Origin of the sequence: Burkholderia semiarida (assembly GCF_029268935.1) — a bacterium.
GTDB lineage: Bacteria > Pseudomonadota > Gammaproteobacteria > Burkholderiales > Burkholderiaceae > Burkholderia > Burkholderia semiarida.
In genome coordinates, this window is sequence record NZ_JAHLCL010000001.1 from 567393 (window position 1) to 608845 (window position 41453).

The following is a 41453-nucleotide window of genomic DNA, read 5'->3' on the forward strand; positions in this document are numbered from 1 at the left end:
TCAGTTCGCCCATGTGCGATTCCACGAGTTCGCCTTTCGCGTCGAAGAACAACGTGGTCGGCAGCCCGCGCGAGCCATACGCATGCATTGCGTGCAGCGAAGGATCGAGCAGCACGTGATCGAAGCGCAGGTGCTGCTGTTCGAGGAAAGCGCGCACCGCTTGCGCGCTTTCTCCCTGGTTGAGCATCAGCACCGTGATGCCCGGATGGTCGCGCTGCGCCTGTGCGAGGATCGGCATCTCGCGGCGGCACGGCGCGCACCACGTCGCCCACAGGTTCACGACGACCGGCTTGCCGACGAAGCCCGCCGGCAACACGGGCGTCGAATCGAGCGCCTGGAGCGGCATCGCGGCAAGCGGCGGCGCGCCGCGCTGCAACGTCGCGAGCGTGCCTTGCGCGATACCCCACGCACCGAGGCCCGCGACGATGCCGGCCAGCACCGGCCGACGCAGCGCGGGCAGGCGGCGCAGGCGCCAGCCGGCGAACACCAGCGCGGCCGCGATACCGATGCGCGCGTCGAAGCCGCCGTCGCCGAGCGCGACGATCGCGCGCGGCGTCGCCGCATAGTCCGGCCACCATTGCGCGACGTAACCGACCCGAGCGGCGATCAGCCCGAGCAGCAGCACGTCGAGGATCAGGCTCGACGCGCTCTTGTGATGCCCGTCCGGCGGACGGCGCTGGATGAAGCGCGCGACGAGCCACGCCAGCAGCGCGGCGACGGCTACCGCGACGACGCGGATCGAGAAGGGACCGATGCTCAGCATGAGGCAGGAAGAATGATGGACGTGATCGAGCGGGGCGGAAAGGCGGATGGCCGCCGCGGCGATCGAGCCGTCGGCGGTCGTGCGGCGTTTCGACCGGTTGCCGCGGATGGGGTTCCTTTCCGGAACGTAACGGCGTGTTGCGGAAAGCGACAGGCGCCAGGCGGGGTAGCCCGGGATTGCATGCCGTTCACGCCGGCGTGCAGCGAATCAGACGGGGCCGATGGTCAGCAGCGTGCCGTTCATCAACAATATGCTTGCCGGTCTGGTGTGGTGTCCGCCGGTATCCCGCACAGGGATCTCTCCTTGACGGCCGCTCCGCTCGCGAGCGGCCGCTTTTTTTAGCGTCGTGCGTGCACGCGTGAATGCCTTGTGGCGGTCGGTGGGCGCGGCCGCACTCCGGTGTATATCGGCTGGTTTAACGGAATAGGAACGCTGCCAGATGCGAGCACAGGGCATTCACGCGTTCGCGACATGACGCCCGTCTCGGCTGCCCCGGCGCATCCGCGGGCGGCTGTCGATCGCTTGCTCACTGGCCGTCGCCGCCGACATGCGTGCCGTAAAGCGCGGCGACGAAGTCGACAAACGCACGCACCTTCGGCGGCACGTGCCGGGATTTCGGATACAGCGCGTAGTAGCGGCGCTTCGCCAGCGTATGGCCGGGCAGGATCGGGACGAGCCGCCCGTGCGCGATGTCGTTGCTTACCGTGTGGTGCGTGAAGGCGCCGATGCCGAGGCCGCCGAGCGCGGCCGCATGCAACGCGGTGATCGCATCGATGCGCAGCGGGCCGTCGAGCCGCACCGTGACCGGTGCGCCGCTCGGCGGTGTGACGCGCCAACTGATCCGGTCGTCGCCGCCGCTGTAGGCGAGCAGATCGTGTTTCGCCAGTTCAGCGGGTGTGCGCGGCAGGCCGCGGCGCGCGACATAGTCCGGCGCCGCGACGAGAATTTCGTCGGAGATCGCCAGGGTTTTCGCGACGAGATCGGAGTCCGGCAGTTCGCCGCTGATGCGCAGCGCGACGTCGAACCCTTCGCCGATCAGATTGACGAAGCGGTCGCTGCACGACACGTCGAGGCGAATGTCGGGGTAGGCGGTGCGGAACGCGGGCAGCCATGCCGGCATTTCCAGCGTGCCGACCGACAGCGGCATGCTGACGCGCAATACGCCCGACGGCTGGCCGGGCGTATCGGTCACGCTCTCCGCCGCTGCCGCGACGCGCTCGAGAATCTCGACGCATGCGTCGTAATAGCGCTCGCCGGCGGGTGTCAGCGAGAAATGGCGCGTGTTGCGGTTGACGAGCTGCACGCCCAGGCCGGCTTCGAGCAGTTTCAACTGGCGCGATACGGTCGAATGGGTCGTGTCGAGGCGATCGGCCGCGGCCGAGAATCCTTTTGCTTCGACGAGGCTCCGATAGACGCGCATCGCGAGCAGTTGATCCATGTCGGGCTCCGGTTCGCGGAAGAAGCGGTGATCGGGCCGCCGCACCCGCTTCGACGGGTGCGGTGCGGCGAACGATCAGCGCAGCGGCAGGGCGAGGATGTCGGCCGTCGTCTTCACGTCGCCGAACGTATCCTCGATCTCGGCGAGCGCGGCGCGGTGCAGCGTGTCCTTGTCGATCGACTGGCCGTTCGCGCGTGCGATGGCGCGCGTCGCAGAGGCGTCCGATGCTACCACGACGCCGTAGCCGAGCGGCGCGGCATCCCGGGCGGCGCCGGCGACGCATGCGTGCGTCATCAGGCCCGCGATCACCAGCGTCTTGATACCGTCCGCCTTCAGGCGCTTGTCGATATCGGTGCTCGCGAACACGCTGACCGTTTCCTTCCGCACGACCACGTCCTGCGCGCGCGGCTTCATTTCCGGAATGAACTCGACGGTCTTGCCGCCGAGTGCGAACAACGCCGAGCCTGCCGGCGCGACGTGCTGGACCTGGTAGACGCGCATGCCGTTGCGGTCCGCGAAGTCGATCAGGCGCTTCGCGTTGGCCATCGCCTGTTGGACGTCGGCGATCGGCATCCTGCCGTTCAGGTATTCGTTCTGGAAATCGATGACGACGAGCGCGGTCGTCTTCGGGTCGAGATGGTCGATCGGTTGCGCGCCGGCCATCGCGCGAATCGTCGGCGTGGCGGGCAGGCTGGATGCGGCTTCGGCGGTCGGCAGCATGGTGGCGGCCGACGCGAGGACGGCGTAGCGGGCGAGGTTGCGGATCGAGAATGCAAACATGACGGGGCTCCTGTGGAAATGTCGAGTGCCTCGAACTATAGGGACGTCGCCGCGAATACGCGCCACCGCCGGGAAAACATCACCTGTGCGGACGGCGAACGAATCGCGCGGGACCGCGGCCTGGCGATGCGTTGTGCGAACGGCTGGCCGTTGTCTGTCCGTCGGTGCGTCATGCAAGGATAAAAAACGGGCGCGCATCGATCACTCGGTCCCGGCTGATTCAGGCGGGAATTCCCGTGAGGCGGGTCTTATCGAACGCAGGAGACACGCGCAAGCGAAAGGCGGCGTAAGCGCCGGCCGTCGTTGCGGCCGCAAGCAGCGGCGGCTTTTTGATAGACAGGCAGGCTCGCGGGAACCGGGAAGTGCGAAGCGTGATGCCGTCAGCGTCGGGAGCCGTTACCCGATTCCGCCTCACCGAGCCGATACGCGGTAAAGAACGCGTACCACGGCGACCCTTGCGCGACCGGTATGCCGAGCGCCGCCGTCCGCTGTTTCAGCGCACCGAACACATCGTTGACGAACGTATTCAGCGCTTTGTCGCCGAATGGAACCGGTTGCGTTCGTCCTGCGGCGAACGCGCCGTACGCGATCGCCAGCAGGCGCGCGCCGTCGTCGGTTCCCGCGATCGTCGCGTTGATCGTGTCGACGAAGCGTGGCCGGTCTTCATCGCGCGCGGCGGACAGGCACAGGAACACGATCGCCGATAGTTCACGCCGGTCTTCCACCCTCAGCAGCGCAGGCAGCCGGGCAACGATCCGCTCCGCGGGTTCCTCGCGCAGCGCATCGCCGAAGTCGAGTACGGCGGTCATCGGATTCGTGTCCGCTTTCAGGCGCTCGAGTGCCGGTTGCGACGCCGACGACACGCCGCCCTGCGTCGCGGCCGGTGTAGACCGCAACGCATCGGCCACCTGCCGCGCCCACTCCGGAAAGATCATCCGCACGTTGCCGAACTGCTCGCCGCCTTCGGCGGCCGGATTCCACCGATAGACGATCGTGCCGCCGCGAATGAACGGCGAATACAGGTGCTCGGGTGTTTGCGGCGGCGGCCGCCGGTTGATCGGCAGCCACGCGAGCGTGAGCCAGTCGTAGCGGCCCGTCGCGGGCACGGCGGGGCTCGCGCTCGCGACGACCTGCCACGTGCCGCGATTCGCATAGCGGCGGCGCGCGTCGGGTACCGGGACGGTGCGGCCTTTCGCGGTGTCGAAATACGTGTTGCCCGTGACGTTCGCGCCGCTGTCAGCGGCCGGCGTGATGGTCGAGACGACCCACGACGCGCCGTCCGCCGAGCGGTAGTCGGACGGCTTCAGCGTCGCCACGTCGTGCACCATGCGCGTTTCCGCCGCGACGGGGCCTGGCGGGGCATTGGCGGGTGCGGCGAAGATACTCGGCATGGGCAGTCCTCGGATTCGGGTGCGCATCGCCGAGCGGGGGATGCGGTGCGGTTGTTTCTCGTAACTGTAGGACGTTGCTACAGATATCGCGAGGAATCCCGGCGCACAGGGCGAGGAGTGACACGGATTCACATTTTGTAGCAACATACCTACATATATGGCTTCCAGGAGTCCATCGTGACCATCACCACCCTCTCGAGTCGTGAGCTCAACCAGGACGTGACCAAGGCAAAGAAGGCGACGAAGGATGGCCCCGTGTTCATCACCGACCGCGGCAGGCCGGCCCATGTGCTGCTGAGTTTCGAGGAATACCAGCGTCTCACCCGGCAGCGGCGCAACATTGCCGACTCGCTCGCTATGCCGGGTGTCGAGGACATTGAGTTCGACCCGCCGCCCGCAAACGTCAAAATCAAGGAGGTCGGCTTCTGATGATGTTCGTTCTTGATACCAATGTGGTTTCGGAACTCCGGAAAGTGCGGGCGGGCAAGGCGGACAGGAACGTGGCGGCCTGGTGTTCGACCGTCGATGCGTCGGTGCTGTTTGTCTCGGCCATCACGATCATGGAGCTGGAGACCGGTGTCTTGCAGGTCGAGCGCAGAGGCACGGAACAGGGGGCGCTTCTCAGGGCATGGCTTGACGGGCACGTGCTGCCCGAGTTCGCTGGGCGCGTGTTACCGGTCGATACCGCCGTCGCCCAACGATGCGCACGGCTCCATGTGCCGGACCGGCGATCCGAGCGGGACGCGCTCATTGCTGCGACGGCGATCGTGCATGGCATGACGGTCGTGACGCGCAACGTTGCCGGTTTTGTTGAAACCGGTGTCGCGATTCTGAATCCGTGGGATTGAGCGAATAGATCAACTTGCTCCCGAGGCGAAATCGGATTCTGCCGCTGGTCGCAGTCGTCTTCGCGGGCATCGAACATCGGCGCGACCGACGAGTCGCGCCGCCGCGTCAGCGTTGCCCTTTACCCGCGCATCGGCGGATCGAGCCGCGCGAACGCTGCCTGCCGGCGATACGGGAAATGCGGATACGGCGCTTCCACCGCGCTCGCCGCATCGAGCGTCGCCATCTGCGCATCGGTCAGCGCCCAGCCGACCGCGCCGAGGTTCTGCCGCAACTGTTCCTCGTCGCGCGCGCCGACGATCACCGACGACACGGTCGGCCGCTGCAGCAGCCAGTTCAGCGCGATCTGCGGCACCGTCTTGCCGGTTTCCTCCGCGATCGCGTCGAGCGCGTCGACCACGTCGTACAGGCGCGCGTCGTCGACCGGCGGCCCGTAGCTGGCCGTTTCATGCAGGCGGCTGCGTTCGGGCAGCGGCGCGTTGCGCCGGATCTTGCCGGTGAGCCGGCCCCAGCCGAGCGGGCTCCACACCAGCGCGCCGAGGCCCTGATCGGCGCCGAGCGGCATCAGGTCCCATTCGTAGTCGCGGCCGACGAGCGAGTAGTACACCTGGTTCGCGACGTAGCGCGACCAGCCGTGCCGGTCGGCCGCCGCGAGCGACTTCATGATCTGCCAGCCGGCGAAGTTCGACACGCCGATATAACGGAGCTTGCCCGCGCGCACGAGATCGTCGAGCGTCGACATCACTTCCTCGACCGGCGTGCTCGCATCGAACGCGTGCAGTTGCAGCAGGTCGATGTAGTCGGTGTCGAGGCGGCGCAGCGCGTCGTCGACGGCGCGCACCAGCCGTGCCCGCGACGTGCCCGCGTCGTTCGGGCCGTCGCCGGTCGGCAGGCCCGTCTTGGTCGAGATCAGCGCCTGGTCGCGGCGCCCCTTGAGCGCGGCGCCGAGCACGCGTTCGGACGCGCCGTCGGAATACACGTCGGCCGTGTCGAACAGGTTGACGCCGGCTTCGAGGCAGATGTCGACCAGGCGGCGCGCTTCGTCGACGCCGGTATTGCCCCATGCGCTGAACAGCGGGCCGGTGCCGCCGAAGGTGCCGGCGCCGAAGCTCAGGGCGGGGACCTTGAGGCCGGAGCGGCCGAGCGTACGGTATTCCATGTGCATTTCCTTTCGTCGTGTGAGCGCGGCGCGGCCGCGCGTCGATCGTCACGCGATCACTGTACCGTTTGCGGCTTTTCCAGATAATCCGGAAGATGACGAAAATATCCTTCGGATGGAGCGAACAATGCTGCTCGACAACCTCGCGCTGTTCCTGCGCATCGTGGAGAAGGGCGGGCTGGCCGCGGCCGGCCGCGAGGTCGGCCTGTCGCCGGCCACGGTGTCCGAACGGCTGACGGCGCTCGAGCGCCACTACGGCGCCGCGCTGCTCACGCGCACGACGCGCGCGATCAGCCTGACCGACGAGGGGCGCACGCTGGTGGACGGCGCGCGACGCCTGCTCGCCGAGGCCGACGAACTGGAAAGCCGTGTGCGGCTGGGCATGCAGACGCTGTCGGGGCCCGTGCGGCTCAGCGCGCCGGCCGATCTCGGCCGCGAGCGGGTCGTGCCGGTCGTCGACGCGTTCCTGGCCGAGCATCCGGGCGTGACGGTCGACCTGCATCTCGGCGACGGATATGTCGATCTCGTCGGGCTGGGGCTCGATTTCGCGATCCGCCGCGGCACGCTGGCCGACAGCTCGTTGCGCAGCCGCTCGCTCGGCCGGGCGCGGCGCGCGGTGTGCGCGTCGCCCGCGTATCTCGCCGCACATGGCACGCCACGGCATCCGGACGAACTCGCCGAGCACGACTGCATCGTGATGCGCTTCGGCCAGGATCTGTATGCCGAATGGCCGTTCAGCATCGACGGCACATTGAAGCGCGTGGTGGTGCGCGGCCGGCGCGTCGCCAACGACGGCGCGCTCGTACGTGCGTGGTGCGTCGCGGGGCACGGTATCGCGCTGAAGTCGCTGGTCGATATCGAGCGGGATCTGGCGTCGGGCGCGCTCGTCGAGGTGCTCGGCGCGTTCTCGCCGGGCGACGTGGATCTGCAGATCGTCTATCCGGGCGGCGTCGCGCAGCCGCGGCGCGTGCGGGCGTTGATCGACAGGCTCGCGCAGGCGCTGGCGTAGCGGCACGTTGCTTGCGCCGCGTACGAGCGGCGAGCGGTTGCGGCGGCGATATCGCTGCGATTGCATCGGCGCTGGCGCCCGATGCCGGCGCGTGGCGAGCCACACCACGCGCCAAAAGCGCGCCTCGGATTCATTGCCCACATTTCGTCATTTAGCTAATATTCAAAACGACAAACGAAGCCGAACCCTATGGACGACGTCACCCGCCTCAGCGCCCTGGCCAACGAAAGCCGTCTGGCCGTGATGCGCTGGCTCAAGCAGCCGCGCAAGCATTTCCCGCCGCAGCCGCACGGCGATGTCGACGCGCTCGGCGTGTGCTGCACGTACATCACCGAGAAACTGGGCATCGCGCCGGCCACGACCACGCGCCACATGCGCATCCTCGCGGATGCCGGGCTCGTGCAGGCGACCCGCGTCGGCAAGTTCACGTACTACAAGCGGATCGACGGCGCGCTGCGGCAGCTCGGCCGCGATCTCTCGCAACTCTGACTCCGACCGAGGCAACCGACATGGATGAACTTGCACTGCTGGCCGATGCCGACCGGCGCGCGCACGCGTATCTGGCCGCGACGAACGAACGGCGCGCGTTTCCCGATGCGGGGGCGCTCGCCGGCCTTGCGGCGTTCGACGAGCCGCTGCCCGATACGGGCCGCCCGGCCGACGACGTGCTGCGCCTGCTCGACGAGCGCGGCACGCCCGCGACGGTCGCATCGAATGGCCCGAACTACTTCGGCTTCGTGATCGGCGCGACGCTGCCGGCCGCGGCGGCGGCCGAGCGGCTGATGCTCGCGTGGGACCAGTGCGCGTCGTCGTATGCGAATTCGCCGGTGGCCGCGACGCTCGAGCGCCAGGCCGCGCGCTGGGTCGTCGAGGCGCTCGGGTTGCCCGGAGGCAGCGCGGTCGGTTTCGGCACGAGCGCGACGGCCTGCACGCTCGTCGCGCTGGTGGCCGCGCGGCGCGCGCTGCTCGCGCGCCAGGGCTGGGATATCGACGAAGACGGGCTGATCGGCGCCCCCGAGGTGAAAGTCGTGATCTCCGCGCTCGCGCACATCACGGTGAAGAAGGCGCTGCGCGTACTCGGCTTCGGGATGAAGCGCATCGTCGTCGCGCCGGTCGATACGCACGGCCGGATCGACCCGGCGCAGTTGCCGCCGCTCGACGACATGACGATCTTCTGCGTGCAGGCCGGCGAAGTGAACACCGGCGAATTCGATCCGTTCGCGGCGCTGATTCCGCCCGCGAAGGCGGCCGGCGCGTGGGTCCACGTGGACGGCGCGTTCGGCCTGTGGGCGCGGGCCTCGTCGAAGCGCGCATTGACGGACGGCGTCGACGGCGCGGACAGCTGGACGACCGATGGTCACAAGTGGCTCAACACGCCGTACGACGGCGCGATGGTGATCTGCCGCGACGCGGCCGCGCTCGCCACCGCGATGAACAGCGACGCCGTGTACCTGAGCGGCGCGCAGGATGCGCAGAAGAATCTGAACCTCGAATTCTCGCGGCGTGCGCGCGGCATTCCCGTGTGGGCCGCGCTGCGCTCGCTCGGCCGCGCGGGCGTCGCGACGATGGTCGAGCGGCATTGCGCGCAGGCGGCGCGCGTCGCGGATGGCCTGCGTGCGGCCGGCTACGACGTGATCAATCGCGTCGTGCTGAACCAGGTGCTCGTGCGCGCCGGCACCGACGAGGAAACGGCGGCGATTCTCGAAGCCGCGCAGGCGTCGGGCGACGTGTGGTTCGGCGCGACCGTATGGCAGGGGCGGCCGGCGTTCCGGATCAGCGTGTCGTCGTGGCGCACGGAGGATGCGCACATCGATCGGCTCGTCGCATTGCTGACGAGGTTGCGCGGCGTGCACGCGGGTTGAGCGTCACGCGTCGTCCGACGTCGTAACGGTTGCGTACGCAACTTTCTGGCGTTCGATGAAGTGCCGCGCGGCATGCGGGGCGCGCGACACATCCGCAGGCGTGAAAATGTCGGACAATAGTCATCGCGCGGGCCGCGCCGGCACCGCGCGTTCAACCGAAGCATTCACGCTTGCGAGATCCCCATGTCGACTTCCTTTCCCCGGGAACTGCTGAAGGCCGCCGATATCGCGAAGATGGAACCGACGCGCGAGGTGCATTCGCTCAATCCCAATGCCGTTCGTCTGAAGCGGCAACTCGGCGACCTGACCGGCCTGACGCAATTCGGCGTTCATCTGCTCACGCTGATGCCCGGTCACGAATCGGCCGAATATCACCGCCATCTGTACGAAGAGGAATTCGTGTACGTGCTGTCCGGCACCGGCACGGTGACGATCGGCGGGCACGCCAGCGAAATCGGGCCCGGCGATTTTTTGGGTTTTCCGCGCGGCGGCGACGCGCATACGGTGCAGAACACCGGCGAGGCGCCGCTGGAGCTGCTCGTTGGCGGGCAGCGGCTCGAACACGACGTGTGCGAATACCCGCGTATCGGCAAGCGGCTGTATATCGCCGGCCAGCTCGAGGAGTATGTCGAGCTGCCGAAGGCGCCGTGACGGCGGATCGAACGTCATCGACGGAGCGGGCCGTTCGGTCAATCACGATGAATTCGCTTCTCGCGACCCTGTCGCGCTTATGATGCGGGAACGCCACTGAAAGGTTCCACGCCATGGACGCGCCGCTCCCGCCGATGTCTGCCCCGATTTCCGAAACGGCTCCTGAAACCGAAGCCGAAGCTGCCGGCGAACCGCGCGCGTCGCGCGTGCATCGGCCGGTCGCGCTCGTGACCGGCTCGACGTCGGGAATCGGGGCGGCCGTCGCGCGGCGCCTCGCGGCCGACGGCTACGCGGTGATCCTGCATTCGCGCACCTCGGCCGACGCCGGGCGTGCGATGGCGCGCGAACTTGGCGGCGCCTATGTGCAGGCCGATCTCGCCGACGACGCCGAGCGCGTGAGATTGATCCGCGACGCACTCGCCGTGCACGGGCGGCTCGACGTGCTCGTCAACAACGCGGGCGTCAGCCGCGTGATTGCGCACGACGACCTCGCGGCGGCCACGCCCGACGTGTGGCGCGAAATGCACGAGATCAACGTGATCGCGCCGTTCCGGCTCGTCGCCGAAGCGCAGGCCGCCCTGCGCGAGGCGGCGTCGCACGGGCGTGCCGGGTGCGTCGTGAACGTCAGTTCGCATGCGGGCGTGCGGCCGAAGGGCGCGTCGATTCCGTATGCGGCCGCGAAGGCCGCGCTCAATCACACGACGCGGCTGCTCGCGCGCACGCTTGCGCCGGCGATTCGCGTCAATGCGGTCGCGCCGGGGCTTGTCGATACGCCGTTGACCGCCGACTGGACGCAAGCGCAGCAGCTGTGGCGCGAGCGCGCGCCGATGCGTCGCGCGGCGACGCCGGACGATATCGCGCAGACGGTCGCGATGCTCGTCGCGTCCGATTACGTGACGGGCGAGATCGTGATGCTCGATGGCGGGTTGAACCTGACGTGACGGGGTGACGCGGAGAACCGGCGGCGGTGCGCGCATCGTGTACGCAACCGCCGGGTTCGTTCGCAGGGGGATCGATCAGCCGAGGTTCGACCGCAGCCGCGCGAGCGCCTGGTCGTGCGTGCGTTCGAACTTCAGCGGCGTGACCGCGATATACCCTTCGCCGAGCGCGACCGTTTCCGAATCCGCATCGTCATCGCGCGGCGCACGCGCGAGCTTCAGCCAGTGATAGTCGATCTCGCGCGGATCGCGTCCCGACACGATTTCGACGCCCTGCAGCGTGCCGGCGCCCTGGTTCGTCACCTTCAGGCCGCGCACGTCGTCGGCCGGCCGCGGCGGGAAATTGACGTTGAGGCACGCATCGCTGTCCCAGCCGGCGGCGGCGAGCCGGCGAATGACGTCCGGCGCGTGCGCGAGCGCGGTGCCCCACGGCACCGCGTTGCGATCCGTGAACGCCTGGCTCAGCGCGATGGCCGGCACGCCGACCAGCATGCTCGTCATCGCGGCGCCGACCGTGCCGGAAAACACCGTTTCGGTGCCGAGGTTCGCGCCGCGATTCACGCCCGACAGCACGACGTCCGGCCGCGCGCCCTTCATCAGGTGGCTGACCGCGATCGCGACGCAGTCGCCGGGCGTGCCGCGCACCGCGAAGCGGCGCTCGCCCTTGCGATGCACGCGCAGCGGTTCGTGCAGGCTCAGCGAATGCGACGTGCCGCTCTGGTCTTCGGCGGGCGCGACGATCCACACTTCGCGGGCGAGTTGCGTGGCGACCTGTTCGAGTATTTCAAGGCCGGGAGCGTCGAATCCGTCGTCGTTGGTGAGCAGGACGCGATCGAACAGCGGGCGGGTTTCTTGCATCGGGACGATCCTCGCGGAAGGCAATGAGGGGAAGTGCGGCGTGGCGCAAGCCACGAGGCTGATATGACTCCCGGCGTCGACCGGGGATCGGTTTCTCGAGTCATGTTGCCAGAATTTCAGCGATTCGCCTTCAGGTAATGCCGTTATGCGGTGCCTCACCGACATCCTGGCAATTCGCAACTGCCCGGCGAGCCGAGCTGTCCAAAGCGCGCCACGTAGCGTGGCGACCATGCCTCGCGGGCGCGTGGCCGGCTCCGGTATCGTGTAAAAAGCGGCGAGTCGTCGATAACTTCGAAAAATCCGCACGACGGGGACGTGCGGCCATATCCTGTGCACTGCCGGCGCAGTGCGCGTACCGTCCGCTGCTCGGCCGCACGCCGATTTCCGGACGAACCGGAAATTATTCTAAAATTGAGCCGCTATTGCCCGGTATGCCGAGTACGGCCTGCAACACGATGGTGGGAGCATGCTTCCCATCGCGGCGGGGAAGCGGCGCATCACCGAAAGCCTCGGCGGAAACAGGAACATGGAAGAATTTTTTGTGCGCGTGATGGTAGCCGACGATCATCCCGCGTCCGCGCTGGGCATGTCGCAGGCGCTGCAAGGCAACAGCACGATCGGGCTCGTGGGCACCGTTTCGAATTCGACGGACCTGGTTGCAGCGCTCGACGTGCAGCAGAGCGACGTGCTCGTGCTCGACTATGTGATGCCGGGCGGCAAGTACGGCGACGGGCTCGTGCTGCTGTCGTTCCTGCAGCGGCGCTATCCGGCGCTGCGCATCGTGACGATCACGATGATCGACAATCCGAGCGTGCTGCACGCGATCCACAAGCGGGGCGTGAGCTGCATTCTCAGCAAGTCCGATGCGATCTCGCACCTGATCGGCGCCGTGCATGCCGCGTACGTCGGTGCGAGCTACACGTCGCCATACATCAAGCAACTCCTGCACGACGCCAAACCCGAGCCCACCGCGCGCGCATTGACCACGCGCGAAATCGAGGTGGTGCGATTGTTCGGTGCGGGCTACACGGTGGGCGAGATCGCCACGCAGCTTCATCGGAGCAAGCAGACCGTCAGTTCCCAAAAGTCGAGCGCAATGAAGAAACTCGGTATCGTGCGCGACGCGGATCTGATCCGCTACAACGGCGAACAGGATCTCGACGGCGCACCCGACGACGAGGCGTCGCGGACGTGACGCGCCCGCGGGCCGGCTGTGCTCCGACTCCGCTGCGGGCCAGTGCCGCTGAAACGATGCATGTGCGTGTCGGCGGTGCGCGCCGCGCGACAACGCTGTTTTCGGGGCGCCGACGCGTGGAGGTCGGTAAACGATGCGGCATCCGCGGCCGCGTGTGACGAGATCGACACGACATGCCTGCAAAACTGAAAAGACTTCTTTCGTCCGCCACGCCGACGGGTCGCAAGTCATTCGAACCGGCTCGCGTGAGGCGACAGCAGCAGTTCCTGCTGTATGCAAGCGGCGCCGCGATCTCGGTGTTCATTCTGGTGTGTGCGGCGCTCGTCGTGCTGCTCGATGTGAAGGAATCCCTCGAGCGCGCCCGCGTTGACTTCACCGAGCGCAAGGCGGAGTTCTTTGCCGAGCTGGAGGTGATGAAGGCGCTGCAGAATCGCTATGTCGACAACATGGAGCAGCGTTGGGCGCACGGCCCCGTCATTGCGCCGGGCTCGCCCGGGCTGTTCGACGGCAAGCGCGGTAAACAAACCCTGGTCGGCCGGATCGGGCCGGTTGCGGTCGCGGCCTTCGTCGATGTCCCGTCAGCCGATCCGGCGAATACGCGCCTGCCCTATCTCGAAAACTTTCTCGGACAGGTGGAGACGACCGGCGTGCTGCCGCCGAAACCGGCGATTTCGGTATTCGCGTCCTATCTGATCGATTCGAACGGCGATTATCTTGTCGCGATGGGGTATCCGGTGGTCAAGCGAGCGCTCTCGTGGCCGGCCGGTTTCGACGTGCGGGCACTCGTTCGGCAACTGCGGCCGCTGAACGACGGCGCGTCCGCCCCGGCGGCTTCCGCGGCGAACGCGATCACGCTCGACCGTCGATTCGACCCGGTGCTCGGGCGCGCCGTGTTGCGGCTGGTGCAACCGGTGCGCGGCGCGAACGGCAAGCCGGTCGCCTGGTTCATCACCAACAGCCGGCCGCAGATGGACGAGATCGTGCGTCCGTCGAGCATCGGCGCGGACTACGCGCTCGTCGACGTCGGCGGCAATCTGCTGGTCGGCCGTCAACCCGATGATGTGACAGCCGCCCTGGCGCTCGCCGACGCGCGCCGCACGCAAACGGTCGTTCGTCGTGTCGGCACGCACTTCGTCATCGGCAGCCAGATACGGGAATCGGATGCGGTGCTGATGGCGACGCTCTCGTGGCGCGGCGTTCTGTACGATATTGCCGCCGCCCTCGGCGTGACGCTCGGGGCCGCCGTGTTCGCCATTGGGCTGCTGTGGGGCGCCATCGTGTCTTTCGACCGGCGCGCGCTGCGTCCGGCGAATCGCCGTGCAATTCGCCTGATCGAAAGCGAGGCGCTCAACCGTACACTGATCCGGACCGCGCCGGCCGGGCTCGTGCTGTTGTCCTTTGCCGATGGCGAGGCGATCATGCGCAACGAAGCGATGATCGCGTACGAGCGGGAGGTGGCGGGCGAGCCGCTCGGCACACTGCTGTGGCGCGCGTACCGGGACGGCGCCCCGGCCGGCAACGCGCGCAAGCGCGTGACGCGAGAGCTGGCCGTCGAGCGCGCGGGGGCCGGCATCGTCTATTTCGACGCGCACATCGCGCGCACCAAGTACCGCGGCATCGACGTGCTGCTGTGCACGCTGCTCGACATCACGGTGCGCAAGCAGGCGGAGGAAAAGCTGCGCGAGGCGCGCGAAGCGGCCGAACTCGCGAACAAGGCGAAGTCGACGTTCCTCGCGACGATGAGCCACGAGATCCGCACGCCGCTCAACGCGATCATCGGCAACCTGGAGTTGATGGCGCACGCGCAGATGGCGCCGCCGCTGCGGCGCCGGCTCGGCACGATCGTGTCGTCGTCCGATGCGCTGCTGCGCGTGATCAACGACGTGCTGGACCTGTCGAAGGCGGAATCGAATCAGATGACGCTGGAAGTCATGCCGTTCGACCCCCGCCGTCTGCTGCTCGACATCGCGGCGTTTTTCCGTCCGCTCGCCGATGCAAAGGGACTGGCGCTCGAGTGCGCCGTGTCGGCGGAGTTGGCCGATGGTTATGTCGGCGACCCGACCCGCCTGCGGCAACTCGTGTCGAACCTCGTCAGCAACGCGATCAAGTTCACCGAACGCGGCAGCGTGACGCTCTCGGCAGGGCCGGCGCGCATCGGCGCCCACAGGCGCGGCCTCGAAATACGCGTCGCGGACACCGGCATCGGCATACCCGCCGACCGCATGCCGGCTTTGTTCGACGTCTACATCCAGGCCGATGCATCGACCTATCGCCGCTTTGGCGGCACCGGCCTCGGGCTGCCGCTATGCCGCCATATCGCCACGCTGATGCACGGCGAACTGACCGTCGACAGCCGCGTCGACGAAGGCACGACGTTCACCGCGACACTGCCGCTGCCGGCCGCCCCGGCCGGATGGCGTGCGGATACGTTCGAGCACGACGCGGCGGCCGACGCCAGGCCGGAACCGGATGACCCAACGCGCGCGCCGTTGCGGGTGCTCGTTGCCGAGGACCATCCCGCGAGCCGCGCGTTGCTGCGCGACCAGCTCGATGCGCTGGGGTACGACGCGATAATCGTCAGCAACGGCGTGGAGGCGATGCGGGCGTTCTTCGAGCATCCGTTCGATGTCGTGTTGACCGATCTGGGCATGCCGGAGCTCGACGGCTACGCGCTGACGAATTTCCTGCGGGAACAGGGGGCAACGGTGCCCGTGATCGCGATGACCGCGCATGCGACGGAGGAAGACTACCGACGCTGCGCACGGGTGGGTGCCGCGGAAGTCGTACTCAAGCCGCTGTCGATGTCGGCGCTCGATGCCGCGCTGAGGCGGCATGCGGCTTCCGGCTCGCCCGCCGTGGAGCATGGTGATCACGGCAAGCAGCCGGCGATGACCGACGAGATCCGGCTGAAACTGTGCGAGGCGACGCTTCGCTCGCTCGCGGCAATCGACGCGGCGCTGGCGAGCGGCGATATCGGCACGCTGAAGACCGAATTGCACTCGCTGCGAGGCGGTTTCGCGCTGGCCGGCGACACGCGGACACGGGACGCATGCGCGCGCGCGGAACGTATCGCGATGGATGAAGGCGTGGAAGGGCTCGCGCCGGCATGGCCGGCCTGCCGCGCGACGATCGCGGCCGCGCTGGAGCGGTTGTCCGGCGCCGAAACGCGAGCGCCGCGTACCTCGAACTGACCGATGGCGGCGCACGGCTGGTTGTCCCGATCCGCTTCGGCTCTATTGATACGAAAGCGTAAAGGACGCCCGCGCGTTGACTTGCCCCGGTGTGATTTTAGGTGCGGTCTTCACGTATTTCGCGACGATCGGAATGGTCAGGGTGCCGCTTCCCGTCACTCTGCCTGCGAGCCACTGATTGGTGTTGCCTTTCAATGAGGAATCGGGGCCGAAACCGAGCGGCGTCGAACTTCCCTCCTTGAAGAGCTGGATGCCGATACCCGTTGCCGTCGCCTCGGGAGCGAGACTGAGAACGTTTCCAGTGTTCGTTGGCGTGACGACATCGGTCAACGTGACGTAGACGCCGGTCGATTGCTTGCAATTGACCATGAGCGATGTGGTGCCGGATTCGGTGGACACGTCGCCCACCGAAGCCAGCCTGGGGGCAAACAGCTCCGGTAGCGCGACGCTGCTCTGCGTGGCCGACGTCAGTGAGCAGCTGGTGGCGGTGATGTTGATCCTGAGCGGGTTCATATAAATCGCGGAAGCACGACCTCCAGAGCCCTGGTCCAAGTAAACGTCTCCGATTTTGGTATAGGGGATGGAATAGGAGCCCGAAACGAGTGCTCCGCTGAATACAAGCGCAACGCGAGCGTAGAGGTCCGAGCTGGAGGGGTACACCGGAATCTGTGTCCAGTCCGAAGTAACGGGGGACCACGGTGATAGCGGGCTGGCGCCGTTCTGTACCGCTGCCATGAGTGCGTAGCCGATTCCGGGAATGCCGGTTTCATATACCGGGTGCGATTTTCCTCCATAGGAAAAGGTGATGCCGGGAACCAGTTTTCCCGGTGACCGGACTCTATACTGTTTGCCGTCGCAGTCCGGGCCTATGAAGTAGGTGGTTCTTTGCTGTTCACTGAGTGCGCCCGAATTCACGAGCGTGCCGGGATTTTTCGCGTCCCGGTTGCTCGTAATGCTCGTCTGGAGCGTCGGAGACAATGGTGGAGGCGCATCGCCGGGAAACGAACATGCGCGAGCGGCGTCCGACAGGATGAACGGTGCACATCCCAATGCAAGAAGCGACAGTAGGACATTCCAACCGCGCGAAGCGGATAAGCGAGGTTTCGTGGATGGTTTCACCCGTTGCTCCTTTGAAAAGAAGCAAGGCGTACGCTTGCTTCGTAAATGAATGGGTCGTGGTTCATGTCGTGCACGGCATGCTCGCGGGCGATCAGCCGCGCCGGACCACGCGCGGCCACACCACGCCGGTCAGGGTTTAGCGCAGACGCCGGCGATCTGGCTATATCCGTTCGAACCGTGCTTGCCCTGTCGAACCGGAAGGTCGTACGAGATGCGGCAGGACGAATTCGCGTCGTCGGCCCACTTGACGGTGAGTTCGCCGTGGGCGTCGAGCCCGCGCGCAAAGATCTTGCTTGCCTGCCCGACGACGCCGAGTTCCTTGCCCGATTGGTCGTACACGGTCGCGCCGAACGGCAACGGCGCGCCGTTCGCCTGCCGCGCCTTGATGACGATCGCGCGCCCCGTATCGGTCGCGAACTTCAGCAGCGGCACGGCGCCGGCGCGCGGCGCGACCTGCTGGCTCGTCTCCTTCAGCTCGACATCCATCGAGATGCCCTTCGGGTCGAGCTCGACCGTGTTCAGGTTGTAAGGCGTCAGATACGGCACGATCGCATAACCGCGACCGTCGACGCGCACGCCCGACGCATTCGTGATGCGCGCGCCGGCAGCGCCCGGCGCCTCGACGATCCCGAACGTTTCGGACAGCGGCTGCGACAGCGTGATGCCGCCGCCATGCGCGACCGCCGCGCCGCGGATGCCGATCGACCCCTGCTGATAATCGCCGCTCGCGCTGAGTTCGGCGAAGCGTGCACGGTACGTGGCGCTGCCGCCGCCGTCGGTGCTCGAACTGCCGGTATCGGACGCGTGGTTCACGTTGACGCTGTACGACAGCGCATTGTCGACGCCGAGCGAATCCGACAGCGTCGTCTGAACCTGCGTACGGCCGCGGGTATCGTGCGTGACGCTGCCCGACACCGTCGTGGGCCGCGATCGGCCGAGCGGAATCGTGACGCTGACGTAGTACAGCGTGCTCATTTCGCCGCCCTGGCTGCGCTGCCGCGCGGCCGACAGGTTGTACGAAATATTGCGGTACGCGTTGTTGTAGCTGACCGAATAGCTGGTGTCGGAGCCCTGGCGATTCCAGTAGTCGGAGGCCGACGCGGTGACGCCGAGCTGGCCGCCCTTGTCGCCGAGGCGCTGACTGAGGGTCAGCGACGCGCGATTGCGCTGACGCCAGATCGAGTCGACAAGCCCGCCCTCGCGCACGGTGTCGCGTGTGCGCATCGCGTCGTTCAGGCCGAAGTAGCCGCTCGTCGAGTAGCGGTACGCCGCGATCGCGATATCGGTATTCGTCCGCGCGATCGTTTTCGAATAGCTGACCCGCATGCTCGAGCCGTTGAAGCGCTTCACGCCCGGGATCGATGTGGTCGCATGCGTGATGTCCGCACCGAACGCGCCGATCGACGTATTGAGCGCGGCGCCGACCATCGCGGACACATAGCCGGTCGCGGCCGTCACGCCGCCATAGCCCGTGATGAGGTTTGTCAGGCCGCGCTGGTACGTGGCCTGCGCGAACAACGGATGGCTGCTGCCCTGCGGATTGCGCAGCGAGCCGACGGAAAAGCTGTAACGGCTGATGCCGGGTCGCAGCGACATCGGAACGGCCGCGTACGGCACCGAGAACGCATGCACGGAGCCGTCGGCTTCGGTGACGGACACCTGCAGGTCGCCGCCATAGCCGGTCGGATAGAGGTCGTTGATCTCGAACGCACCGGGCGCGACGGTCGTCTCGTAAAGCATCACGCCGTTCTGGCGAATCGTGACCTTCGCGTTGGTGTTGGCGATGCCGCGCACCACCGGCGCGTACCCGCGCAGCGAATCGGGCAGCATGCGATCGTCCGATGACAGTCGCCCGCCGCGGAACTGCGTGGAGTCGAACAGGTCGCCGGACGTGTAGGTTTCGCCGATCACGAGCTGCGACGACAGCGACGGGAGGTCGCGCTGAGCGTAGGTGGAAATGTCGTCGTACTGGCTGCTCCCTTGCGACGACCAGCTATACGAGCCGTCGTGGCGGAAGTGCCAGTTACCGACGTTCACGCCGCCGCTCAGGCCGAGATACCCTTGCGTCTGCGTCGAGCTGCCGCAGTTCTTCGAGCCGTAGAGGTTGAAGTTGTAGCCGAGCATCGCGACCGGCACGCCCGAACTCCACTGGTCGGGGCTCACGTAGCCACGCGCCTGGTGCGCGAGCGACGCTTGCGGGATGCTCAACGTCAGCGTCTGCTCGCTGAAATCGAACGCGGCGCTCGCTTCCGGAATGACTTGACCGATGCGGCGGCATTCGCCTGCGACGGCGAGTTGCGCGACGAGCTCGGGCGACAGTTTGCGGAAATCGACGCCGATGCGCTTCAGCATCTTTTCGTCGAAGCAAGGCTGCGCGTCCGGCGTGCCGGGCGCGGCCTTGAACGGGACGTCGTACCGGCCGATCCAGTCGGCGCCGACGTAGAGGTCGACGCTATATTCGCCCGGCAGCGCGACGTTGCCGCGCGCATAGCGCGACAGGTCGACCTGCCTTCCGTTGCCGTTGCTCAGGAAGCCGGGATCGAATTCGACCTGCGCGAACTCCGTCTGCGCGACCTGGATCGGCGCGGGCAGAGACGGCGGGGGCGTTTCCGCACGCGCGTTTTGCGACCACGCGCCGATGCAGGACAGAACCAGCACGTAGATGGGCTTGAGGTGCGGCATGCCGGGCACGTACGTGCGCACATGTCGATTCGAAGTCATTCCCAGCTGCTCCTGTCGTGATCGGGTGCACGGCGCCACGCGCAAAGCCCGTTACGGGCTGCGTGTTTCGCGGCATCGCTCGGCGTTCGTTGCAAATAGAAAAATCGGTGTTGTTCGCGAGGCCTGGCCTCCGACGAAGATGTGAAGCGGCGGTGCGCGTTGCGATTGCGGATGTCGAACCCGCAGCGCGCGGCGCGGCTGGGTATCGCGTCAGTGCGCTATCGAAACGGGGCGCTCGTTGTCCGACGACGAACCCCAGTCGTCGATACTGCCGAACGAGGCCGTCGCACCGCTCGACGGCAGCGCGCCGAGTTGGTTGACCGGGAACTGTTGCGTGCCGCCGGGCAGCACGTATCCCATCCCCGCGTCGTATTGATGGCCGGCGGCCTTCAGCGACACGCTGCCCAGATTGACGACGTAGGGCGTCGGATTGCTGGCCTGCAGCGCATACCCTTCGCCAGCCTTGACGAGGCTCCAGTTCAGTTGCTTCGGCGCGGCGCTGGCGTTGCCGGTCAGGCCTTCCGGGCGGAACATCACCTTGATGCGCGAGCGGAACGCGATCTGAAGCTGGTTGCGGTCGTTTCCGGGCGCCGCTTTGGGCGGGATCTCGAGCACGTTGAGCCAGAACAGCGATTCCTTGTCGGCCGGAAGCGGTTCGCGCGTATAGATCATGCGCAGCGTCTGCCCTTTGCCGGGTTCCATCCGGAACATCGCGGGCGTCAGCGTGAACGGGACGTCGATATTGTCGGGAGACGCGTTCGGGTCGCCCTTGTCGAGCCATGCCTGCACGAGCACGGGTGCCTTGCCTTCGTTCGTGAGCTTGACCGTGACCTCGCGGTCGTTGCCCGGAAAGACCACGCGCGTCCCGGAAATCACCACGTCGGCGCAGGCGTGGGACGTGACGAGGGCGGAAAACAGCGCGAACGTCGAAAAATATTTTGCGGACAGCATGGTCAACTCCGGTAAATATGTAGTAGTTCTTATCAGGCGGAATGCCGAGGAGCCGGAAAGGCCCGGCCGGAAGTCTTTTTGGAAAAGCCCCTCGGATTCCGTTGCGATCGATTACTGGTAGGTCAGCGAGTACTGAACCTTCGAGTTGGCCTGGCCGGCGGTGGCCGCGGCCGTTGCGTAGTACTCGGCGAAGTAGTTCAGCGTTGCCTTGCCGTCTGCCGCGATGTCAACGAGCTGACCGCCTTGATCGCCCATCGCGCCGATCTTGATCGGCGTTTGCTTGTCGTTGAGCACGTTGATTTCGACGTTCTTTGCGGCATCCGTGCCGCCGTCGAGCGTCAGGCGGCCGGTCGACTGGTTGACGTTCGAGCCGGATTCGAACACGACGCCGACCTTCGTCGGGTTCGCGCCGCCGGAGGTGCAGCCTTCCAGCACCACGGAGAACGGCGTGCGGCCCGCCGTCTTGCCCGCCTCGCCGAGCGTGTTCGCGCCGATCTTCGGCAGCGTCACGGCAATAGTGTTGGCCGAGCCGTTCGTCACCTTGCAGGTCGAGGCAATGACGCTGCCCGTGAACGTGATCGTGCCGTCGGATGCATGCGCGGCCGAAGCGGCAGCCAGACCGGCGGCAGCCAGGATCAAGGAAAGAGCATGAGTGCTTTTCGTGATTTTCATTAATCTAGTTCCAAACGGTGATTGATATGAGGGTGAAATGCGAACGCGAGAGCCGCTGCGGAGCGGGTGCGCGATGAATGTCGGCATGTGCATTTCAAGACGGATTTTCCAGATATGGGAAGGAATGGTGAATGGGACGGCATCCAAATTGACGGGAAAATAACTAGTACAAGTACTAAATATGTAAAAGGCGGTGTAGATTTTTAGGAAAGTCTTGTAAATTGTTAAATCCTGCGCGTGGGGCTGGCCAATCGATTCGGCGCGAGAACGGATGCGTTGGCTCCGTTGCCTGCTTCAACAACGGTTCAGTCACGGTTTGCGGCCAGGACACCGGTTATGAGGCGGGGTCGAAGACGGTTATCAGGATGCGGACGGTTTTCCCGCCCGCCGTGACAGTCATCCGTGATTGTTGCCGTCGGCAGGCGTTACAAGCGGGGCCAGGTGGCGCCTGAACCGATTGTTGGCGATCGTCATGGAGCACCCGGCACGGCCGTCACGAAGCATGCTCGGCCGATCGGCGAAGCGAGCAAGACATCGGGCGTGGACGCACATGCCCGCGGCGGAGAAGCCGGCTACGCCGGGCAGGGCCACGAGCAGCAGACCGAACCGGATATGGCGCGGCGTCCGCTCGTATCTGACGACGTACCGGCGAGCATGATCGAATGCCCGCGATTCCGCGGTGACCTGATGCATTCATGTCGGGTTATGGTGCTTACGCCTTGACATCTATCGCTTGAACGACCGGCCATACTTCGTCATGCCCCCCCACGGGTTGGCGCATCGTGTAAATCATTTCGGGCGTTCGCCGGCCCCGTGGCAAGCTCCGCGCAGTCGCGTTTCCCACCGCCCGTCGTGGCGCCGACGCGCCGCACGCTCGATGCAGGCCTCCCGCATGGCACCGGCACCTCAGTCCCTACGCGCCCACACGTGATTTCGTGCTGACGCGCTCGCCCGGTGCGTCACGGTCCGCCTTTCGGGAACGCCGCGTCCGGCGCCACAAGCCGCGTCGCGGATCGTCCACCATTCGCTGCCAACTTCCGGATTTTGTCATTCGATGCAACGTACGGCGACGACGTGCGTGCGATTCGCTCGACCAAAACTTTAATCATCTCGCTCGGAACATTGTCAAATCGTCCTGACAATCAACGATTTAAAGCCACGAATCTATATTTTTCGTACTTGTCCTATCTGATTTGCCGTGCAAATTCGAAATCGTCCAGTTTATCGACTTTGGCAACATTCATAAAATATCAACAGTGGAATTCATTCTTCCACGCGTCGGGTTTCGATCGGTTAGCTAATCGAAATTCGCTCCGAAATCAATTCTTTACATAGAGATCATTCGATGAAACTCAACAAAATTGCGCTGGCACTGGGTATGGGCGCTGCACTGTTCGGCATGGCGCAAACGGCACAGGCGCAAACGGCAAAGCTCGACTCCGTTTCGAAGAAGATCACGCTGACGGCGCAGATCAACGACGCCATGTTCGTGTCGAAGCCGGACGGCTCGACCTGGTACGGCACGGAAGAACTGAATGCCACGGACTACAAGCAGAAGCAATTCACGAAGACGCTGCCGATCCGCATCTGGACGAAGAACCCCGACTTCAACGTGTCGCTCGCGCAAGAGCTGAAGATGTCGAGCGGCAGGTACGAGATGAAGAACGCGCAAGTGACGCTGTCGAGCAACGGTGGCGACAAGGCGGTCGCGTTCGGCTCGACCCAGAAGATCACGCAAGTGGCAAAGACGCTCGATGGTTACGACGAAGTCCACAACCTGAAGATCGACGTCGAAGCGCCGGACATGATCGGTACGAACAGCACCAACGGCAGCTACAGCGGCGATCTCGTGATGGTGTTCGAGCCGGTCGCAGCCGCCGCTCCGTAATCGTTCCACCTGGAGCCCCGATTCGATCGGGGCTCGCTTCCTGTCGAGTTCCCATGGCCGCTCGTCCAAATCCCAGTCCTCCATAGAAGAGAAGAAATCAGCGTGATCGCCTATCAAGCTCCTTTCCGTTTCAACAAGCTGTGGCTGGGTGCGTTTCTTTTTGTTTCGTCGCACTCATTCGCAGAACTGAAGGTCACGTACGGGGTGCCAGAGGGGTTCAGTGCGGTCGAACTCGACGATAGCGCGAATTATGTCGGGACGTTCAACGGGCGCACGCTGCCGGGGTTCATCAGTTATTCGTCAGCCAACACGTCGCTCCAGTTCGATGCGGCCAAGTATGCGGCGAACGGCATCTCGCCCGACGACGTCGACACCATCCGGGAAGTCATCTCGAGGCTCGACTACAAGCGTTGCAGCAAGGGGTGCGACGTCGAGATCGCCGGGTACTACGTCACGGTCGACAAGCTGAAGCGGTCGATCGCGATCCGCGATTCGCGCGAGGACTACATCGCGCCGGAAACCGGTTTCGGGCTGGTCAACAACCAGGCGGTCGACTTGCGCGCGTCGTCCGACGGGTACCGTGCCGTCAACGTGAGCGGCAACACGTACGTCGGGCTTCCGTTCCAGAGCTTCGGCTACATGAGCTGGTACGCGAACCGTTCCGAAACGCGCAATTACAGCGGCGGCCAGCAGGGGCTGTCGTCGTACTACCTGCAGAAGAACTTTTCCCGCACGTACTTGCGGGCAGGCAAGCAGAACAATATCGACTACGAGGCCGGATCGGTCAGCACGCTGCTGACGCCGAGCTTCGACCAGTTCGTGACCGTCGGCAGTCAGACCCATCTGCGGGTCGACGCCAACACCGGCTCGCTGATCCTCTATTCATCGGCCGAAGGCAACTACGAGTTCTACCGGAATGGCCGGTTGATCCTGAAGCGGCCGGCCGTGCTCGGCCGCAACGAGATCAGCTTTGCCGATTTGCCGGGCGGCTACTACTCAGTCGAGATCCGGCTCGTCGACCGCAACGGTAACGTGGTCAACCGGGAAACCCGCGAGGTCAACAACCTCAATTTCGGTGCGAGCAGCGGCAACGCATGGCACGTGACGGCCGGCAAGGAGATGGGTACCGGCGGCTATCTGCTCGAAGTCGCGATGAGCCGGAACTTCAAGCAGTTCTATCTCAACGGATCGATGCTGGCCGGCCAGAGCGGCAAATGGGCGGCCGAAGTCAACGTCACGCGGCCGACGCGGCTGGGCGGGGTCGACGTCACGCCCACGCTGGGCCTGTTGAGCGGGGAACGCAGCACAGGCGGCTACGTCAACCTGTCGGTGGCGAGCGAGGCGCTCGGCAGCCTGATGGTCAGCCGCTATCAGAACACGAACGTGTCGCGCTTCTACTTCGGTCAGCCGAGCACGGGTGTGTCCTACAGCCGCCTCTTCCGCGGGGTGACGTTCAGCTACAACTATCAGCGCTCGAAATTCAGCGAGTCGCAGCAGGCCGAGGCGCGCTGGAACTACCGGCCGAACGGTCTGTGGGGCACGTTCGCGCTGGGCGTCCAGAAGGGCAGCTATCAGGGCAGCGGCGGCTATGGCGTGTATTTCAACATGACCATGGTGCTGGACAAGGTGCAGGGCAGCTTCAGCGCCGCGCATGCGCGCGGGCAGACCCAGCTCAGCGGCGACGTTCGCAAGGATTTCCAGGACAGTTTCGGCACGACGTCCGTCGGCCTGTCGGCGAGCCGGATCGGCACCGACTACGGCGTGAACGTCTACGGCACGCGCTCCGGCACGCGCGGCGACGCGTCGCTGAACCTCGGGCAAAGCAGCTCGGGCAGCAACGTCGACTTCAACTATCGCGGGATGGTCGCGGCCAGCAAGCAAGGCGTGGCGTTCGGGCGCTACAGCTCGAGCGGCAGCGCGATGTTGTTGAAGACGCCGAATATCCCGGGCATGAAGTACGGCTTCAACGTCGAGGGCAGCCCGGTTGCGGGCAACAGCACGTATGCGGTGCCGCTCAACGCTTACGCCGACGTGCCGTTCGCACGCGTGATCAGCAATAGCGAAACGATCGACATGAACGTCGAAGTGCCGGCAAACATCGTTCGGGCTCACCCGGGCCAGGTTTATGCGGCGAAGGCGAAGGTCGACATCAACATGGTGTACAGCGGTTTCCTGAAGGATATGAACGGCAACCCGCTGAGCGGGAAGTTGCTTGAAACCGGCGACAAGGTGCACCCGAACGGTTTGTTCTCGATAGTGAGCAAGGAGATGCTGTCGCAGATCACGCTCGACCAGAACGGGCATCGCTACACGTGCAGCCTGAAAGACGCCAACGGAAACGACTTCCGTTGCCAATGACGATGCATTCAACCATATCCAGGAATTGACGACATGATCCACAACTTGCGAACCACGCTTCCGATTCTATGTGGCCTGCTGATTGCGGCGTCTCAACCGGCCAAGGCCGAAGGCGAGCTGATGGTGATGCCGGCCACGACCAAGGTGTTCAGCGCTCACGATCAGCACGTCACCGTGAAGAACATGGGCGACGCGCCGCTCTATCTGACGATTTCGGCCCAGAAGGTGCTGAATCCGGGCAAGACGCCCGAACAGAAAGAGGACATCGGCAACCTGCCGCATCCCGGCATGCTCGCGAGCCCCGACAAGCTGACGCTCGGGCCGAACCAGACGCGCTCGATCGTGCTCAAGTCGCTCGTGGAGCCGGCCAGTGAGGAACTGTATCGGCTCTATATCTTGCCGGTCAGATCGCTGAAGGTCGACGACGCGCCGCAAGACAGGATCACCGCGCCGATGTCGGTAGCCGTCGGGTATGGCGTGCTTGTCCGGCATATGCCGCCCCCCGGCAAGCAACGTAGCGGCTGGACGCATCGCTGCGAAGATGGCGGCCTCACCCTCGAAAACACCGGCAACGTGCGGGAAGTCTTCACCGATGTGAAATACGACCAGGCGCCTACCGCTCAAACCATTGCCGTCTTTCCGGGCACGCCGCAGCACTTCGCGACGAAGCGGATGTCGCTGACGGTCGACGACAAACCGCACACGCTGGAGTGCTCGTGATGGGCGGTGCGTCGCGCATTGCACTGGGGACGTTGGCGGCGCTCATGTGCACGTGCAGCATGGCCGCCGGCGTCCTGAAGCTGTCGCGCGCGGAGTTGACACTGGAGCCGGGCCAGCCGGCGGGCGAGCTCTACGTCGAGAACGCCGGCGATACGCCGCTCTATCTGGATGTCGAACAACATCTGCTGCTCAATCCGGGCGATACGCCGGAGCGTCTGGTGCCGGTCGGGGATGTGGAGAAGCCGACCCTGCTGGTGTCGCCTGGTCGATTGGCGGTGGCGCCCGGGCAGAAGTATCGCATCGGGTTGAAGGTGCTGGCCGTGCCGTCGCAGACGAACGTGTGGCGGATCACGTTCAGGCCGAACGAGCGGATTCTCGTCGATGCATCGTCGAGCGACGGTGCGCCGGCACCGTTATTCGTCAATGTCGGCTATGGCGTGGTGATCTACCAGCACGGGGCGGCGAAGCACTGAATCGTCCATGCGACGGCATGGGCTTGCGCCTTCGGCGCCGTTGAAGGTGTGAGCAATCGCGTATCGCGCGCCGGGCCGACGAAGGTGTCCGTCATGTTGCCGTATCCGCCAGCACGCGGAAATGTGCGATCGGGTGAGATGGTGAAATGGATTGAATATTAAGCGAAAGGATTAAATCGATGGGCAGGATAGAAATCATCAAGTACTGGCGGAGTTGTGCGTTGGCTGTATGTCTTTCCGTGCTTTCATTTAATGCATCCGCCTTCATACTCGAAACCGCGAAAGTCATCGATAGCTATAGCGCGTGCAGGTGGAAGAACAATGGCGATGGAACCAGCACGCTCGGTGTCACGATAAAATTCCGCCCGGCCGCCGGCAATCACGGGAATGTGGCATACGTCTCCCGAGGGATACTGGTGTACAACTACGATCGCATGGGAAATCTGAGGCCCAGTACCACGGCGGCCAAACGTATTATACTGAATGGCAGCTATAATTTTTCGTCTTATGTCGGAGACGGTTACGCCATTTATTATGGTTTGTCGACTGAGTGGAGAACTGAGAGAGCTTTTACGGCCAACATCGAGGTATTGATCGACAATTCCCAGATAGCGGACTGGCCTGGAATGTCCCTTCGTGCCGCCAACTACACGCAGGGTAACGATTTCGGCGAGGTAACGGGCGCAGCCTATCTCACCATGGCGAGCACCGACGGTACCTGCATCGTGCTGGACCCTGCGAAGCCGCCGCCACCGGCGCCGTCGTTTGTTCTCGACACGGTCGCGCCGGATTGGGATCTCGGCGAACTGCCGCGAGGGGAAAGCCAGAAGACGCTTGCCGGTGCATCGCAGCAGCTCTGCTTCACGTACACGGGGTTTGCCAGCTCTGGCAATTTCGTCATTAACGCGACGAATGCGAACGGAATGTCCGGTAATCGCTATCTGCTCAGGAATACCAGCAAGCCGGAGCAAACCGTTCCGTACAGCGTGACGCTGAACGGCGGCAGCGCGAATTTCCCGTTACCGAACATCGGCGCCAGCGCGATCAGGCTGAACACTGGCAATCGCACGTGTTTCGTGCCGACATTCAAGACGTCCGTTGGCATGTCCGCGGGGGCTGGCGACTATAGCGACGTGCTGTTGTTCACGGTCGTGACGAAATCGTAGGAGTGGACATGAAGAAAATCATCCTGAGCGGATCGTTGGCGGTTCTGGCTTTGGTGCCGACGTTTGCGTCGGCGCAAGTTGCGGCGCTCACCGGCAAGACCGAAAGCAGGGTCACGGCAAAGGTGATTCGCCCGAACAATCTGATCATCACCGACGACAAGGGCGGCTGGTTCGGGCAAGGCCTGACGATGCAGCAGTTAGGCGCGTGGGATACCCCTTACGAGGTGAAGGCGCGCCTGCGCGTCGTATCGACGACGGGCACGTTTCAGGTCCGCATGGACCAGCCGCTGGACATTCGTAACCAGGCGAAACCGACGCTCGCGTTCCGGAAGCCGGTCGTCAGCATGGGCGCCGAAAACGCCGCCCTGAAGCAGTTCACCGTCGGGCAGGCGATCGAATTCGTGAATCCGGCGCCACCATCCGAGGAAATCGACTCGGAAGGCTACTATACGCTTGACGTTTCCGCGTATCCGCCGGAAGGCGATTTCAAGAGTACGACCGGAACCTATACAGGTACGCTGTCGCTAGTCTTCGAGCCGATCGTGCCGAAACAGAAATAGCGCGGCCGCTGCTCGCGGCATCGCCGCCCGGGTTCATGATCGTTCGCCCGCGCGCGAGCGGTGCATTTTACCGATCGTCGTTGATTTCGCTTTTTCGAGCATGACGCGCACGTGAGCGATAACCGGCAAGACGCCCCTCCGGCATGTTTCAGCACGATGCCGATTCACCGAGACGCGAACATGAAACTGCACACATTCTCTTTTTCGATTGTGCCGATTGCGGTAGTGATCGCCGGGTTCATATCGAGCCCGGCGCTTGCCGCGATCGACGTGCTTCCGAAGGAAATCACGGTTGGCTCGAATACGACGAACGTAGAGATCGTCAACAACGGCGACCGGCCCGAGTACGTGACCATTTCGCTGTCTCGTCTGCTCAATCCGGGCGTGCCGCTGGACGACGAGAAGCTCGAACCCGTCGGAACCCTGGCCAGGCCGGCGCTGTATGCGTATCCGTTCAAGCTGAGTCTTGCGCCCGGGCAATCCAAGAAGATCGTGTTGAAAGCGCTGCAGCCGGTGCAGAACGAAACGGTATATCGGCTGGACGTCAAGCCCGAAATCAAGGTGTCGACCCAGGAGCAGCAGAACACAACCGGCAGTATTGTCGTCAACTTCGCATTCCGCGCACTCGTGCGCCAGTTGCCCGAGAGTACGCGCGAGGCACTGTCCGTCGCGTGCGATGCGCACGGCGCGCTTCTGACGGCGACCGGCAACATACGCTATGCGGTGAAGGATGCCACGGTCGACGGGCAGGCAGTGCCCCGCTTCAATGTCTACCCGGGGGTGCCGCGGCCGCTGCAAGGTCGTGTCGTCGAGATTCCGGGGTATCCGGCGTGTCGCGGCGATTCCGCCCTGCCGGGCGCGAAACCGTCCCGCGTCGACGGACTGCCGCCAAGCTTTCTATCAACTTCCTCGAACTGAGCTTCCCCCCCGGCTCTTCGCGTTTCAACGGCCCCGGATGATGCCGCGGCTTCCCCCCGTCCACTTCCGTCCACCGCGTTCGTCGTGTCGCGGAATGGATTGCCGGTGCGGCCGGCCGGCCCCGCTCAGCCGAGCAGGTAGCGCAGCAGGCCGGCCGACACGACGCCGACGATGACGGTCGGCAGGATCGACAGGCGCGTCGCCGCGAGCAGCGTGATCGCGAGCGCGAGCAGGTCGGCGGGGCGCGTCGACACGAAGGCCGGCGCGATCACCGAAATCAGCACGCAGCCGGGCACGTTCTCCATCACCGAAGCCATTCGCCGGCTCAGCGTGCGATTGCGCAGCAGCACATAGCCGAGAATGCGCGACAGGTACGTGGTCGACGCCATCAGCACGATCGTCGCGACCGTGCTGAAATCCGGAAGCTCAGGCATCGCGCGGCTCCCACAGCAGCGCGGCGATCAGCCCCGCGCACGCGCCGGCCGCGACATACCACGCACCGGGCAGCGCGAGATGGGTGGCTGCCGCGACGACGAGGCTGACGAACCACGGGCGGCTCGCGCGCACGCCTTTCCACATCCCGCGCAGCAGCACCAGAAACACGGCCGTGAACGCCATGTCGAAGCCGTACTGTTCGACGTTGCCGATCGTCGGGCCGACCGCCGCGCCGAGCGTCGTCATCGAGATCCACGTCAGATAGAGCCCCATGCAGATGCCCGCGTAATAGGGCACGCTGATGTGCGTGGCCGAGCGCTCGCGCGCGTCGGCGAGCGACATCGCCCAGCTCTCGTCGCACATGAAGAACAGCGCGACGAACGCGCGGCGGCGCGGCAGGCGCCGGATATAAGGCTCGAACGCGGCGCCCATCAGGATGTGGCGCGAATTCACGAGAAACGACATCGCGACGATCAGCGCGATATGCGGCGGCGACGTCCACAGATGGATCGCCGCGAATTCGGAGCCGCCGCCGAAGTTCAGGCCCGTCATCATCGGCACCTCGAACAGGCTCAGCCCTTTCTGCGCGGCCTGCGCGCCCAGCACCAGCGCGAACGGCACGAAACCCAGCATGACGGGCAGCGCCGCGCGCAAACCGCGACCCATCTCGGCGACATGGGCGGGCCTGTCGCGAAGCCCGGACGACGTTGAAACGCTACTGCTCATTACTCCTCCTTCGGGGGAGGGATTGTCTGCTTTTTTGACTCGAATCGGGTTGCGTTGTGGCCAGATTTTTCTCAGAATTTGGCATTGAACGCGTGATACGCGAATTTTTTGGAATCGGGTGCCAAATGAAGCTTGACGCTATCGACCGCCGGATCCTGAGCGCGCTGCAGCGCGACGGCCGCATGCAGAACGTGGAACTCGCGCACGAGGTTGGGCTGTCGCCGTCGCCATGCCTGCGGCGCGTGCGGCTCCTCGAGGAAGCCGGCGTGATCGAGAAGTACGTCGCCGTGCTGAATCCCGCGAAGGTCGGCAAGGGGCTGACGATCTTCACGCGCGTGTGGCTGAAGGGGCAGGACGCGGAATCGGTGAACCGTTTCGCCGAGGCCGTCCAGCAGATGCCGGAAGTCGTCGAATGCCACCTGATGGCCGGCGACTGCGATTTCCTGCTGCGCGTCGTCGCGGCCGACATCGACGATTACCGGCGCTTCCAGATGGAATATCTGACGCGCATTCCCGGCGTGCTGAGCGTGAAGACCGATATTCCGATGCAGAAGGTCAAGCTCACGTCGGCGCTGCCGACCTAGCGCGGAGTGGGCGCGTGGCGGCGCATCGATGCGCGGTCATCGCGCGGTGACAATCGCCCGATAAACTGATGGGGTGGGTCGCGTCGCACCGGATGAGCCGTGCGATCGCGCACTGTTCGATGTGCAAGCAACTAACGGTCAATGCCGATGCAGTCGGCCCAGCGGCGCGGCGTGGCGCGCCGGGTCGTGCGTCGCAGCGGATACGTTTTTTCCTGTCGAGTCCTGCATGCAGCCATTCAATACGCCGTGGAATTCACTGGAAATCGTCAAGCTCGTGCTCGGCGTGCTGACGCCGTTGTCGGTCGCGTGCCTCGGCTGGCTCGTCGCACGCCGGCTGAAGCGGCTCGAACTCGTGCAGTGGACCAACCAGCGGCTGATCGAGAAGCGGCTGGCGCTGTACGACACGGTCGCGCCGCAGCTCAATGCGCTGCTGTGCTTCTACACGTGGATCGGCTACTGGAAGGACATCTCGCCGGACGACGTGATCCGCGCGAAGCGCGACCTCGACCGCACATTCCACATCTACCGTTACCTGTTCGACGATGACGTGTACGACGCATATCACACGTTCATCCATGCGCTGTTCGAGATGCATACGGGGCCGGGCCGCGACGCGCGGATCCGCTCGCTGATCCAGGCGCCCGACGGCGACCGGAGCGTGCACGGTTCGTATGAATGGAAGCCGGCGTGGTCGGAGCGTTTCGCGACCGCGAACGTCGTGCCGAAGGACGACGTGCTGAAGCATTACACGCAGTTGATGGAGCGGCTGCGCGTGGCGCTGGGCGCGACGCGCTGACGGCTTCGGCGCTCGCGCGCCATGCCGGTATTGAAATCCGTCATGGAAGCCGACCGTTTCGAGCGTGCGTGATTCAGGCGAACGAGATCACGAGCCTCTTGCCGCAAGCCGCCGCATACTTGCGCAGCGTATCGACGGACGGGGAATGCTGCCCCGTTGCGAGCGCACGCTCGAGTCGCGTAATGGCGGGCGCTTTCGTGCCCATCCGTTCCGCCACATCGGCTTGCGACAAGCCAGCCTCTCGCCGCGCAGCCAGCATCGCGTCGAGCAGCGCGAATTCCTCGCGATTCAATCGTTCGTATTCCGCGCGCACCGCGGGGTCGGCCAATGCCCGCTCACGTAGTTCCTTATACGTTGCCATCTCGAACCTCCTTCAATCGACGACGCGCGATTTCCAGTTCCTTCAGAGGTGCCCTTGGCGTCTTCTTCACGAAACAGTGCAGCATGACGATACGCCACTCGACGATCGCGCAGTAAAACACTCGGGCAATACCTTCCGCGCCCTTCAATCGCATTTCGTACAGGCCGTTTCCCATCGGTCGGGAGTGAGGCTCCCCGAGATTCGGACCGTACCGTTCCATGCGGTCAGCGAGTGCAAAGTACCGGGCAAGCAGCGTTGTCGGCAACGACGCGACTCCCGCCGCTACACGGTCGTTGAAGAACTGGATCTCGTAACCATGAGTCGACATAGTAACAAATATGTTATGTTGCGACAAGAACGACGACGGGCCGCAGATGCGGACACAGGCGGTTGGTCACACGTGAGGGAGTTCGCGACCGTATTTCTTGGGTCGGAGATATCGATGTCGATGACGATGCACGGAACCGAGCGCGCTCGGGAATTCGGGCCCGGGAAGCAGCGCGACTCGGTGTCAGCTTGGAGTGGGTACTACGGATTCGCGACGGGGTTAGTTCCGCCCCGCCACCGCGAGCCGCGCCGCCAGCCCCACGAACACGGACCCGAGTAGATACTGCGGCACCTTCGACGGCCGGCGGCGCGCGCCGATCCGCTGGCTCAGCCGGCTCGCGGAGAGAATCACCGCGCCGTTCACGACGATCCCGATCAGGTTGAGCACCGTCGCGAGCACGAGAATCTGCACGGCGATCGAGCCATGTTCGGGCCGCACGAACTGCGGGAACAGCGCGAGCACGAACAGCGCCATCTTCGGGTTCAGCAGGTTCGTCGTCAGCCCTTGGCGGAAGATCGTCGCGGTCGAGTGGCGACGTTGCGACGCGACGGGCGACAGCGCGGTCGCATCCGAACGGAAGGTTTTCCACGCGAGATACAGCAGATACGCGGCGCCAGCGAAGCGCACGACGTCGTACGCGAGCGGCACCGCGACGAAGAGCTGCGACAACCCGAGCGCCGCAGCGAGCGCATGGCAGTAGGTGCCGGCCTGAATGCCCGCGAGCGTCGCGAAGCCTGCGCGCCGGCCCTGGCTCACGCTGCGGGACGCGATCAGCAACATGTCCGGGCCGGGCGTGGCGGTGAGCGCGAGACACGCGCCGGAGAACAGCGCGAGCGTGGAGAGATCGATCATGGCGGCCCCTTTTGCCGGTGCGGCGTTAAAGGGAGGTCAGTTTAGGAGGGCGCCCGAGGCCGGTCAATCGAGCGAACGGACGATGGCCCGATGGCCAGACGGCACGCATCGCGCGTGTGCCGCCTGCACGCCACTCACTGTTTGCGGCAAGCAACCTGATAGTCGATCACGGTGTTCTCGGAAGGCTTGTCCGGCGCGCCACCCACCGTGGTCACGCCGAGCACGCCGGCCGCGTTCCGGTAGCGCAGCGCGCAATACCCGACGCCGGTGCCCGAGCACGCTTCGGCTTCGACGATGCCGTGCTTCGCGAGCGTTGCAGCGCCATCCGCCGCGTCCGGCTTTTCGCGCGGACGCAGCGGCTGCCAGCCATGCGCGATCAGCATCTTGCGTGCCGCGTCGAGCGGCTTGCCATACACGTTCGGCACGACCGCGCGGCCGTTGCAGTGCGTACTTTCGGCGGCGACGCGGGTCAGCCGCAGGCCGCCGCTTTCCGCGTGCAACTCGCCGACGGGCGCGCCGGGGCCGTCGCCGCCCCAGACGAGCAGCGCGCCGTTTTCCAGACGATCGACCGAGCCGAGCTGCCAGCCGGCCTTGCGCGCGGTGTAGCCGAGCGCGACGAGCGTCGTGCCGTCGAAGACGCCGATATTGCCGTTGCGCGCGAAGCAGATCGCGCTCGTGCCGGCGTTGAATCCGCTTGCGAAGGTCACGACCGTATAGCGCCCGAGCGGTGCCTCGGACGTCACGATCCAGTCGCGCTGCGCGACTTCGCGGCCGGCGGCCGTGGTCGTTTTCGCGCGATATTGCGCGCAGAACGGATCGAGCGCACCGCTTTCAGGCGAGTGCGGCAGCGTGCCGAGCGGCACGAGCGACGCGCCGGCGATATCGGAGCCCGTGCGCAGCGGCTCGGCCGATGCCGCGCCGCCGAACGTGGCGCCGGCTAATACCGCGATCGAAACGATCGAAGCAAGATTGCGGGCGAGCGGTGAGGCAACGGAAAGGAACACGCGGGCTGTCTCCGGGGAAAGTGGGGCGGGCGCGGCAATCGCGTTTTTCCGCCCGTCCATCACGGTTGCGCGCACCGCCAGGCGGCACGCGCGTGTCGCCAACGACTCAGCCCTTCGCGACCACGTCGATGCGCAGCGCATCGCCGCCCGCGACGATCGCCAGCAGGCGATCGACGTTCGGATGCGCGCCCGGACGATTGCGCGCGTCGGCCGTATGCTCGGCGAACACCGCGAGGCCGTGCTCGGCCGCTTTCGCGTCGAGCGTGCCGAACGCCTGCTTCAGATAGTGGTACACCGCGAGCGAGCCCTGCTTGCCGGGCTGATTCTCGATGGTCGCGACCACGTCGCCGTTCGCGCCGACGAGATCGATGCGCGCGATGCCGTCGATGGCCGGCAGTTGCGCGAGGTTGTCCTTGAATACTGCGGTCGGTTGAATCACTGAAAACACTCCGTCGGTTCGGTCATGGGCCCAGATGCGTGGCCGGCCGTATCTTATCCGATCGGCGCCGGCGCGCCGGCCGTGCGCCACGCGAGCGCCGCGCCCGCGAGCTGTAGCGTGCCGCCCGTCAGCATCGCGACTCGCAGCCCGGTCGCACCACCGCCGCACGCGTCGTACAGCGCGCCCGGCATCGCCCCGCCGAATACCGCGCCGGTCATCCGCGTCACGTTCATCAGCGATGCCGCCGTGCCGGCGCGTGCGGCGTCATGACCGCACGGAACCGGTCAGTACGCCCGCCTCGCGCGAGCGCTCGATATCGGGGCTGCGATACGCATGCTCGGGAATCTCGGCGAGCCGCGACGCATGCACCTGCCGGGGCGCCAGCCCGTAGAACTTCTGGAAGCTCATGATCAGCGGCGACCACTTGTCGGGATCGATGCGGTCCGGATGATCGTCCATCAGCAGGTCGGGATGCACGTGCACACGCTGGATGCGCACCTCGAACACACGAATGCGGCCGCGCAGGTCGGGCATGTCGTCGCCGATCCCGTGCGTGGCCGCGACGACCGCCTCCAGATGCACCGGGCATTCGAGCGCGCGTGGCGGTGCGACGGTTTGCGACGCGGCCTCGGTGAGCCCGGCCGTGCCGAACTTGTCGGGTTCGAATGCGTAGCCTTTCGCGCGCTTGCCGTCGGGCACCGGATACGTGCCCGTCGTGCGCGCGATCCGGTCCACGGCGTCCGCCTGCGCCGACGACGGCAGGTTCAGCACGCATTCGCCGTTGCGCAGCAGGTTGCGCGTGGTCTGCGAACTGGCGGCGATGCCGATCACGCCGCGCCAGCCGAGCCAGAACGCGGACGAGATCGGCGCGAGATTGGCCGTGCCGTTTTCATTGAGCGTGCTGACCAGCACGACGGGCGTGCCGAAGTAGAGGATGTTCGGTTCGGTGACGCAATGGGGCGCGTTCATGGTCGAGTCCTTCGGTGACGGGTCAGTCCGCATGCTGATCCTGTCGCGGCGGCGCGGCGCTCCGATTCTTGTCGTGTCATTCCGAAGGGTGCGCAAAGGGGCACGGGTACCGCGCCGGGCCGACACCGGCAGCGGCCGGGCTTTTCCGCTACAGTAGGAAATCGAAGGCCGCGCGCCTGCCTCACGCCGACGCGCGCGGTCGCGTTTCGCCAACGTACACGAGGGCCCGATGGACACCGAGCAACGCTACACCGCCAACGCGCCGACCCGCGCGGAAGTCGACGCACTGGGCGGCGCAACCGTCATCGAATTCGGCGCGAACTGGTGCGGGATCTGCGCAGGTGCGCAGCCCGCGATCACGGCGTCGTTCGCCGCGCATCCTGCCGTGCGGCACCTGAAGATCGAGGACGGCCCCGGCCGTCCGCTCGGCCGTTCGTTCGGCGTGAAGCTGTGGCCGACGCTGGTATTCCTGCGCGACGGGGTCGAAGTCGCGCGCGTCGTGCGCCCCACCGACGCGAAGCAGATCGAAGCCGACGGCTTCGCCGCGCTGGCCTGAGGTCACGGCGATGCAACAGGCCATCACGCACATCGGCGTCGATACGCGCGGCAGCGGCCTCGTCGAAGTCACGCCGCAGGTACGCGCGTTCGTCGATCAGCAGGCGATCCGCACCGGCCTGCTCACCGTGTTCTGCCGCCATACCTCGGCGTCGCTGCTGATCCAGGAGAACGCGGATCCGTCGGTGCGGCGCGATATCGAACGCTATTTCGCGACGCTCGCGCCCGAGGACGACACGCGTTACGAGCACGATACCGAAGGCGCCGACGACATGCCCGCGCATCTGCGCACGGCGCTCACGCAGGTGCAGTTGTCGATCCCGGTCGAGCATGGGCGTATGGTGCTCGGCACGTGGCAGGGGATCTATGTGTTCGAGCATCGCCGCGCGGCGCACCGGCGCGACATCGTGCTGCATCTGATCGGCGAGTAGGCGAGCAGGCGAGTGGCCGGGCAAGCGCGAAGCGCGCGATGCCGCGCCGGCGTGCGGCTCAGGCGAGCAGCTTCTCGACGAGCGCGCCGAGTTCGCGCAGGTGGACGGGCTTCGGCAGGAACGCGTCGAACACCCGCTTGTTCTCGCGCAACGCGGCCGATTCATACGCGCTGACGCCGAGGATCGCCGGATGCCGGCCGTCGCCGTCGGGTTGCGCCACCGCGCGAATGCGCCGCGCCACGTCGAATCCGCTCAGGTCCGGCAGTTCGAGATCGAGCACGACGAGGTCGTAGCGCCCCGAACCGAAGCGCGCGACGCCCTCCTGCCCGGTGCCGCACAGGTCAGCCTCGATGCCGAGCGCGGACAGCATCGCGCCGAGCGTTTCGCGCGCGTTGTCGTTGTCGTCGACCACCAGCGCGCGCCGGTCGCGTTGCGGAAGCGCGGGCGGTAGCGCGGGCGCGTCCCCTGCTGCGTTGCCGGCCGGTTCGACGCCGGGTGCTTCGACCGGCAGCGTCACGACGAACTCGCTGCCTTCGCCGACCACGCTGCGCACGTCCACATGCCCGCGCAGCGTCGTCACGATTTCGCGCACGACCGCGAGCCCCATGCCGATCCCGTCCACGTGCAGCCCGACCGCGTCGTTCGCGCGATAGAACGGCTCGAAGATCTTCGGCAGATGCTGCTTCGCGATGCCGGCGCCGGTGTCGCGCACGGCGATCCGCACCTGCTCGCCGGCCGGCGCGTCCGCGAGCGTGATCGCCACCGTGATCGAGCCGCCGACGGTGTACTTGACCGAGTTCTCGATCAGGTTCGACAGCACCTGCCGCAGCAGCTTGCGATCGGAGCGGATCGCGAGGCCGGGCGGCTCGACGAGCTGCGTGACCGCGATCCGCTTGGCCGCGATCTTCCCGCGCAGCGGTTCGAGCACTTCGGCGAGCAGCGGCGCGATGCCGACGGTATCCAGTTCGGCGACGCGTTTCGTCGAGCGCAGCTTGATGTAGTCGGTGAGGTCCTTGACGAGCGCTTCCAGCGACAGTGCGGAATTCTGCAGCCGCCGGATCGTCTTCAGGTTCGCGTCGGACTGCGGGCGTGCCAGCAGGATCTCGATCGATCCGCAGATCGCCTGCAGCGGCGTGCGCAGTTCGTGGCTGACCATCCCGAGGAACGCGTTCTTCGCCTCGATCATCTCGAACGCGCGGTCGGACGCCTTGCGTTCCGCATCGAGTGCCGCGTTTTGCCGCGCCAGCAGGTCGTCGCGCGTACGCATCGTATAGAACAGCAGCAGGAACAGCGCGCACAGGATCACGCCGAGCACGATGCCGAGGATCAGGATCGCGCGCTGCTTTTCCTTCAATTGATGGAACGTGAAATCGCGCTGCGCCATTTCGATCGCGCGGAAGTAGTTCGCGAGGCCGTTGACCTTCGGCCAGTACGCATTGACTTCGTCGATCACCTGATGCGCCTGCTTCGGCGCGTCGCGCAGCAGCGGCACCTCGCGCTTCAGGCGCGTCATGAATTCGCCGAGCGCGTCGATCTCGTTGCGCGCGCGCGGGATGCGCAGCCAGTATCGGGACACTTCCGACGGCCGCTGCAGGAACCCGAACGACACCGACAGGCTGTCGAGCTGCATCTGCACGTGATCGAAATCGTCGTCCTCGCGCGTCGCGTAGAGAATCAGCTGCCGGTCGAAGCGCGTATAGACGTTGCGGTATTGCGCGGCGGTCCAGAACACGCCTTCGCGCGGCCCCTCGAGCACGCCCTCGTTGACCGAGGTGGCGAGGAGATCCCACAGCAGGAACGCCCATGCGGTGAACCCCGCGATCCACAGCGAGCCGAGGATCAGGATGATCTTTCTGTTTCTCCAGCGCCGCCGCGTCATGTCACTTCACGGTCAGGCCGATGATCTGCCACGCGAATTTGGCTTCGCCGAGCGGCGTCTTCAACTCGTCGGGATACTGATCGCGCGGATACATGATCCACAGCGGGCCGTAGTTGTCGTTGCCGAGCACCTTGCCGTTCATCGTCCGCGCGAGGATCACGCCGTACTTGTCGGCATCGGAAACGGGAATCGTGAACGTGTATTCGTCGATGCAGTGGAATTCGATCTGCGTACCCTGCGCGCCGACCGTCTTCAGCACGTCGGACAGGCGCGGGCCGGTGAAGGTCGCCTTCGGCGTCCAGCTCGTCGACGTGACGATCGTATGCTGCGGCAGCGCCATCAGCGCCGGCTCGGAAAAGACGTAGGCCGTTTTCCCCTGCTGATTGCTCTTGCTGATCTTGCCGTCGACGGTGAACGTGAACGACGACGCGGCCCATGCCGCGGCGGCCATTCCGAGCACGCAGGCCGCGAGCACGGTCTTGATCCAGATGGTTGAAACGCGCATGTCTTTCCCTCGGTCTGGTGGTTCGTGTGGTGGTGTGTCGCTCCGGCTTCAGTTCGCGGCGGCCGCGCCCGGCAGCGTGAGCTTCAGTTCGCGCGCGACTTCCGCGAACAGGATCGGCAGGCGCACCGGCTTTTCCTCGCAGCGCGCGTTGTAGTGCGACACGATGTGCGCGATCTCGTCCTCGCTCGCTTCGCCGGTCGAGATCTTGCCGGTCAGCAGGAAGATCGGCGCGCCGCTGTTCTCGCTCGAGCGGATGCCGCGCACGAGCTCGGCGGCCGTCTGGTCGCCGAGCATCCAGTCGAGGATGTAGCCGTCGAAATCCTCGACTTCCAGCGCCTTGCGGAAGCTCGCGCCGTCGAAGTACGGGATCGCGTTCACGCCTTTCTCGATGAAATATTCACAGACCGTTTCGGCGACGTCGTGCGAATCGTCGACCACGGCGATCCGCGCGGCATACACGTTCGGCTGCGCCGAGCGCAGCTCGATCACGTCGACCGGATACGTGCGCCCCTCGCGCGCGTGCGCGCGCTCGGTGACGATCCATTCGCCCTGCCACTGCAGCGCGACGAAATCCGTTTCGATCTGGCTGGTGGCCTTCGTCGAGATCGCGGCGCGGCAGCGCAAGCGCTTCGATTCGATCACGAACGTCGCGTCGATCATCTCGGGCGCGGCCGGCTGCATGCCCTTGTCGTCGAGCAGGATCGCGGGCGGCACGCCGAAGTGCGTCGCGATGTCCTGCAACTGCGACAGGTTCCACGGGATCAGGCCTTTCATCTTGCGCGTGACGACCGAGAAGCTCAGGCCGAGCACGTTCGCGATCGTCGTGTTGTGACTTCGCGGCGGAATGCCGTTCCGGTTCAGGAGATCGCGCACCTTGTTGGCGGTGATGAGATCGACGTTGGCCTGCTCGGTGGTGGACATCTCGAGGGGGTCTCCAAGGGTTTTGGCGAGGAAGAGCATATCAAAGCTGACGCGCCACGCAAACTTTAAACGCGCGATGGAACTTGACATGCCATTTTTCTCCATTATTATTGCTCACCACGTCACTATTGTTTGTTGCGTCATGTTTGGAGGTCGATGCCGGCCATGGGCGGGCGGCGAAAAGCGGCGGCAATAAACAGTGACGGAACGATTCAAAGAGAGAACCTGAGAGAGCCTTGGGATGCGTGTCGGCGTTGGCGGATGGAATTGTATCCGGTGCGCCGCACGCAACCGGGTACGAGCTCACGGGGTGGATAGCTCGAAGCATTGCGGTGCCAATAAGAACCTGAGGATAGTACCCATGTATCGCCGTTTACTCGCACCGGGGCTGCTGTTGCTGTTGGCCGCCTGCGCGCAGGATCCGTCCATCACCAGCAGCACGGTACGGATCTGCGACGACACGGGGTGTTCCGATCGCCCTAAAGATCAGGTCTCCTATCAAAAAAGGGACGATGCGGACGACCGCGAAGATCCGCGCATCGCCGCGCTCAAGCAAACCGCGAAGACCCAGCCGAAGGCCGCCTACGACCTCGGCCTGCGCTATTTCCGCGGCGACGGCGTGCGCCAGGACAGCTACCAGGCGCTCAAGTGGATGCGCGAGGCCGCCGAACGCGGCGACCTGAACGCGCAGAAGGCGCTCGGCAGTTTCTACCTGTTCGGCCTCGAGGAAATGGGCGCCGATGCGCGCGAAGCGGAGAAGTGGCTGTCGATCGCGGCCGGCCGCGGCGACAAGGAATCGAAAAAGCTGCTCGATCTCGCGCGCAAGGCGAAGAAGGAAGACGAAGAAGACTGGAAATGGCGCACGCAGTGGCGTGACGTCTATTACGGCTACTGGTACTCGGGCTATCCGTACTACGGCGTCTGGCAGCAGACGTACTGGTACTACTGACCGGGCCTGAAGCAACGGGGGCAGCCGCGGGGAGACCACCATCGCGCGCCACGCCGGGGGGCTTATCGAAGTTCGCACGGACCCATAAGCCG

General features: G+C 65.3%; 43 protein-coding genes (1 of these 43 only partly in view). 21 read left to right on the forward strand and 22 right to left on the reverse strand.

Annotated features, from left to right (window positions below):
* The 4 genes from KPB06_RS02505 to KPB06_RS02520 all read right to left on the reverse strand — a co-directional run.
* On the reverse strand, positions 1-763 hold the 5' portion of the coding sequence (locus KPB06_RS02505) for a TlpA family protein disulfide reductase (RefSeq protein ID WP_099317000.1). It extends 47 nt beyond the left edge of the window; 763 of the gene's 810 nt are visible here — the first part of the coding sequence; its start codon is at positions 761-763; its stop codon lies beyond the left edge, outside the window.
* A gap of 526 nt (positions 764-1289) precedes the next feature.
* Positions 1290-2201: a LysR family transcriptional regulator gene (locus tag KPB06_RS02510; RefSeq protein ID WP_104013181.1), complete on the reverse strand. Its 912-nt coding sequence runs from the start codon at positions 2199-2201 to the stop codon at positions 1290-1292.
* 75 nt (positions 2202-2276) lie between these two features.
* A complete protein-coding gene (locus KPB06_RS02515; protein WP_456151271.1) occupies positions 2277-3179 on the reverse strand; it encodes a cysteine hydrolase family protein in 903 nt (300 codons plus the stop codon).
* A gap of 182 nt (positions 3180-3361) precedes the next feature.
* Positions 3362-4372: a hypothetical protein gene (locus tag KPB06_RS02520; protein ID WP_104013171.1), complete on the reverse strand. Its 1011-nt coding sequence runs from the start codon at positions 4370-4372 to the stop codon at positions 3362-3364.
* Positions 4373-4549: 177 nt separating this feature from the next.
* On the opposite strand from KPB06_RS02520, the gene KPB06_RS02525 reads away from it, so the two are divergent.
* Complete coding sequence (locus KPB06_RS02525; protein ID WP_059576355.1) at positions 4550-4801, forward strand: type II toxin-antitoxin system Phd/YefM family antitoxin; 252 nt, start codon at positions 4550-4552, stop codon at positions 4799-4801.
* Complete coding sequence (locus KPB06_RS02530; protein WP_179231754.1) at positions 4801-5220, forward strand: type II toxin-antitoxin system VapC family toxin; 420 nt, start codon at positions 4801-4803, stop codon at positions 5218-5220. Before KPB06_RS02525 ends, KPB06_RS02530 begins: the two co-directional genes overlap by 1 nt.
* Positions 5221-5339: 119 nt before the next feature.
* Here the strand turns inward: KPB06_RS02530 and KPB06_RS02535 are convergent, their stop codons facing one another.
* Positions 5340-6377: an aldo/keto reductase gene (locus KPB06_RS02535; RefSeq protein ID WP_059576272.1), complete on the reverse strand. Its 1038-nt coding sequence runs from the start codon at positions 6375-6377 to the stop codon at positions 5340-5342.
* A 127-nt stretch (positions 6378-6504) separates the two neighbouring features.
* Here KPB06_RS02535 and KPB06_RS02540 point away from each other — a divergent pair, with 127 nt between their 5' ends.
* The 5 genes from KPB06_RS02540 (at position 6505) to KPB06_RS02560 (ending at position 10840) form a co-directional block, all read left to right on the forward strand.
* Positions 6505-7386 (forward strand): LysR family transcriptional regulator, encoded by an 882-nt coding sequence (locus KPB06_RS02540; protein WP_104013170.1) that lies wholly within the window; start codon positions 6505-6507, stop codon positions 7384-7386.
* Positions 7387-7575: 189 nt separating this feature from the next.
* Complete coding sequence (locus tag KPB06_RS02545; protein WP_059576266.1) at positions 7576-7875, forward strand: ArsR/SmtB family transcription factor; 300 nt, start codon at positions 7576-7578, stop codon at positions 7873-7875.
* Positions 7876-7895: 20 nt separating this feature from the next.
* On the forward strand, positions 7896-9248 hold the full coding sequence (locus KPB06_RS02550; RefSeq protein ID WP_089465314.1) for a pyridoxal phosphate-dependent decarboxylase family protein: 1353 nt from the start codon (positions 7896-7898) through the stop codon (positions 9246-9248).
* Positions 9249-9431: 183 nt separating this feature from the next.
* Positions 9432-9899 carry a cupin domain-containing protein gene (locus KPB06_RS02555; RefSeq protein WP_059576260.1) on the forward strand — a complete coding sequence of 156 codons (468 nt, stop codon included), beginning with the start codon at positions 9432-9434 and terminating at the stop codon, positions 9897-9899.
* A gap of 113 nt (positions 9900-10012) precedes the next feature.
* Positions 10013-10840 (forward strand): SDR family NAD(P)-dependent oxidoreductase, encoded by an 828-nt coding sequence (locus KPB06_RS02560; protein WP_060010367.1) that lies wholly within the window; start codon positions 10013-10015, stop codon positions 10838-10840.
* A gap of 75 nt (positions 10841-10915) precedes the next feature.
* Here KPB06_RS02560 and surE read toward each other — a convergent pair whose 3' ends face one another.
* The gene (gene surE / locus KPB06_RS02565) at positions 10916-11695 is read right to left on the reverse strand and encodes a 5'/3'-nucleotidase SurE (protein WP_059576257.1); all 780 of its coding nucleotides are present in this window, start codon (positions 11693-11695) and stop codon (positions 10916-10918) included.
* Positions 11696-12221: 526 nt separating this feature from the next.
* Here surE and KPB06_RS02570 point away from each other — a divergent pair.
* Both KPB06_RS02570 and KPB06_RS02575 read left to right on the forward strand, forming a co-directional pair.
* Positions 12222-12890 (forward strand): response regulator, encoded by a 669-nt coding sequence (locus tag KPB06_RS02570; protein WP_275905312.1) that lies wholly within the window; start codon positions 12222-12224, stop codon positions 12888-12890.
* 173 nt (positions 12891-13063) lie between these two features.
* The gene (locus KPB06_RS02575) at positions 13064-16081 is read left to right on the forward strand and encodes a hybrid sensor histidine kinase/response regulator (protein ID WP_059576251.1); all 3018 of its coding nucleotides are present in this window, start codon (positions 13064-13066) and stop codon (positions 16079-16081) included.
* A gap of 42 nt (positions 16082-16123) precedes the next feature.
* On the opposite strand, the gene KPB06_RS02580 is transcribed toward KPB06_RS02575, so the two are convergent.
* From KPB06_RS02580 to KPB06_RS02595, 4 genes are all read right to left on the reverse strand, one after another.
* Entirely contained in the window at positions 16124-17200 is a 1077-nt protein-coding gene (locus KPB06_RS02580) for a fimbrial protein (protein ID WP_143328734.1), read from the reverse strand.
* Between the two features lie 129 nt (positions 17201-17329).
* Positions 17330-19921: a fimbria/pilus outer membrane usher protein gene (locus tag KPB06_RS02585; protein ID WP_275905313.1), complete on the reverse strand. Its 2592-nt coding sequence runs from the start codon at positions 19919-19921 to the stop codon at positions 17330-17332.
* 210 nt (positions 19922-20131) lie between these two features.
* Positions 20132-20872 (reverse strand): fimbrial biogenesis chaperone, encoded by a 741-nt coding sequence (locus tag KPB06_RS02590; protein WP_059576242.1) that lies wholly within the window; start codon positions 20870-20872, stop codon positions 20132-20134.
* Positions 20873-20983: 111 nt separating this feature from the next.
* Entirely contained in the window at positions 20984-21544 is a 561-nt protein-coding gene (locus tag KPB06_RS02595) for a fimbrial protein (RefSeq protein ID WP_059576239.1), read from the reverse strand.
* 1345 nt (positions 21545-22889) lie between these two features.
* Here KPB06_RS02595 and KPB06_RS02600 point away from each other — a divergent pair.
* The 7 genes from KPB06_RS02600 (at position 22890) to KPB06_RS02630 (ending at position 29627) form a co-directional block, all read left to right on the forward strand.
* Positions 22890-23432: a CS1 type fimbrial major subunit gene (locus KPB06_RS02600; RefSeq protein ID WP_059576236.1), complete on the forward strand. Its 543-nt coding sequence runs from the start codon at positions 22890-22892 to the stop codon at positions 23430-23432.
* Positions 23433-23534: 102 nt separating this feature from the next.
* Positions 23535-25790 (forward strand): TcfC E-set like domain-containing protein, encoded by a 2256-nt coding sequence (locus KPB06_RS02605; RefSeq protein ID WP_059576233.1) that lies wholly within the window; start codon positions 23535-23537, stop codon positions 25788-25790.
* A gap of 33 nt (positions 25791-25823) precedes the next feature.
* Positions 25824-26510, forward strand: coding sequence for a hypothetical protein (locus KPB06_RS02610; RefSeq protein WP_059576228.1), 687 nt, complete (start codon positions 25824-25826; stop codon positions 26508-26510).
* On the forward strand, positions 26510-26983 hold the full coding sequence (locus tag KPB06_RS02615) for a hypothetical protein (RefSeq protein ID WP_059576225.1): 474 nt from the start codon (positions 26510-26512) through the stop codon (positions 26981-26983). The genes KPB06_RS02610 and KPB06_RS02615 overlap by 1 nt, the downstream gene beginning before the upstream one ends.
* 179 nt (positions 26984-27162) lie before the next feature.
* Positions 27163-28149 carry a hypothetical protein gene (locus KPB06_RS02620; protein ID WP_063892420.1) on the forward strand — a complete coding sequence of 329 codons (987 nt, stop codon included), beginning with the start codon at positions 27163-27165 and terminating at the stop codon, positions 28147-28149.
* 8 nt (positions 28150-28157) lie between these two features.
* The gene (locus KPB06_RS02625) at positions 28158-28709 is read left to right on the forward strand and encodes a hypothetical protein (RefSeq protein ID WP_059576219.1); all 552 of its coding nucleotides are present in this window, start codon (positions 28158-28160) and stop codon (positions 28707-28709) included.
* Positions 28710-28889: 180 nt separating this feature from the next.
* The gene (locus tag KPB06_RS02630; protein WP_063892419.1) at positions 28890-29627 is read left to right on the forward strand and encodes a hypothetical protein; all 738 of its coding nucleotides are present in this window, start codon (positions 28890-28892) and stop codon (positions 29625-29627) included.
* A 125-nt stretch (positions 29628-29752) separates the two neighbouring features.
* On the opposite strand, the gene KPB06_RS02635 is transcribed toward KPB06_RS02630, so the two are convergent.
* Together KPB06_RS02635 and KPB06_RS02640 are read right to left on the reverse strand one after the other, a co-directional pair.
* Complete coding sequence (locus KPB06_RS02635; protein WP_059576216.1) at positions 29753-30061, reverse strand: AzlD family protein; 309 nt, start codon at positions 30059-30061, stop codon at positions 29753-29755.
* Positions 30054-30788 carry an AzlC family ABC transporter permease gene (locus tag KPB06_RS02640; RefSeq protein ID WP_059576213.1) on the reverse strand — a complete coding sequence of 245 codons (735 nt, stop codon included), beginning with the start codon at positions 30786-30788 and terminating at the stop codon, positions 30054-30056. The genes KPB06_RS02635 and KPB06_RS02640 overlap by 8 nt, the downstream gene beginning before the upstream one ends.
* Positions 30789-30913: 125 nt before the next feature.
* Between KPB06_RS02640 and KPB06_RS02645 the strand changes: the two genes are divergently transcribed.
* Entirely contained in the window at positions 30914-31372 is a 459-nt protein-coding gene (locus tag KPB06_RS02645; RefSeq protein WP_006486309.1) for an Lrp/AsnC family transcriptional regulator, read from the forward strand.
* A gap of 226 nt (positions 31373-31598) precedes the next feature.
* Positions 31599-32168, forward strand: coding sequence for a hypothetical protein (locus KPB06_RS02650; RefSeq protein WP_059576210.1), 570 nt, complete (start codon positions 31599-31601; stop codon positions 32166-32168).
* 73 nt (positions 32169-32241) lie between these two features.
* Here KPB06_RS02650 and KPB06_RS02655 read toward each other — a convergent pair whose 3' ends face one another.
* The 7 genes from KPB06_RS02655 to KPB06_RS02685 form a co-directional block, all read right to left on the reverse strand.
* Positions 32242-32529, reverse strand: a complete 288-nt coding sequence (locus KPB06_RS02655) for a helix-turn-helix domain-containing protein (protein ID WP_059576207.1) — start codon at positions 32527-32529, stop codon at positions 32242-32244.
* Positions 32516-32857, reverse strand: a complete 342-nt coding sequence (locus KPB06_RS02660; protein WP_059576204.1) for a type II toxin-antitoxin system RelE/ParE family toxin — start codon at positions 32855-32857, stop codon at positions 32516-32518. The genes KPB06_RS02655 and KPB06_RS02660 overlap by 14 nt, the downstream gene beginning before the upstream one ends.
* 219 nt (positions 32858-33076) lie before the next feature.
* A complete protein-coding gene (locus tag KPB06_RS02665; RefSeq protein WP_059576201.1) occupies positions 33077-33709 on the reverse strand; it encodes a LysE family translocator in 633 nt (210 codons plus the stop codon).
* Between the two features lie 134 nt (positions 33710-33843).
* The gene (locus KPB06_RS02670) at positions 33844-34713 is read right to left on the reverse strand and encodes a PASTA domain-containing protein (protein WP_059576198.1); all 870 of its coding nucleotides are present in this window, start codon (positions 34711-34713) and stop codon (positions 33844-33846) included.
* Positions 34714-34819: 106 nt separating this feature from the next.
* A complete protein-coding gene (locus KPB06_RS02675) occupies positions 34820-35152 on the reverse strand; it encodes a DUF2322 family protein (protein WP_059576195.1) in 333 nt (110 codons plus the stop codon).
* A gap of 53 nt (positions 35153-35205) precedes the next feature.
* Positions 35206-35385 carry a hypothetical protein gene (locus KPB06_RS02680; RefSeq protein WP_059576192.1) on the reverse strand — a complete coding sequence of 60 codons (180 nt, stop codon included), beginning with the start codon at positions 35383-35385 and terminating at the stop codon, positions 35206-35208.
* Between the two features lie 31 nt (positions 35386-35416).
* A complete protein-coding gene (locus tag KPB06_RS02685; protein WP_059576189.1) occupies positions 35417-36121 on the reverse strand; it encodes a flavin reductase family protein in 705 nt (234 codons plus the stop codon).
* A 229-nt stretch (positions 36122-36350) separates the two neighbouring features.
* Between KPB06_RS02685 and KPB06_RS02690 the strand changes: the two genes are divergently transcribed.
* On the forward strand, positions 36351-36677 hold the full coding sequence (locus KPB06_RS02690) for a thioredoxin family protein (protein WP_059576186.1): 327 nt from the start codon (positions 36351-36353) through the stop codon (positions 36675-36677).
* 10 nt (positions 36678-36687) lie between these two features.
* On the forward strand, positions 36688-37107 hold the full coding sequence (locus KPB06_RS02695) for a secondary thiamine-phosphate synthase enzyme YjbQ (RefSeq protein ID WP_059576183.1): 420 nt from the start codon (positions 36688-36690) through the stop codon (positions 37105-37107).
* A 58-nt stretch (positions 37108-37165) separates the two neighbouring features.
* On the opposite strand, the gene atsR is transcribed toward KPB06_RS02695, so the two are convergent.
* From atsR to KPB06_RS02710, 3 genes are read right to left on the reverse strand one after another with little or no spacing between them, the layout of a single operon-like run.
* On the reverse strand, positions 37166-38986 hold the full coding sequence (gene atsR / locus KPB06_RS02700) for a hybrid sensor histidine kinase/response regulator AtsR (protein WP_059576179.1): 1821 nt from the start codon (positions 38984-38986) through the stop codon (positions 37166-37168).
* A 1-nt stretch (position 38987) separates the two neighbouring features.
* Positions 38988-39491, reverse strand: coding sequence for a putative pterin-binding protein (locus KPB06_RS02705; protein WP_060968018.1), 504 nt, complete (start codon positions 39489-39491; stop codon positions 38988-38990).
* Positions 39492-39539: 48 nt separating this feature from the next.
* The gene (locus KPB06_RS02710; RefSeq protein ID WP_059576173.1) at positions 39540-40412 is read right to left on the reverse strand and encodes a response regulator; all 873 of its coding nucleotides are present in this window, start codon (positions 40410-40412) and stop codon (positions 39540-39542) included.
* 361 nt (positions 40413-40773) lie between these two features.
* Here KPB06_RS02710 and KPB06_RS02715 point away from each other — a divergent pair, with 361 nt between their 5' ends.
* A complete protein-coding gene (locus tag KPB06_RS02715; RefSeq protein WP_059581221.1) occupies positions 40774-41361 on the forward strand; it encodes a tetratricopeptide repeat protein in 588 nt (195 codons plus the stop codon).
* Positions 41362-41453: the final 92 nt, after the last annotated feature.

Bases quoted from the DNA above. Each gene is read 5' to 3' on its own strand.
- KPB06_RS02510 (WP_104013181.1), bottom strand. From the start codon at position 2,201: ATGGATCAACTGCTCGCGATGCGCGTCTATCGGAGCCTCGTCGAAGCA.
- KPB06_RS02515 (WP_456151271.1), bottom strand. From the start codon at position 3,179: ATGCGCGCCCGTTTTTTATCCTTGCATGACGCACCGACGGACAGACAA.
- KPB06_RS02520 (WP_104013171.1), bottom strand. From the start codon at position 4,372: ATGCCGAGTATCTTCGCCGCACCCGCCAATGCCCCGCCAGGCCCCGTC.
- KPB06_RS02530 (WP_179231754.1), top strand. From the start codon at position 4,801: ATGATGTTCGTTCTTGATACCAATGTGGTTTCGGAACTCCGGAAAGTG.
- KPB06_RS02535 (WP_059576272.1), bottom strand. From the start codon at position 6,377: ATGGAATACCGTACGCTCGGCCGCTCCGGCCTCAAGGTCCCCGCCCTG.
- KPB06_RS02540 (WP_104013170.1), top strand. From the start codon at position 6,505: ATGCTGCTCGACAACCTCGCGCTGTTCCTGCGCATCGTGGAGAAGGGC.
- KPB06_RS02545 (WP_059576266.1), top strand. From the start codon at position 7,576: ATGGACGACGTCACCCGCCTCAGCGCCCTGGCCAACGAAAGCCGTCTG.
- KPB06_RS02550 (WP_089465314.1), top strand. From the start codon at position 7,896: ATGGATGAACTTGCACTGCTGGCCGATGCCGACCGGCGCGCGCACGCG.
- KPB06_RS02555 (WP_059576260.1), top strand. From the start codon at position 9,432: ATGTCGACTTCCTTTCCCCGGGAACTGCTGAAGGCCGCCGATATCGCG.
- KPB06_RS02560 (WP_060010367.1), top strand. From the start codon at position 10,013: ATGGACGCGCCGCTCCCGCCGATGTCTGCCCCGATTTCCGAAACGGCT.
- surE (WP_059576257.1), bottom strand. From the start codon at position 11,695: ATGCAAGAAACCCGCCCGCTGTTCGATCGCGTCCTGCTCACCAACGAC.
- KPB06_RS02570 (WP_275905312.1), top strand. From the start codon at position 12,222: ATGGAAGAATTTTTTGTGCGCGTGATGGTAGCCGACGATCATCCCGCG.
- KPB06_RS02575 (WP_059576251.1), top strand. From the start codon at position 13,064: ATGCCTGCAAAACTGAAAAGACTTCTTTCGTCCGCCACGCCGACGGGT.
- KPB06_RS02585 (WP_275905313.1), bottom strand. From the start codon at position 19,921: ATGACTTCGAATCGACATGTGCGCACGTACGTGCCCGGCATGCCGCAC.
- KPB06_RS02590 (WP_059576242.1), bottom strand. From the start codon at position 20,872: ATGCTGTCCGCAAAATATTTTTCGACGTTCGCGCTGTTTTCCGCCCTC.
- KPB06_RS02595 (WP_059576239.1), bottom strand. From the start codon at position 21,544: ATGAAAATCACGAAAAGCACTCATGCTCTTTCCTTGATCCTGGCTGCC.
- KPB06_RS02600 (WP_059576236.1), top strand. From the start codon at position 22,890: ATGAAACTCAACAAAATTGCGCTGGCACTGGGTATGGGCGCTGCACTG.
- KPB06_RS02610 (WP_059576228.1), top strand. From the start codon at position 25,824: ATGATCCACAACTTGCGAACCACGCTTCCGATTCTATGTGGCCTGCTG.
- KPB06_RS02615 (WP_059576225.1), top strand. From the start codon at position 26,510: ATGGGCGGTGCGTCGCGCATTGCACTGGGGACGTTGGCGGCGCTCATG.
- KPB06_RS02620 (WP_063892420.1), top strand. From the start codon at position 27,163: ATGGGCAGGATAGAAATCATCAAGTACTGGCGGAGTTGTGCGTTGGCT.
- KPB06_RS02625 (WP_059576219.1), top strand. From the start codon at position 28,158: ATGAAGAAAATCATCCTGAGCGGATCGTTGGCGGTTCTGGCTTTGGTG.
- KPB06_RS02630 (WP_063892419.1), top strand. From the start codon at position 28,890: ATGAAACTGCACACATTCTCTTTTTCGATTGTGCCGATTGCGGTAGTG.
- KPB06_RS02635 (WP_059576216.1), bottom strand. From the start codon at position 30,061: ATGCCTGAGCTTCCGGATTTCAGCACGGTCGCGACGATCGTGCTGATG.
- KPB06_RS02640 (WP_059576213.1), bottom strand. From the start codon at position 30,788: ATGAGCAGTAGCGTTTCAACGTCGTCCGGGCTTCGCGACAGGCCCGCC.
- KPB06_RS02645 (WP_006486309.1), top strand. From the start codon at position 30,914: ATGAAGCTTGACGCTATCGACCGCCGGATCCTGAGCGCGCTGCAGCGC.
- KPB06_RS02650 (WP_059576210.1), top strand. From the start codon at position 31,599: ATGCAGCCATTCAATACGCCGTGGAATTCACTGGAAATCGTCAAGCTC.
- KPB06_RS02655 (WP_059576207.1), bottom strand. From the start codon at position 32,529: ATGGCAACGTATAAGGAACTACGTGAGCGGGCATTGGCCGACCCCGCG.
- KPB06_RS02660 (WP_059576204.1), bottom strand. From the start codon at position 32,857: ATGTCGACTCATGGTTACGAGATCCAGTTCTTCAACGACCGTGTAGCG.
- KPB06_RS02665 (WP_059576201.1), bottom strand. From the start codon at position 33,709: ATGATCGATCTCTCCACGCTCGCGCTGTTCTCCGGCGCGTGTCTCGCG.
- KPB06_RS02680 (WP_059576192.1), bottom strand. From the start codon at position 35,385: ATGAACGTGACGCGGATGACCGGCGCGGTATTCGGCGGGGCGATGCCG.
- KPB06_RS02685 (WP_059576189.1), bottom strand. From the start codon at position 36,121: ATGAACGCGCCCCATTGCGTCACCGAACCGAACATCCTCTACTTCGGC.
- KPB06_RS02690 (WP_059576186.1), top strand. From the start codon at position 36,351: ATGGACACCGAGCAACGCTACACCGCCAACGCGCCGACCCGCGCGGAA.
- KPB06_RS02695 (WP_059576183.1), top strand. From the start codon at position 36,688: ATGCAACAGGCCATCACGCACATCGGCGTCGATACGCGCGGCAGCGGC.
- atsR (WP_059576179.1), bottom strand. From the start codon at position 38,986: ATGACGCGGCGGCGCTGGAGAAACAGAAAGATCATCCTGATCCTCGGC.
- KPB06_RS02705 (WP_060968018.1), bottom strand. From the start codon at position 39,491: ATGCGCGTTTCAACCATCTGGATCAAGACCGTGCTCGCGGCCTGCGTG.
- KPB06_RS02710 (WP_059576173.1), bottom strand. From the start codon at position 40,412: ATGTCCACCACCGAGCAGGCCAACGTCGATCTCATCACCGCCAACAAG.
- KPB06_RS02715 (WP_059581221.1), top strand. From the start codon at position 40,774: ATGTATCGCCGTTTACTCGCACCGGGGCTGCTGTTGCTGTTGGCCGCC.